Origin of the sequence: Pseudomonas sp. B21-009, assembly GCF_024749345.1 — a bacterium.
Lineage (GTDB): Bacteria > Pseudomonadota > Gammaproteobacteria > Pseudomonadales > Pseudomonadaceae > Aquipseudomonas.
In genome coordinates this window covers 5,484,525-5,540,341 of the sequence record NZ_CP087199.1, presented here as the reverse complement: position 1 = coordinate 5,540,341, position 55,817 = coordinate 5,484,525, and the positions used below count along the sequence as shown (strand labels likewise).

The following is a 55,817-nucleotide window of genomic DNA, read 5'->3' as shown; positions in this document are numbered from 1 at the left end:
CGATCGACTTGATCGCGTCATTGGACACCAGGTCGGTTTGCGCCAGGGCCTGTTCGGCCAGGGTGCGCACCGCAGTTTCGACGGCCTCGCGGGCGCGCTCGGTCTTGGGTTTGAATTCTTGCAGCAGCAGCGAAGCGAACTCGCTGGCTTGCTCGGTGGCCGCTGGCTGGGCCTGGGTATCACGCATCGGATCGGTCATGAGGCTTTGTCCTGATTAAGCGTTCGGCTCGGCATCCTGGGGCTTTGGCGCGCTGGCCAAGGCCTGGAGCAGGGCCGGATCCTTGATGGCTTTCATGATGATTTCTTCGGCGCCGGTCTTGCCGTCCATGTAGGTCAGCAGGTTGGCCAGCTGGGTCCGCGCTTCGAGCAACTGGTTCAGCGAATCGACCTTGCGCGCCACGGCGGCAGGGCTGAAGTCGTCCATGCTCTCGAAGGTGATATCCAGGCTCAGGTTGCCTTCGCCGGTCAGCTCGTTGGGTACGTGGAACGCCACCCGTGGCTGCATGGCCTTGAGGCGCGAGTCGAAGTTGTCGACGTCGATTTCCAGGAACTTGCGCTCGGCGACCGGGGCCAGCGGCTCGGCAGGCTTGCCCGCGAGGTCGGCCATGACGCCCATGACGAAAGGCAGCTGGACCTTCTTTTCGGCGCCGTAGAGCTCGACGTCATACTCGATCTGCACCCGCGGCGCGCGATTGCGCGCAATGAATTTCTGAGAACTGGGGTTCGCCACGTTGTTCCTCCTGGTCGCAGGTGCGACGGTATTGGCGTCATCGATCGTTGCCGGTAACGGTGTTGCTTATGTGCGTTGGGTCTGGCCCGCAGGCCTCAGTCAGCCTCAGGTCCGCGCAGGGTTTCGAACTGCGACAACCCATCGGGGATCAGGTCGCGGACGATCGCGGCAAAATCGGCATTGACCAGATTTTTCGCGCGGTTGAGCAGCACCGGCAGCGGGCTTGAGGGCTCGTGTCGGGCGTAGTACTTGAGAATTCGGTCAAGGCTGCGCAGCACTTCATCGCGGCTGGCGATATCGGCCGAAATGCGGGCGACGGCGGGCGCGGGCGCGGCCTCGGCCTCGGCCTCTGGCGTCGAACTGGTGGCAGCGCTGCTGGTTTCGCTGGCGTCGTTGGCGGCCTGCTCGCTGGCCGGCGCATGTTCGGCAAGAATCTGCGCGGCCTGGCGCAGCGGCTGCTTGAGCGCGCTCAGGTCAACTCCGCTGGCCGATCCGACCTGCTCGTTGACGTACTGCTCGATTGCCTCGGCGGCCTCGCGGGCTTGCTGTAGCGCCTCGCGGGTGGCCTGCAGTTGCTCGCCTTCGCTGTCGCGCAGAGCGCCGCCGAGTTCGTCGGCGTTGAGCGTCTCGCTGGCAAAGTACTGCAAACCGCTGGCGTGCAGGGCTGCGCGCAGGCTGACCGGGCCGAAGGCGCGGGAGCGGGTCAGCAGGCTTTCGCGCAGCAGGGCGATGTTGGTCTCGCAGACCAGACCGGCGAGGGCATTGATACGCACTGTCGGGTCGTTGTCGTCATCGGCGTCGAGCTGCGGATGGACCTGCGGCCAGTACTGGCGCAACAGCTCGTTGATCAGTTGCAGAGTGCTGGCCAGGCCGGCAATGCCGTGCAGGGCGAGGGCACTTTGCAAGAGGAAATGAGTGACGCGAAGGTCTTTGCTGCGTTGCAGCAGGGCGGTGCAGGACTGTTCGATCTGCCGCCACTGCGGAGGTTCGGCAGGCTGGATGGCATCGCCCATGACACGCTCGGGCCGGCCTTGGGCATCACGCTCCAATTGCAGGAAGTCCGGGTCGTATTCAAGGTCGTCGCCGCAAGGAAAGTTTTCCGAAACGGCAGCGAGCAAATGCGCTGAGTTCACCAGATATCGATCTCCGTATCGTCCCGTGGTGGGGGTGGCTAATGTGTGCTAGTTGGTTTTGTGACATAGCGCACATAATTTGCTGAGTTGTCCTTAGTTGATATCAAAGTGATATCACGCCTGTTCAGCAAGTTGCGCATTTTTGGTTTATTTCCAATTGGCTGTCAAGGTAAGCTAGCGGCCCATCGTGACCTGCATACTGGGCCGTACAGGTTTATTGACTTGTTGGTCAGGGTAGCGGTGGATGTCATTTGAAACTGATAAACATCAGCGAAAAGTGAACGAAATTCGGACATTCAGTAGACTTTTTCAGGGATTGGAAGCGAATCGTGGCAAGTGTGGCAGGCCTCCAGCGGGCCCACAGGCGATTCGGGATGTTGCTAAGGAGGCGTGATGTCGCTGAGTCTTACTATTACCAGTTATCACAAGATTACCCCTGGTCAATGTCCTGAAAAGTTCATCGAGTCAGGTGCCATCAGTATTGGTCGCGGCCCCGATAATGATTGGGTGCTGCCCGATCCGGAGCGTCTGGTTTCTTCGCAACATTGTGTAATTCAATATAAAGACGGCCGTTATTACCTGACCGATAACAGCACTAATGGTGTCGAATTAATTCACGCCGGTGTTCGCTTGCGTCGCGGTAACAGTGAGCCGTTGATGGATGGCGAAGTCATCCGTATCGGCGAGTACGAAATCCAGGCACGGATCGATTCAAGCTTCAAGATTGCCGATGGCAACCCGCACGCTGCTGACGCCGCCAACAGCTTCGAGGCGCTGATGGCCAACCAGGCCGGTGCCGCTGCGACCCCCCAAAATGCTGTTGCGCCAGCGTTGATCCAGGGCGCGTCGAGCAATGCCACCTTGCCGGACCTGTTCGATTTTCTTGCACCGGCGAGCATTGCGCCGGTGACCCGCGCCGATCACGTGCCTGCCCAGCAGCATGATTTTCGCCCGCCAACGCCCGTAGCGTCGACGCCTGAGCCGGTACCGGCAAGCCCTGGAGTGATTCCCGAAGACTGGGACCCGTTCGCCGAACCGGTGCCGGCGGCGCCCGCGCCTGTCGTTGTAGCTGTCGAACCAGCCATGCCCGCACCCATGCCCGCGCCTGTCGAGGCCTCGGCGCAGGCTGGCGACTCCAGTGTGCTGGCCCAGGCGTTCCTGCGCGGTGCGGGCCTTGAACATCTGCGTATCGACAGCGCCCAGGTCGAGGCGCAGATGGAAGCCCTTGGCCGCAGTTATCGCTTGATGGTTGAGGGCCTGATCGATGTGTTGCGTGCGCGCAGCAGCCTTAAGGGCGAGTTCCGCATGCAGCAGACGATGATCCGCCCGGCAGAAAACAACCCGCTCAAGTTCGCGCCCAATGCCGATGAAGCGCTGCTGTTGCTGCTGCGCCATGGCAACCACGCGTTCATGGCGCCGGACCAGGCGGTACGCGACAGTTTCGACGACTTGCGCGCGCATCAGCTGGCAGTGATGGCCGGTGTTGAAGCGGCGATCAAGCACCTGCTCGGGCGCTTCGAGCCGGCGCAGCTGGAATCGCGGCTCGGCGAACCGGCAGGGCTGTCGAAGCTGTTCGCAGGTTCGCGCCAGGCGCAGTACTGGCAGCAGTTCACCGAGCTGTACAGCAAGATTTCCCGGGAAGCCGAAGACGACTTCCAGGACCTGTTCGGGCGCGAATTCAGTCGCGCCTACGAGGAGCACGGCGCGCGTCTGCAGCGCTCCTGAAACAAACGGAAAGTGCCACGTCATTGAGGACGCAGGATGATTCGAACAATGCTGATGGCAGCGGTAACCACACTGCTGCTCAGTGGTTGTAGCAAGGATGAAGTCGCAGCACCGGTCCAGCCCGAGGTGGCGGGGCCTACCAGCGTCACCTTGTATTTCAGTGCCGCCGCCGGGCTCAACCCGGGCGCCAACGGCCAGGCCGCGCCTGTGCGCGTGCGCATTCTCGAACTGAAGAACAGCGCAGGTTTCAGCCGCGCCGATTATTTTGCCCTGGCCGAACGCGGCCCGGCGACCCTGGGCGCCGACCTGCTCGATCAGGACGAAGTGCTGGTGCAGCCCGGTGAGCAAGTGCGCCTCGACCGGCCGTTGAACCCGCTGACGCGCCAGATCGGCCTGGTGGTCGGCTACCGCGAAATCGACCAGGCGCAATGGCGCAGCCTGCTGCCAGTGCCGCCGCTGGACTACCAGATCAGCCTCGATGTTCGCGCTGTGCGCAGCGCTGCCCATACCTCCCCAACCAGCACCGCCCAATAGGCGATCGGAGAAGCCATGTCCTGGAACAATCGTGTGGTCTGGTCGGAAGGCATGTTCCTCGGAACCCAGCACTTTCAACAACATGACCGTTATCTCGAGAACCTTATCGATGCCCGCAGCCGGCCGCTGTCGGCGGGCGCCTGGGGCTTCTCCGAGCTGCTGGTCGACCAGGGCCTGCTGGCCCAGGGCAAGCTGGCCATCGTTTCTGCCCGCGGGCTGCTGCCCGATGGCACGCCGTTCAACATCCCCCACGATGACCTGGCGCCCAGCCCGCTGAACATCGACGACAACCTGCGTGATGGCCTGGTGTACCTGGCCTTGCCGCTCAAGCGCGCCGGTGCCCGCGATACCGTGGACGAAGGCGAAGCCGCAGGTGGCGCGCGTTATGTCAGCCGGGTGGCCGAAGTGCGTGACGACAACGCGCCGTTCGAGAACCGCGCCCCGGTCGCCCTTGGCTCCCGTGCGCTGCGCTTGATCACCGCCGAAGAAGGCCTGAGCGACTATGCCGCGCTGGGCCTGGTACGTATCAAGGAAAAACGCGCTGACCGCGCCCTGGTGCTGGATGACAGCTATATCGCGCCGGTGCTGGATGTATCGGCGAGCAAAAGCCTGTCGGCATTTCGCAGCGAACTGCTGGGCCTTTTGCATCAACGCGGTGAAGCACTGGCCGGGCGGGTGGTGGCCTCCGGTGCAGGTGGTGCTTCGGAGATCGCCGACTTCATGCTCCTGCAACTGGTCAATCGCGCGCAACCGCTGGTCGAGCACCTGAGCCAGTTGAGCCCGTTGCACCCGGAGCGGCTGTACAGCGAGCTGGTCAGCCTGGCCGGTGAGTTTGCCACCTTCTGTGCCAGCAACCGCCGCCCGGGTGAGTTCCCGATGTACCAGCATGACGACCTGGCGGCGAGCTTCGCCCCGGTCATGCAGGCGCTGCGCGAAGCCCTGTCGATGCTGATCGACAGCAAGGCCACGCCGATCCCGATTGTCGAGAAGGCCTATGGCATTCATGTGGCCATGCTTGCCGACCGCAGCCTGCTCGACAATGCCAGTTTCATTCTCGTGGTGCGTGCCGACGTACCGAGCGAAACCCTGCGCGGGCGCTTCGCCCAGCAAAGCAAGATCGGCGCGGTCGAGCACATCCGTGACCTGGTCAACCTGCAACTGCCGGGCATCGGTCTGTTGCCGCTGCCGGTGGCACCACGGCAGATCCCGTTCCATGCCGGCTCCACCTACTACGAGCTCGATCGCGGCAGCGAGCACTGGCAGCAACTGCAGAACGCCGGCGGCTTTGCCTTCTACGTCGCAGGCGAGTTCCCGGGGCTGAACCTGGCCTTCTGGGCCATCCGAGGATAAGCCGCAATGCAGCCTAACGACCCGTCGGCGCCACCGGCCAACGACCGCACCCAGTTCATGCCGCGCCCCGGTGGCCGCAGCCCGCAGGCTGGTACGCCGGAGCCTGTGGCGGCGCCGTCGATGCCGGCGCAGCCGCTGCCCGCCGGCCAGGCGCTGGGCCTCAACCCGCTGGAAAGCGCTGCCGGGCCGTTGCTGGCCTTGCTGACCCGCTTGCGCAGCACCATCGCCCATCCGGCCCCGGCCAGCCTGCGTGCGCAGTTGCTGGCTTATCTGCGTCAGTTCGAAGAGCGCGCCGAAGCCGCCGGTGTGGCCCGTAACGAAGTCATGCTGGCCCGTTACGCGCTGTGCACTGCGCTCGATGAAGCGGTGCTCAGCACGCCGTGGGGCAGCAGCAGTGACTGGGGCAAGCAGAGCCTGCTGATCACTGTGCACAACGAAGCCTGGGGGGGCGAGAAGGTCTTCCAGCTGCTCGAGCATTGCCTGCAGAGCCCGCGCGAACGCCTGTACCTGCTGGAGTTGCTGTACCTGTGCATGTGCCTGGGCTTCGAGGGCCGTTACCGGGTTATCAACGGTGGCCGCGCCCAGCTCGAAGCCTTGCGCGAACGCACTGCCGCCGCTATCCGCAGCGCCCGGGGCGAGTTCGAGCGCGAACTGTCGCCGCACTGGCGCGGGGTCAGCGTCAGCCGAGATCGGCTGTCGCAGTTCATCCCGCCCTGGGTGGGCCTGGCCATCGCCCTGGCGTTGCTTCTGGCTCTGCTGTTTGCCCTGCGCATGATGCTCGCCGCCGACGCGGAGCCTGTGTTCAAGAACATTCATGCCCTGGGCGAAATCCCGGTGCAGGCCATCGACCGTCCGGTGACCCAGCCCAAGCCGGTGGAACGCCCACGCCTGGCGGGTTTTCTGGCCAGCGATATCAAGGCCGGGCGGGTCAGCGTCGAAGACGCCGTCGACCGCTCGGTGGTGACCATCCGTGGCGACGAATTGTTCGCCTCGGCCAGCACCAGCATCAACGACAGCCTGCAGCCACTGATGCTGCGCATTGCTGACGCCATCGGCCAGGTCAAGGGCCAGGTGCGCATCACCGGCCACAGCGACAACCGGCCGATCGCGACCTTGCGCTTCCCGTCCAACTGGGCGCTGTCTCAGGCCCGCGCCGAGCAGGTGCTGCAGATCCTGGCCGCCAAGACCGGCCAGCCCGCGCGTTTTACCGCGCAGGGCCTGAGCGACACCGAACCACTGGCAGCGAACAACACGGCCGAAGGCCGGGCAAAGAACCGCCGGGTTGAAATCACTGTATTGGCGGAGGGGGTCGAGTGAAGGCGTTTTTCGGATTTGTCATTCGCTGGGTCATTCCGCTGCTGGGCCTGATCGCCCTGAGCCTGATTATCTGGTTCGTCGGCCCGCTGTGGGACATGCTGATCCCGGCAGGGCGGCGCTGGGCGCTGATTGCCCTGCTGTTTGCAGTGTGGCTCGGCTATCGCCTGTGGCGCTTCATCGAGGCCCGCCGCCAGGCGGCAGAAGTCATGCGCAGCCTGGCTGCAGAAACAGCTCCTGACCCTGCCAGCGTGGCCACCGCCGAAGAACTGGCAACCCTGCGCCAGCGCATGGACGAGGCCCTGGCCCTGCTGAAAAAGGCGCGCCTGGGTGGCGATGAGCGGCGCAACCTGTACGAGCTGCCGTGGTACGTGATCATCGGCCCGCCGGGCTCGGGCAAGACCACGGCGCTGGTCAATTCCGGCCTGCACTTTCCGCTGGCGGCGCAGCTTGGCGCCGGGGCGATTCGCGGCGTCGGCGGCACGCGCAACTGCGACTGGTGGTTTACCGACCAGGCGGTATTGCTCGACACCGCTGGCCGCTATACCACCCAGGACAGCCACGCCCAGGTCGACAAGGCGGCCTGGCTGGGCTTTCTCGATCTGCTGAAAAAGCAGCGCGCGCGCCGGCCGATCGATGGCGCTTTCATTGCCATCAGCCTGTCCGACCTGTTGCTGGGCAGCGACGCCGAACGTGCTGCCCATGCTGCGGCCATCCGCTCGCGTATCCAGGAGTTGTACAGCCAGCTGGGCGTGCGTTTTCCGATTTACCTGATGCTGACCAAGCTCGACCTGGTGCCGGGTTTCATGGAGTTCTTCGACACCCTGAGCAAGGAAGAGCGCGCTCAAGTGTGGGGTATGACCTTTGCCCTGGACGACGACAAGTCGGTCGAAGGGCCGCTGGCGCAGTTCCACAGCGAGTTCGCCGGCCTTGAGCAACGCCTCAACGAGCGCCTGGTCGAGCGCCTGCAGCAGGAGCGCGACCCGGCGCGGCGCGATCTGGTTTACGGCTTTGTCCAGCAGTTCGCTGCCTTGCGCTCCAACCTGCAGGGCTTTCTCGACGGCGTGTTCAAGCCCAATGCCTATGAAGAACGCGCCCTGTTGCGCGGCGTGTACTTCACCAGCGGCACTCAGGAAGGCAGCCCGATCGATCGCCTGATCGGCGCCATGGCCCAGAGCATGGGCCTGGACCGTCAGCATCTGGCACGCCAGAGCGGCACCGGGCGCAGCTACTTCATTGAAAAACTGTTCAGCGCCGTGGCGTTTGCCGAGCGCGGGCTGGTCGGGGTCAACCCGCAAGTCGAGCGCCGGCGCAAATGGCTGGCCCGTGCTGCACTCGCCGCCAGCGTTGCCCTGGTAGTGCTGGTCGGCAGCGTGTGGGCGCTGAGCTATCGCGCAAACCAGGCTTACATCGCCCAGGTCGAGCGTAAGCTCGCGCCGCTGGGGCCAGTCCTGCAAACCTTGAGCCCGGCCCAGCGCGATGTACTGGCGGTACTGCCGTTGCTCAATGCCGTGCGCCATCTGGCCGAGGATCCGCCCAGTTGGGCCGAGGGGTTGGGGCTGTACCAGGGCGACATGCTCGAAGCCGAGTCGGCCAGCGTCTACCGCAAGTTGCTGATTGCCGTGTTCGCTCCGCGCCTGGTCACCCGTATCGAAGAGCAACTGCACAGCGGCGGTGGTTCGGACTTTCTCTACGAAGGCCTCAAGGCCTACCTGATGCTGGCTGACGGCGAGCATTACGACCCGGACTTCATCAAGGCCTGGGTCAGCCTCGACTGGGAGCAGAGCCTGCCTCGCGACCTGGCCCCGGAGCAGCGTGCGGCATTGGGCGAGCATCTGCAGGCGCTGTTTGAAAAGCGTCCGCCGAATGCGCGCCTGGATGCCAACCTGATCGAAGACCTGCGTCGCCAATTGCAGCAGTTGCCGGTGGCCCAGCGCGTCTATGACCGGGTCAAACGCCAGCAGTTGCCCAACGGCGTCAGCGATTTTCGCCTGAGTGAAGCGGCTGGCCGCGACGCCGCGCTGGTGTTCAGCCGCAAGAGCGGCAAGCCGTTGGGTGAACCCTTGAGCGGGCTGTTTACCCTTGATGGCTATCGCAAGGCGTTTCTTGCCACCAGCCTGCAACACAGCAATACTCTGGCTGAAGAGCGTTGGGTGCTGGGCCGCGAGCAAGCCGATGAAGGTGATGTGACTAGCTTGGCCGCCGACGTGCGCCGTTTGTATTTCGCCGACTACATCCGCCACTGGGACGCGCTGCTGGCCGATATCGACTTTGTGCCGATCACCAGCGTGGCCCAGGCCGCCGATGTACTGCGGGTGATTTCCGGGCCGACCTCGCCGCTGAAAAAGCTGCTGAGCGCCGTGGCCAAGGAAACCAACCTGCAACAGCAGGACCCGCTTGCCGCGGCCCAGGCCAAAGCAAGCGAGGCTGGTGTCGACCAGCTCAAGCAGCGCCTGGGTAACTTGCTGGGCCAGGATGCTCCGGCCGATAGCCGCCAGGCGCAGCAAGACCAGGACCCGGTCACCGCGCACTTTGCCGACCTCGCCAGCCTGGTCAGCAAAGGCGAGGGCGAGCCGGCGGCCATCGACGGCCTGCTCACCGACATGAACGCCTTGTACGTGCAGGTCAGTGCCATGGTCGGTGCCAGTGGCGACGCCCTGCTCGGCGAGGCCAAGAACCAGGCCACTGCCGCCGCCAACCGCGTCAGCCTCACCGCGCAGCGCCAGCCGCCGATAGTTCAGGGCCTGGTCAAGTCGGTGGTCAACTCGACCACCAACACCATGATGGGCGGCGTGCGCAATCAACTGAACGCCGCCTGGACCAGCGAAGTGGTCAACGTTTATCGCCAGTCGCTGAGCGGTCGTTATCCGCTGGCAGCGGGCAGCTCGCGGGATGCCACGCTGGACGATTTCGGCCAGTTCTTCGGTGTCGGCGGGGTGATGGACAGCTACTTTCGCAAGTACCTGCAGCCGTATGTCGATACCTCGGCCAACCCTTGGCGCTGGCAGCCGGGCGCGGCGCAGAAGCTCGGCATTGGCTCTGGCGTGTTGCACACCTTTCAGCGTTCGGCGGCGATTCGCGATGCGTTCTTCCGCTCGGGCGGCATGCAGCCGACCGTGCGCTTCGAGCTCAAGCCGGTGGCCATGGACGCCTCGGTCACCCAGTTCTTGCTCGACCTCGATGGCCAGCAGATCAGCTATGACCACGGCCCGAGCCGCCCGGTTGCGATGCAGTGGCCAAACCCCAACAGCATCGGCGTGGTGCGCCTGTCGATCATGCCGCCATCGGCCAGCGGTCGCTCCGGCCTGACCCTGGAAGGGCCGTGGGCCTGGTTCCGCTTGCTCGATCAATCCGACCTGGTGGCCGGCAACGGCCCGGATCGCTTCAGCCTGCGCCTGCGCGTCGATGGCGCCAGCGTGTCGTACGAGCTGCGCGCCAACAGCGCCTTCAACCCGTTCAAGAGCCGCGTGCTCAGCGGCTTCAGCCTGCCGGAGCGGCTGTGATGGCGGGCGTCGGCTTCTACGGCAAGCTGGCCAGCCGCGGCGACTTTGTCAGTCGCGGTTTGCCGCAGAGTTTTATCCAGCCCTGGGACCAGTGGCTGGCGGCCGGGCTTGTGGCCAGCCAGCAGCAACTGGCCGAGCGCTGGTTGCCGGCCTATCTGGTCAGCCCCTTGTGGCGCTTCGCTCTGGCCCCGGGAGTATGCGGGCCCGACGCTGTAGTGGGGGTGTTGATGCCCAGCATTGACCGGGTAGGGCGCTATTTCCCTCTTATCCTGGCCCAGGTTCTGGCGCCGGATGAGTCGCTGGCGGCAGTGGTGAGTGGCCCGGATAACTGGTTCGAGCAGTGTGAAGCCCAGTTACTGGCAACCCTCGAGCCGCAAGCCGCTTTTGAGGCGTTCGATGCAGCAGTGCAGGGCATTGATGCCCCTCGTAGTGCTGTTGTTTCAAGCCCGGTTGTGGGCGGCTTGCAACGCTTTGCAGCGGTGACCTCGCAGGCGCGCCAGGCAGCCTTGGCCGAAAGCGCCTGCGCCGGCATGAGCCTGTGGTGGGGGCGCGGCTCGGAGCATATCGAGGCGGGAATGCTGCGCTGTGCGGGCCTGCCGCACAGCGAGGATTTCGCCAGTTTTCTTTTGGGTAGTGAGGCGGCGCGCTAGATGACGGCTTTGCATTACACCGCAGCCAGCTACAGCCATGTCGGCCTGGTGCGCAGCATCAATGAAGACGCTTGCCTGGACCTTGCCAGCGAAGGCCTGTGGGCAGTTGCCGATGGCATGGGCGGGCATGCGGCGGGCGACTACGTCAGTTGCCTGATCGTCGATACTTTGCGCCAGTTGCCGACCACGGCGTCCCTCAATGACTTCGCCCAAGTGTTGCGCCAGCGGCTGTCGGCGGTCAACGCGGCAGTGCGCGAAGAAAGCGCCCGGCGGGGCGTGGCGATGATGGGCAGCACCCTGGTGCTGCTAGCGGTGCGCGCTGACCAGGGTATCTGCCTGTGGGCAGGGGACAGCCGCCTGTATCGCCTGCGCGACGGGCGCCTGGAAGGTATCTCGCGCGATCACAGCTACGTGCAGGAACTGCAGGACAGCGGCCTGCTCAGCGAGGCCGAAGCGCGGGTGCACCCGCGGGCCAACATCGTCACCCGGGCAATTGGCGTCGAGCCCGAGCTCGAACTTGAGGCCGTGCACCTGCAGGTCCTCCCAGGCGATACCTATCTGCTGTGCAGCGATGGTCTGAACAAGACCGCCGAAGACCATGAAATTCGCGAAGTGCTGGGCCACAGCGACCCCTACCAGGTGGTCCGCAGCCTGGTGCACCTGGGCCTGACCCGGGGCGCCCCCGATAACATTACCGCCGTCGTCATCAAGGCCGGTTGAAGACCAAGCACATGGACAAAGTGATCCCCGGATACGACATCGACGGCGAGATTGGCGAAGGCGCCATGGCCACCGTCTACCTTGCCACCCAGCGCTCGCTGGAGCGCAAGGTGGCCTTGAAGGTCATGGCCGCGGCGCTGGCTGCCGACCCGACCTTCTGCGAGCGCTTCCTGCGTGAAGGCCGCACCCTGGCGCGCTTGTCGCACCCGCACACGGTGACCATCCACGACATCGGCAATGTCGGCGAGCTGTACTACATGGCCATGGAGTACCTGCCCAACGGTACGCTCAAGGAGCGTATCGCCGCCGGGGTCACGCCGGAGCAGGGCCTGCTGTACATCCGCCAGATCGCTTCGGCGCTGGGTTATGCCCATGCCCAGGGCCTGGTGCACCGGGATGTGAAACCGGCCAACATTCTTTTTCGCGCTGACGGCACTGCGGTGCTGTCGGACTTCGGCATCGCCAAGTCGCTGGATGACCGCACCCAGTTCACCCAGGCCGGGTTTGCCGTCGGCACCCCCAGCTACATGAGCCCGGAGCAGGCGCGCGGCCAGGAAATCGACGGCCGCGCCGACCTCTATGCCCTGGGCGTGGTGTTTTACGAGATGCTGGTTGGCAAACTGCCCTACAGCGGCAACGACGCGCTGTCGACGGCCTTGGCGCATTTGACCGAGCCGTTGCCGGAGCTGCCGATCGAGCACGGCCGCTATCAGGACATTCTCCGTGGCCTGCTGGCCAAGGACCCGGCCGAGCGCTTTGCCGATGCCGAGACCTTGCTGGCGGCGCTCGACCGGCTACCCGTGCAAGACACCGAAAGCACCCTGATCCAGCCGCTGCCGATTGCAGCGCCGGTGCCACCCGTAACCGTAGAGCCTGCACCGCCAGCGCCGAAACCAGAACCGGTCACCAAGGCCTCGCCACCTGCAGCTGCCCGCAAGCGCCCGACACCGGCCTTGCTCGCCATCGCCGTTGCTGCCGCGCTGGGCCTGGGCGGGATTGGCTACTGGGCCATCAGTGGCGACGAACAGGTAGTGGAGGCGCAGCCGGTACAAGCCCGCGAGCCAGTAGCGCCGACCGTTGCGACTGCGAGCAACGACAGTGACCGACCATTGCTGATGGCCGGCAAGAGAACTCTGTTCCAGCGCGTGCTGAGCCGGCCGGGCGCGCAGGTCGTCAAGCAGCCGGGCGCCACGCCCAGTGATACCTTGCCGGCCTTTACCGTGCTCTATGTCTACCAGCGCCAGGACGTCAACGGCAGCCATTGGCTTGAGGTCGGCACCGCCAGTGACGGTCGCCGCGACGGCTGGTTGCCGGCCTCCCAGGTCAGCGACTGGAAGCAGAGCCTGGTATTGAAGTTCACCGAACGCTCGGGGCGTGCGCCGGTGATGTTCCTGCGCCAGGCCGATGAGCTTGAGCGTTTGCTTGGCGACACTTCGGCCGCCCGTGCCGAGCTGCTCAAGGCGCAGAACAACCCCGACGAAGTGCCGCAAGTGATGGCCCTGGAACCCAGCGCCAGCGCCGTGCCCCAAGAGCAGTTCTACCTGATGCCGATCTTCGAGGCGCGCGAGAGCTTCGACGAAAACGGCCAGCCGCTGCAGCTGCTCAATGTTGCCTCCATCGACCCGGGCAACAGCGCACCCGCCGGCGAAGCGAAAGCCGCCGGCATGGCCACCTCAGGCGACGCCTTCCGTACCGCCGTGGTGCTGGTGGTGGATACCTCGGTATCGATGCAGCCTTATATCGATCAGGTCCGCCAGGTGGTGCACGAGCTGCACGGGCAGATTTCGCGCCGTGGCGAGCTGGACAACGTCAGCTTCGGCCTGGTCGGCTTTCGCAACAACACCACGCGCACGCCTGCCCTGGAGTACCTGACCAAGACCCTGGTAACACTCGATGAAGGCCGCGATCCCGAGCGTTTTTTGAAGCTGGCCGAGCAGGTGAAAGCCACCAACGTCTCCAGCCATTCGTTCAACGAAGACGCTTTTGCCGGGATCATGCAGGCGGTCGACGGCATGGACTGGTCCGGCTACGGCGGGCGCCTGATCCTGCTGGTCAGTGACGCCGGCTCCCTGCGCAAGAACGACCGCTACAGCAGCACCCAGATGAACGAAGCCGAAGTGCGCCAGGCGGCCTTGAGCAAGCAGATCAAGATCTACGCCCTGCACCTGCGCACCGAGGCCGGCAAGAAGAACCACGCCTACGCCGAGCAGCAGTATCGGGTGCTTACGGCCGATGCCAACCCGCAGATCGGCGACCTGTATGTATCGGTACCCGGTGGCGATGTGCACAAGTTTGGCGAGCGGGTGCGCGAGATCGGTTCGACCTTCGCCGATCTGGTCCACCAGGTGCGCAGCAACACCGCGCAACCGGCGCCGCTGCTGGCGGCTTCGCCGAGCATCGCCGACAAATCCGCCGCCATCGGCTATGCCATGCACATGGATTTTCTTGGCCGCAAGAGCGCCAGCCAGGCGCCGCAACTGGTCAGCGCCTGGACCTCCGATCGCGACCTGACCAACCCGGCGCTGCCGACCCTGCAGGTCTGCGTGATGCTCACCAAGCTGCAACTCAACGACCTGCAGCAGTCGCTGAAGCTGATCGTCGATGCCGCGCGCAAGACCCGCACTTCGCCCAAGGATTTCTTCCAGGAAATCGCTAGCGCCAGTGCCTACATGAGCCGCGACCCGGCCGCCCTGCGCAAAGGCGCCAACCTCGCCGAAGGCGGTGTGCTGGGCGAATACCTGGAGGGCCTGCCGTACCGCAGCAAGTCCCTGAGCATGACCCAGGACCTGTGGTTGTCGCTCAGCGTTGGCGAACAGGAAGACTTCATCGACGAGCTCGATTCGAAGATCCGCCTGTACGAAACCTTCCACAACGACATGGCCAACTGGGTGCGCTTCGGCAATGCCGAGCCCGGTGACGCCTTGTACCGTGTGCCGTTGTCGACGCTGCCATGATGATCAACCTGCACGCGCTGCGCAAAACCCGCGGCCTCGGCAACCAGCGCTACAGCCTGGAGATCGAGCGCCTGGAGCTGCGTGCCGGTCAGCAGCTGGCGCTGGTCGGCCCCAGTGGCTGCGGCAAGAGCACCTTGCTCGACCTGCTGGCCTTGGTGCTGCAGCCCGATCAGGCCGAGCGCTTTGTGTTCAGCACCGACTCGCACACCTACGACGTTCAGCAGCTGTGGCGTGAACAACGCCAGGAGCACCTGGCGCACCTGCGCCGCCGGCATCTGGGCTATGTGCTGCAAGCGGGGGGCTTGCTCGGCTTTCTCGATGTGCGCAGCAACATTGCCCTGCCGCGCCAGGTGCTTGGCCTGGGCAATGACGGCAGCGTGCAGCGCCTGGCCGAGCAACTGGAGATTGACGATCAGCTCGACAAGCAGCCAGGCGCCTTGTCGGTCGGCCAGCGCCAGCGGGTCAGCTGTGCCCGTGCCCTGGCGCACAACCCCGACCTGCTACTGGCCGATGAGCCGACCGCGGCCCTGGACCCGCTCAATGCCCAACGGGTAATGCAACTGCTGCTGCGCCAGGCGCAAGCACGGCAGGTGACCTGTCTGATCGCCACCCACGACGAGGCGCTGGCCCGTGATGCCGGCTTGCAGGTGTTGCGCATGGTCTGCCGCCGCGATGCCGACGGTGGTGTCACCGCCACGTTGGAGGGCCAGCCGTAATGCGCCCGATGCTGATCGCAAGCCTGGCCTGGCGGGACTATCGCAACGACGCGCGTCTGTCCGTTTGCAGCGTGCTGGCCCTGGTGGCGGTGATTGCGCCGTTGCTGGTGCTGTTCGGTCTGAAATTCGGCCTGGTCAGCAGCCTTACCGAGCGTTTGCAGCGCGACCCGGCCGTGCGGGAAGTCATCCCCTTGGGTGGCGGTCGTTTCAGTGCCGACTTCGTCGCTGAACTGGCGGCGCGTAACGACGTCGCCTTCGCCTTGCCGCGTACCCGGCAGATTGCCGCGACCGCCGACCTGGTGCTGGCTGCGCGCAAGGTCGTGGTCAATGTCGAGATGATCCCCAGTGCACTTAACGACCCGTTGCTGCAAGGGCTGGCCGTTCCCGGTGCGGTCGACCAGATCGTCCTCAGCCGTACGGCGGCAGAAAAGCTTGGCGCGAAGGCGGGTGATCAGCTCGATGCTTCGTTCAGCCGCCAGCTTGCCGGGCAGATCCAGGCCCAGCGCACCACCTTGAAGGTCGTCGCCGTGCTGCCGCTGGAAGCCTTCGAGCGCGATGCCTTGTTCGCGCCGCTGGCGCTGCTGGAAGCCGCCGAAGACTACCGTGATGGTCGCGCCGTGCCCGCTTTCGGCTGGGAAGGTGAGCGCCATACCGGTGAGGTGCAGCGGGTTTATCCGGCCTTCCGTCTGTATGCGCGCAACCTTACCGATGTCGAGCCGTTGCGGCGTTTTTTTTGCCGATCGCCAGTTGCTGGTCTCGACCCAGGCCCCGGCGATTGCCCAGGTGCAGTCGCTGAGCCGCAACCTGACCCTGGTGTTTTGGATCATTGCCGCGCTGGCCGTGGCGGGCGCGTTTGCGGCGATCTGCGCCGGCGCCCTGGCGGCGGTCGAGCGCAAGCGCCGCGAGCTGTCGGTGTTGCGCCTGCTCGGTTTCAGCACCGCTGCCTTGCTTGCATTTGTCGTGCTGCAGGCGTTGTACAGCGGGGTGTTTGCCGCTGTCATCGGCGCGGCGCTGTACGCCCTGGCCGAAAGTGGCCTCAACCAGTTGTTCATGCAGATGCCCGGCGAGTACGCCAGCCATCTGCTCCCGTCGCATTACCTCGTTGCCTTGCTCGCTGTGCTGCTGGCCAGCGCGGCCGCTGCCGCCCTGGGGGGCTGGCGCGTGGCGCGAATAGACGCTTGTGAAGGAATTCGAGATGTTTGACCGCCGCTTACCCGTCCTGGCGCTGATCGTCGCCGCCCTGAGCCTGGTGTCCTGCGCCCAGGCCGAGGACGACAGCAAGCCTGCCAGCAATAAACTGGACAATCCCAAGCCACTGGCCGACGACATCAGCCTGCCGCTGCCGTGCGACGGCGAGATGGTCTTCCGCCACGTCTACGTGCTGGCCCAGGGCAGCCTGGACGACCGTGAGGTGAACCTTGGCTACCCCTTCAGCGAAGGCGAAGCGGGCTACAAGCAGTCGTTCATTTCCGGCTATCGCCGTGACTTTATCAACGGCCAGTTCAGCCTCCAGGACCTGTCTGCCGACTGGAAAAAACGCATTAGCCCGAGTCTGCCGAAGACCGACGCCGGCAGCCCGCTGAAGCCGATGATGTACTTCATCGGCAAGTACGAAGTCACCGCCCGCCAGTACGCTCAGGTGATGGCCCAGGCCCAGTCGCTGGCCAGCGGCGAACCGGCGCCGGCCTGTGAAGCACCGAGTGGCATGGCCGGGCGTTTGCCCAAGGTCAAACTGTCGCGCTTTGAGGCCGAGCGTTTTTCCGCGGTGTACAGCGCCTGGTTGATGAAGAACCATCGTGACCTGCTGCCGGTCAGTGGCCGTGGCAACAAGGCCGAAGACGGCGGTGTAGGCTTTGTGCGCCTGCCCACCGAAGTGGAGTGGGAGTTCGCTGCCCGTGGCGGCTCCGCCGTCAGCCGCCAGGAGCTGGAAGGGCGGCTGTTCCCGCGCCGCCTCGAGGGCAGCGAAAGTGACGGCCCGCTGGCCGACTGGGCGGTGTTCAACCAGGTCGCCGGCGGCACCGGCCAGGCCGCGCGCCTGACCCCGATCGGCACCAAGCTGGCCAACCCGCTGGGTATGTTCGACGTACTCGGCAACGCCGCAGAGATGGTCCAGGAATCGTTCCAGCTGGTGCACGCCGGGCGGCGCCAGGGCGCTTATGGCGGGTTTGTGGTCAAGGGCGGTAACTACCTTGAAGGCGAGGGCACGCTGTTTACCGGCATGCGCCGCGAGTATCCGCTGTTCGGCGCCGATGGCACCGAGCAAAGCAACGAGACCACAGGTTTTCGTGTCGCCATCGGCGCGCTGTCGGCGCCGCGTTCGCGTTATGAAGAACTGTTCGAACAATGGCAGAAAGAGGGCCGCCTGGCCGCGCTGACCGACGCCATCGACGACGCCCAGGACCCGACCAAGCGCCTGGACAGCATCATCGCCGCCAGCGTCGACCCGCGCCTGCAAGCCGAGCTTGGCCTGGTCAACGAAGAGCTCAAGCGCAACGTCTCGCTGATCGCCCAGCAGCGCGAAGAAGCCGCCGGCAACCTGATCCAGTCGGCGGCGCTGGTGGCCGAAACCATCAATAACTACAACATCCGCCTGACCAACCTGCAGAAAACCCAGCAGCAGGCCAAGGCTTCTGGTGACGAGACCAGCGCCAAGCTGTTTGCCGCTGCCATCAACAACGGCCGCAGCGCCCTCGACGGCGCCGTGGCGATCTACATCGACAACCTTGCCACTGGCACGCGCTACACCGACGCGGTGATCCAGGCGCAGTTCCAGCGGGTCAAGGAAGAGCTCAATCGCAAGCCGGTGCTGGGCAAGAGCCTGCTCAGCCGCGCGACCCTGTTCGTCCGTCATGTCGGGGACTATCGCCAGCAACGGCGCGCCGACCCGGCGACGATTTTGAAAGAACTGCTCGCATCAGCCGCCCCGCAACCTTGAGCGGCTGTCGAGCGAGCATCGTAGTGACCGGGGCGACATGAGGTTGTCCCGGGCGTGTTTAAACAAAGAGAGAACCTGACCATGCTTTCAACTCGCAAGCCCTTCTTCACTGCTTCCAACGGCCGGGCCGCGCTGCTGCTGGCGGCCGGTTTCAGCACCGTCCTGCTGACTGGCTGCGCCAGCTCGCCGGCGTCCAAGGTCGGTGCGACGACCAAGGTCGAGTACTACCCGAGCTGCTACGAGCCGGTGCAGCACCTGCGCGCCACCGATTCGGACATGACCAAGTCGGTCGCCACCGGTGCCCTGATCGGTGCCGTCGGCGGCGCGCTGACCGGCGCGCTGACCGGCAACTCCGACAACCGTGGCCGCAATGCTGCCATCGGTGCTGCCGGTGGTGCTCTGGTCGGCGGTGCAGCCGGTTACTACACCGAGCGCCAGAAGCAGATCAGCGACGACAACCAGCGCATCGGCTCCTACGCCACCGACATCAACAAAAGCGCGGCCGACATGGACCGCAGCACCGCTTACGCCAAAGCCTCCCAGGCGTGCTACCAGCGTGAGTTCGCCAACCTGATGGATGGCCGCAAGAGCAACAAGATCAGCGATGGCGAAGGCCGCAAGCGCCTGGCGGAAATCATCGCCGGCCTGCAGGAGTCGAACAACCTGATCACCGCGGTCAACGGCCGTCTGGGTGAGAACCTCAACAACTACACCCAGGCTTACGAGCAAGACCTCAAGCAGGTCGGCGTACCGCGCAACGACGTGGTGATCGTTGCCGAAGCCCAGGCGCCGGTGCTGGCCACCGGTAACGCCAAGAAGACCAACACCGGCAAGACCAAGACCCCGCCACCGGCGAAGAAAAAGCTGCCAGCGGTACCGAAGGAAGCCGTCGCCACCGAGAAGACCCTGCAGGACGCCAACGCCAAGAAGGCTGAAAGCCAGAAGGTTGCCAGCGCCGGCCAGAGCCAGGTCAACAACATGTGCAAGAACCCGGACATGGGTGACTGGGCACCGGTGCCTTGCCCTAACGTGTAAGGCTTGAGCCACAGCGTCGCCCGGCTCGGTGCCATAAGGCCGGGCGACCTGTGCGCCGTTTCAAGGAAGACCGTTCATGAGTGAGTTACTCAACCGACTGGATAACAATCCGTCGCAATTTTTCGCAAGGCAGCGCATCGAAAGCAGCATCAACCTGCCGAAACTCTTTGCCGCCATCGATGCCGATCCGGGCATTGTCGGTGCTGGGGTGGTGTATATCGATGCGGATTACAACGTGGTGACGCTGCGTGAGTTTCAGCCGATATGCAGTGTGCTACCCAAGCGGGTGATTTTGCGTGAGGCGAAGAAGTATCTGGCGCCTGCGCAGTTTGCCGATCAACTGCAGAACAACCCCCGTGAAGCGCGAGTGGTGAAAGAAGCGGTCAATACCACGCTTGCCTGTGCCAGTGCGATTCTTGGGTGGTTCGTTATGGTCAGCGGCACCATCGCTGTCCCGTTCAGTGGTGGGTTGGGCGCTGTGGTGGCGATTGCGGGCAAGGCCGCAATTGCAGCAGGTGCGATGCAATGCATGATCGGCGTCGCCAGAACCGGCCAGGAAATTATCGATCCATCGTTGAACGACGAACTGGATGCGCAGGAGTGGTTTCGTCACACCTCGAACGTCCTGGATGCCGTGTCACTGATGGGAGTGGGTGCTTCCGGCCTGACCACGGTCAAGTTTCTACAGATGCGCAAGGCTGCAACAGGCAGCAGTTGGTATGAACTGTCCCGAAGTCTGAGCAGGCAGCAACGCAAGGCCCTGACGACAGAGTTGCTGTCGATCAAGCATCCGTCACTAACGGCCAAACAGTTGAAGTTGCAACAGAGCGCTGGCGCATTGCCCAAACGGTACACCCCGACACAGCTGCAACATGCGACCAAAACCCTGATCAAAGACTCCATTGCCGCAACGTTCGGCTTTGCGGGAAGTAACACCGTCCAGACCATTGCGGTGGGCTTGTATGAGGAGTTGGAGTGATGAATTCGTATGAGCGCTGGAAGCACTTCATGACGCATTTCTTTCCAACCTTTCTAGGTGGATTCTTCCTGGCGTGCTTCTCTGCGTCGCTTGCGGTGGTGCTGGCCGCTGCCGCCTACCTGAACCACAATCCGGACCGGGCCAATTACACGCTGGTGTCGCTCATGGTTCTGGCCCTGGTCATCAGTGGTAGTCATATGTTGCTGGTTCGAGGCCGTGCCTGGAGCCTCTGGCCGATCCTGGCAGTAATGCTGGTGGCGATGCTGGTTTCCCTATCCACCTACAGCCATCACATACACGCGGGTGTATTTACCTTTGCGCTGCTGTTTCCTTTGTTGGGCTTTCTTTTGTTCAACAGCAAACGTCATCGGGAGCTGCGCAGCTTCCTGGTTGACCTGCGCAAGGTGCGGTTCGAAGAGGCGCAGCAAAGCAAGGCACGTCGTTGACGAAGAGAGCACTATTCCATGGTTCATCTGCATGACGTACCAGGGTTTTTACGGCGTTACTTTCCAAGTTTTATCGGCGCCTTCTTCCTCGTCGCATTTTCATGCGTAATCACCGCAATACTGGTGATTGATCAACGCTTCGGCAGCCGCTCCGATCAGGTAAAAGTTGCCTACTTCCTTATGCTGGTATCGTCCTTGGTGTTGTGCCTGGGCAATTTTCTGGTAGTGCGAGGGCGGCCCTGGGGCGTATGGGTGGTGGTGGCCTTGCTGGCGTTCAACCTGCTGGCGCTGCTTTTCAGTTACGCACCGCGCTCAAGTAACTTCGGATTTTTGCTAGCGACAATGCCGCCATTGTTGGCAATGTTGATGTTCAACAGCCAACGCCAGCGAGAAATGCGCAGTCGTCTGGTGGCGATCCGCAAATCGCGTAACAAGTTGGTCAAGGTCGTGCGTGCGGCCAAAGTTCGAGCTCGGAGTCGAGCCTGCCGTTGAGCAAGCGCTTGGTTAACCTATTGCTCTAGAGTCATGGATACATCAAGAAACCAAAGTGCACTGAGGTTGCTGGCTGGAGCTGCTATGAATAGGGCTTCTTTGCCCGGGTGACCCAATCTGCTTCGTCAGCTTTGGAGTACGGGTGTTAGGTTCAAGGAGACCCCATGACCGACTCAAGGATGAGTGGGCTGGGCGCCAGCCCCTCGAGGTACTTTGCGCGCCAACGTGTCGAAAGCCAAACTAATCTGCCCAAGCTGTTTGCCGCCATTGATGCCGATCCCGGTATTGAACACACCCACTGAATTCAGGCATGGAACGATCAACCTGATCAAAGACTCGTTGGGTGCCACGCTCAGCGTTGCGGGCAGCAGCTACTCGAAAAGCATTGCAATTGGTTTGTATGAGGAGTTTTCGGAATGAATCCAAATCACAGCCCGGAAGGCTTCAAAGCGCGCTACTTCCCCTACTTCATGGCGGCATTCTTCATGGCGTGCCTGTCAATTGGGTGTGCGGTGTCCTTGGCTTCGGCTACCTATTTTGCGGGCTACGCGGATCGGAGTGATTACAGTACCTTTTCCTTGCTGGTGCTTGCCGTATTGGTTTTTATTGGTCACTTCTTGATGGTCCGAGGGCGTCGCTGGGCAGTTTGGATTATTGCCTTTCTGTACTGTGCGAGCTTGATTACGGTAGTACCTACTTACTCGTTTCAACCCCATCGCGGCGTGTATATGCTGGGGTTGCTGTTCCCCCTTATTGGTCTGCTCCTGCTGAACAGCACCGGCCATCGGCAAATGCGCGAGTCTCTCGCGAAGCTTCACCACGAACGCCGGCAAAAACGCCAACATCATTGACCCTGGTTAATATTTGCACAATCACCACCCCCTAAACTGAGGACTCTGCACCCTCAAAGGGGGACATGGCATGACCATTATCGTCACCGGCGCCGCCGGTTTTATCGGTAGCAACCTGGTTCAGGCCCTCAACCAACGCGGCGAAACCGAGATCATCGCGGTCGATGACTTGAGCGATGGCGACAAGTTTCGCAACCTGGCTGACAGCGAAATCGCCGACTACCTGGACAAGGACGACTTTCTTCAGCGCTTTGGCCGCGGCCAGTTTGGCAAGGTGCGCGCCGTGCTGCACCAAGGCGCTTGCTCGAGCACCGTCGAAGGCGACGGGCGCTTGATGATGGACAACAACTACCGCTACAGCCGCGACCTGCTCGACGCCGCTCAAGGCCTGCAGGTGCCGCTGCTGTATGCCTCGTCGGCGGCGGTGTATGGCGCCGGGCGCGACTTTCGCGAACAGCGCGAGTGCGAGCGGCCATTGAACGTATATGGCTACTCGAAATTCCTCTTCGACCAGCGCGTGCGCCGACAACTGCCCCAGGCGCGCAGCCAGATCGTCGGCCTGCGTTACTTCAACGTCTACGGCCCCCACGAGCAGCACAAGGGCGCCATGGCCTCGGTGGCCCTGCACTGCTTCAACCAGTACCAGGCCAACGGCAAGGTCAGCCTGTTCGGCAGCTATGGCGACTACCCCAGCGGCGGCCACCTGCGCGATTTCGTGGCGGTCGAGGATGTGGTCAAGGTCAACCTGTTCTTCCTCGACCGGCCGCAGCTGAGCGGCCTCTTCAACGTCGGCAGCGGCCGCGCCCAGCCTTTCAATGACGTGGCCTTGGCAGTGATCAACCGCCTGCGCGAGCAGCAGGACCAGCCGCCGCTGTCGCTGGAGATGGCCCTGCTGGAGGGCATTCTTGAATACAGCGAATTTCCCGGGCACCTGCGCGGCAAGTACCAGTGCTACACCTGCGCCGACCTTGAGCGCTTGCGCAGCGTTGGCTATGAGCAGCCAACGCTGACGGTGGAGCAGGGTGTGGCGCGTTACTGCGACTGGTTGCAGCGCACGCCGTAGTCAGTGCTGGCGCAAGGTCTTCAGATCGCCCTTGCCCGAAGTCTCGCGCAGGTACTCCTGCAGTGAGTCATCTAGCGCGTTGAGCCAGCGGGTATGGTGCGGCACGGCAGCGGTACCGGTGATCACCGAGCGGTAGGACTTGTCGCGGTAACCCATGATGTCCTGCTTTTTGTCCGACTTCCATTTGAGGAAAATCCGGTTCACTGCGTCGATATCGAAGCTCGGGTAATCGGTCTGCTCGATCAGGTGCTTGATATAGCGGCCCTGGAACTCGTACATCGAGGCGGTCGACTCCAGCGCCAGTTCCTCGGCCCGCCACTGTGCGCTGTCGGCAGCCATTGCCGCCGGCTGCGGCAGCTTGATGCGCCCGAGCATGTAGTCGCGGGCAAACCAGGCCTGAGCGTCGAACAGGTTGAAGCTGTACCAGAGGTCTTGCATGCCGAGGTAGATCAGCTGCGGGTTGTGTTCCCAGACAACCCCTTGGTACAGCCCGGCAGGCCACAGGCGGTTGCTGGTCTTGAGCGTCAGCTCGTCGGGCAGGAACGGGAAGTGATGCTGGTAGCCGGTGCAGAGGATGATCGCATCCACGCGCTTGCTCGAACCGTCGGCAAAGAACGCCATCTCGCCCTCGACCCGCAGCATCTGCGGGCGCTCTTCCCAGCCTTTGGGCCATTTGTAGCCCATGGGCTGGGTGCGGTAGGCACTGGTGATCGAGCGCGCGCCGTACTTGAAGCACTGCGAGCCGATGTCCTCGGCCGAATAGCTGCTGCCGACAATCAGCACATCCTTGCCCTTGAACTCCACCGCCTCACGAAAATCGTGAGCGTGAAGGATGCGCCCGGAGAAGCGCTCGAAGCCGTCGAATTGCGGCACATGCGGGGTAGAAAAATGCCCGCTGGCGACCACGACGAAGTCGAACACCTGCTCGATGCCCTGGCCGATGCAGTAGTCATAGGCACTGACGGTAAAGGTGCGGCTGGCCTGATCAAAGCGTACCGCCTTGACGGCGGTATTGAAGCGAATGTAATCCCGCACACCGGCCTTTTTTACCCGGCCCTGGATGTAATCCCAGAGCACCTCGCGCGGTGGATAAGACGAAATCGGCCGCCCGAAATGTTCATCAAAGCTGTAGTCGGCGAACTCCAGGCATTCCTTCGGCCCGTTCGACCACAGGTAGCGGTACATACTGCCGTGCACCGGCTCGCCATGCTCGTCCAGGCCGGTGCGCCAGGTGTAGTTCCACATCCCGCCCCAGTCGGCCTGTTTCTCGAAGCACACCACCTCGGGCATCTCGGCACCCTGGGCATGAGCGGATTGAAAGGCACGCAACTGCGCCAGGCCGGACGGGCCTGCGCCGATAATGGCAACACGAATAGTCATAAGATTTCCTGACAGAAAACACTGAAAAAAATGCAAAGCGACTCCAGCCCTGAACGGCAGAACCGAGGGCGAGAGGAAGCGGAAACTTCAGGTGTCAGCTGGCAGGCGGAGGGACAGGGCGCTTGCGCTTGTGCGCGAGCAAGACGTCGCGAGGTGGAATCGACAAGGTGTGGAACAGCGTTGAGAGGGGGGAGCTGGTCAGCGAAGGGCTAGCGACAGCGTTGGGCCCGTAAGGCTTGCCGAACAGCGCGGCAAACGGGCCTGAAGGGCGAAAGATACGTGTGGTCTCGTACATGGCGGGCTGATTCTGCCTCTTTTTGGTTATGGATGCCTTTTTAGCTATAACGGATGGGGGAGAGGATTACAAGGTGGGGGCTTGGCAGAATCTCATACTCGACCGCTGACGGACTTGCGCTTCACCCTCGCGCAGTGGTTCTGCTTTGCATTGCAAGGCGCAGTGCACGCCTGATGTCTGCATTAATATCATCGCTATCTTCCAGGCCAACAGAGATTCGCACCAAGCCGTCCGGCACGCCTATTTTTTCCAGGTCGGTGCTGCCCTCCCTGCTAAAACTACCGTAGTGATAACATAAGGACTCAATATTGCCGAAGGTTGTACCTATTCGGATAAGCTGCAGGTGACGAACAAAGCTTGTAGCCGTTTCTCGCGATGGAAAAACAATGGCGATAAGGCCTGTATGCAATGACGGAGAAATTCCGTTGGTTTGCGCACTTTTAGTCGACCAGACTGCACGCCACTCCAGCTTCGGGAACTCCTCACGCAGCATGGCGATCACCGCATGTGCATTATCGGTATGTTTTTTTAATCGCAGTGGCAGTGTCCTTAGTCCTCGTATAGTGAGCCAGGCCGAGAACGGATCTACTATGAGCCCTGCACTGTCCCTGTGATACTTCAATGCCTTGAACAGGTCCGGTTCATTGGTACTGACCATGCCGCCCATCACATCGCCGTGACCGTTGATGTGTTTGGTGATGGAATATAATGTTACTGCAGCCCCCAGGGAAAGTGGCTTTTGGCAGGCAGGTGTAAAAAAGGTGTTATCAACAACAAGAAGAATGCCACGCTTGTTGCAAAGCTCTGCCAAGTCAGGAATGTTGATATCTAAAAATGCTGGGTTGGTGGGGGCTTCGATAAAGATCATTTTCGTGTTGGCTTGGATCGCGCGCTCAAATGCCGCTGCCGGGTACTCGTCGATAAGCGACATTTCAATCCCGCGATGGTTGACTTCATAATTAAGCTGCTCAATGATTTCGTAAAATACACTGTGGGGTACGATGACATGATCGCCTGCGCTCAGCAGGGCGCGAAAAGCAAGCAGGCAGGCGGTCATTCCGCTATTGACCGCGAGGCTATAGGAGCAGTGTTCAATGGCACGAAATTTCGCTTCTAAAACTGAAACGGTAGGATTTGCATAACGTTGGTAGGCAAAATTTTCCTGCTTTGCATTACCTAGCATCTCTCTGCCTTCTTCAATTGAATTCAGGAGTGTTGCAGAGTTACAAATGAGCGCTGGAACTGGAAACTGACTCAGTCCATTCTCATGCTGCCCTAAATGGATTGCCTGGGTAGCGATACCTAAAGAAGGAGAAAGAAAATAGTCACGGCATGGTAATTCGCGTGGGCTCTTTTTTTCTGCTGGGCTCATAAAAGGCCTGGTTCCGAAAGGTAATGAGAGACGCTTTGCTGTTTACTCGTATTGATAGCAGGGGACAACTTTTCCGCCCAGTGAAACAATCGAAAATCTTTCCATTTTTGGCATGACCGCACAGGCCAGGCTAACCTGGTTGGGGCTGGAATGTAGTTCTTTTAGCCAAACGGGATGATTGGCTTTAAAACACTCATTTTTTAAATGGGACAAGTGTAGCGCCAGTGGCATTTTTTCCGGGTCTTGAGGCATCGGGTAAGGTACTGTTTTGGCACGCTGGGTGGCCCCAAACGCCATGCGCAAGCAGCGCAGCAACTTTGGGTTTTTGCCCAGGTTGTTTTTTGAATTGGTCCACTCTTGTGTGACGTGTTGCACGCCTTCAGCAACTTTGTATTGCTGCACCAGCTCCTTGATCGCCCGTGCTGCGGCATGGCTCGGGTAAAGTGAACAGCCGCCACCAACGACATGAATATCAGCGATCGTCTTCTCCGGACAGTAGGCAATAAAAACGGGATAGTCTATTTGACTAGAAGCGTCAAATACCTCGATTGAAGCACCTATGGCAGTTTCTGCATCACGCAAGGTGTTTAACAGATGCGCTGGCATTGAATTGTCAATAATCTTTCTTATCGGCTCTTTTGAATCATAAAAGAAATGTTGTGCAATAAAGCGCCCAATGCCATGGCGCTCTATGACTTCGCTCGCGGCATGAATTGCCGCTTCCGTAAATCCCACACCCGCCGCCACACCGGTGCCGCAGGAGTATCGGCGCGCAGCGCTATAGTCGGTATCATCGCCGGGAAGCGACTCGTTGGCATACTGATGGTTAATCAGAAATGACGGATAGAGTAACTCAACGCCTGCGGATGCTTCATGCGCCTCGAAGGAAAGTACAGCCATCTGTGATGCGCCGGCGTGGCGAAGCATTTGCATCGGCAGTATGTTTTGCAAGGACGGTTGAGAAACAACCGAATCAAAACAATGCAGTGCGCTATGCTTTCGTAGTTGAAAGGGGCCCATGTAATGCTCATAAGCCTCGAACTTCGCACCCACACGAGCCTCTGCTTCATAGCCTTTGCCACAACCGACACATTCTATGCCGCTACTGTCATAGGGGAGGTGAAGGGTGGCAACAGTGCTGGACAGCGGACTACCGTAACGACGTAGGGTTAAATGAATTCCTTCGCTGGAAAAGTGCTGATCGATTGCGCTTTCTGCATCGTCCAGTGATAACGTACGCTCTGGGGCAATTGTTTTCATAGTCAGGAAGTTTCCATATAAGCCAAAAAATGAGGCGAAAAAATCGCCTCATTTATTTTCGTTACTCAGCCAGTATGGAGAGCTCTTCCGGGGTGAAATCTTCTTCTGCTATGACAGACTCTACTTCGTCGTCAGTGGGTTGGTCGACTTTGAATTCGTTGATATACATGCAGCACCACATACCCATGGGAATATCCTTTTTTTATTTGATTTAAGTGTGCACTTTTTAACAGGTGCAATGAGAGATTAGTTCGTATGGCTTTGGCTGCACATAGGAAAAATCCCGATTCTATGAGTGATTATGTTTTTTTGAGGGTGCTATTTATTTCTGCACTGCTCAGAAATAACACACTGGCTTGGGGCATCGGTGTTGACACCGGATCGGGCCAAGTTCTTAGGGGGTAGGTGCAGTGGCGAATGTGACAAACTGGGTTGATCAGCGGAGGTGATCAAGCGCACAGCGGTTGCGATTTAGACGCGGCCTTCAGCAGCTCATTGCGGGCAAGCCTGCTCCCAACCGGCGGGTGTGCCCACGCAAACAAAAAAGGCCCACCTTGCGGTGAGCCTTTTTTTACTGTGTATGGTGCCGGCACCAGGAATCGAACCCGGGACCTACTGATTACAAGTCAGTTGCTCTACCATCTGAGCTATACCGGCACAGGGGCGTCATTATAGCGATCAGTTTGCGTCTGTAAACCACTTCTGCAACATTCCTCGCGATACCCGGTTTCAGCGGGCATCGCGGGGTGTTTTGTTACCAGCCGCGGTGCATTGTGGTGGCGCTGGGTTCGGCTTTGGTGGGGTCGAATATCAGCGGTTTGTAGCGGCAATCATGCTTTTTACAGTGCTCTCGGCAGCCGTGCTTTTTCTTGCAGCTGTAGGCCGGGCCGGTGTAGCCCTTGTCGCCGTATATCTGCATCTGCGGGATTTCCCAGCCAGACATCGGGGTGTAGTCGCCGCTGGTGCAGCCGCTCAGGTAGAGCGCGCACGCCAGCAGGAGGAAGGATCTGATAATGGCCACAGGCAATTCCGTTTGGTCGAAGTGTCAGTGTTTGTGTGCGTCGAGGTAGTGCTGGATGGCGTGGCGGTCTCTGCTGAAGTCCGGCCCGGGGAAGCTCTGGTTGCCGTACATCTGCATGGGCGGCACTTGCCAGTCGGACCGGGGTGGCGGGACTTGCCAGTCGGACATGAAGGCGCAGCCGCTGAGGTAAAACGTGCACGCAAGCAGGGCGATGGATCTGATGATATCCACAGTCAATTCCGTTTATTCGAGGCGTCAGTCTTTGTTGAGGATGCGCTGGATGGTGCCGCCGCAAGATTGGTAGCAGCTGTCGTAGTCGCTGCCGCACGAGTAGCTGGAGCCGCTGTTGAACGGGTAGCTGGGGTAGTAGCAGCTTTTGCGCGCTTCTTTTTTGCTCTTGCCGGCCTGGCACAGCTGGTAGTTTCTGTAGTTGGCCTGGTACAGGGCGTGGTCGCTGTTTTCCTGCAGGCGCGCCATCTGTTTGCAGTGGTTGCGTTCCATCGAGCAGGCGTTGATGCAGTTCATGCCCGCCATGCTGGGCGGTGGGGAGTATCTATAGGTATAGCTGGGGCCGCAGCCGCCGAGCAGGCCGACGGCCAGCACTAGCGCAGCGTGCCATTTGAGTGAATTGCTCACGAGTTGCCAGTTCCTTGTTCATTCCTCGCTGAACTCCAGCAGGTCACCTGGCTGGCAGTTCAACGCGCGACAGAGCTTCTCGAGGGTTTCCATCTTGAAACCCTTGATCTTGCCGTTTTTCAGCAACGACAGGTTCGCCTCCGTAATACCGATAATCTCGGCCAGATCCTTGGAGCGGATCTTGTTCTTGGCCATGACTACATCGAGTCGAATAATTATCGGCATAGGGGCAAGCTAGACATAACAGTTGTGTTCATCGCTGATGGTTTTGGCGTCACGCATGAGGAGTGAGAAGGCGCAGAGGAAAATGCCTTTCATGATCTCGTAAACCGCCTGGGATGATACACCGATCGATACGCTGAAGCTTCTCTCGCCTTTGGGCAGGTCGATGGAGAACGCCAGGCCCTGCAAGGTGCCGATCATCGGCCAGACCATCGGCAAGCCGATGCACAGCAAGCCCACCCACCAGAGCATCTTGATGTTTTGCGTCGTCCAGGTTTCACCCCGGGACAGGCGCAGGAAGAACAAGCCGGTCAGGTACAAGGCAAAGGCCGAGAGGCTGGCGGGGATCAGTTCCAGGCCGATCACCAGGCCCAGGGCCAGGTGCGAAGGCTGGTAATCCGGGGCCAGCAGCAGCGGCATGTTTTCACCGAAGCTTTGCAGGTAGGCGCCTTGCACCTGGGCTTTTTCGAACACCCACAATAGTACGTTGCCGCCGAACTCGACGATCCCTGTACCCCAGGCGAGTACCGCGGCGAATGCACCGATCACTCGCAGACGCGATCTCGCGTAAGCCACTGTTTTACTGTTCATGGTTTCCCTCCGTGCTAGTTGAGCGGGGTGCATTATTTGTGAAAAATTATCGTATTACAATAATTAATTGTGATTTTGCCGAAGGTGCGGCGTTTTGACACGAGGGGGAGGTGGGATCTTACGGGGATCGCGGGGCAAGCCCGCTCCTACAGGGTGGGAGCGGGCTTGCCCCCGCGATGCCTTTATCAGGCCGGGTAATATAATTTACGAACCTTTCTGCAACCTTTAAGGGCTTTCACCTAAATACGGACTGAAAGACGCGAAAATTAATTAGTCATTTTCTATCGATTTGACTTTAGCGATGCCTTGAGCTAATTTATTGTTCATTATGTTGAACACTAAAGCGTTTCCGCTCCTCACCTCCCGCCTGGTTTCCCGTGAACGTCACTGGACCGGCGACCTCTAGCGCCTCCCCCGACAAACAGCCTTTTTCTTCTCTTTGTCTGTAGCCGTCAGCGCGATTTCGCTCGGTTTGTGTCGCCCGTGGGAGGGCATCATGCGTTCCTGGATCTATCTGTTTATCGCCATCACCGCCGAGGTGATCGGCACCGCGTCGATGAAATTCGCCGCCAGTCATTTCCCCATTCTTGGTCACGGGTTGATGTACCTGATGATCGGCCTGTCGTACTTTTTCCTGGCACTGGCGGTAAAACGCGTACCGGTGGGCGTGGCCTACGCCCTGTGGGAAGGCATCGGCATCGTGTTGATCACCCTGATCAGCGTCACCTGGCTGGGCGAGAGCCTGGGCCTGCTCAAGGCCGCCGGCCTGGGCGTGATGATCGCCGGTATCCTGCTGATCAAGTCGGGTACCCGCGCCGCACCTGCCCCGCGCAATATGGAGGCCCTGCCATGCTGAGCATGAACTGGATTCCCTTCGCCTGGCTGGGCCTGGCGATCGTGCTGGAAGTGATCGCCAACCTGCTGCTCAAGTATTCCGACGGTTTTAAAAAGCGCGGCCTGGGCATTGCTTCGATTCTCTGTGTGCTGGCCGCCTTTACCGCACTGGCCCAGGCTGTGCGAGATATCGAACTGTCGCTGGCTTACGCCATCTGGGGTGGCTTCGGCATCCTCGCCACCGTGGCCATGGGTTGGGCACTGTTCGGTCAGCGCCTGGTAGGCCGCGGCTGGTTGGGCCTGGCGCTGTTGCTGGTGGGCATGAGCCTGCTGAAACTGGCCTGATTCAACCTGCTTAGCGCTATTCGCGCGAAGGCTTATGCACAAGCCGCATGCCAAACAGGTGCGCATTGCATCGGAGCAACGCCCGCCGTTGGTCTTTGCGCAAATGGCTGTTTTTGCTGGCGATTAATCAGTGAACAAAAAATGACCAGCCTGTGAAAGCGCTTGGATCCACGAATTTGCTGGGGTTCGGCGCAAGGTTGCGCACAGACTTATCCACAGGCTGAGCGCCGTTACCGGCGTTCGGCCAACAGCAGTAGGTTGCGCGGGGTGAGAGGCTGTTCACAAAACACCCCGAGCTGTACCTGGTAGGACTGTTCCTCCAGGAACAGTGCGCGATCCAGCACCAGCCATAATTCCAGCGGGCGGCGGAACAGATTGCGCAGCAATTCCAGGTTGCGCACCTGGGCCAGGCGCTGCCAGCCGGCCGCTTCCAATGCTGGCCAATCAGGCTCCGCACCTGGCTGCAATTCCTTGAGTTCGGCAAGGCCCCGGCAGTAGCCGGCGAACGGCTTGTGCAGCCAACTGACCGGCAGCGAAGGCGTCGGCAGGTACTCATCTACCCCACGCAACTGCCGTTGCCACAGATCGAAACCCAGGCGCCTGGCCATGGACTCGTCACGCTGGCGGCGTACCCGCGCACCTGCGGTAACGGTTTCGCTGAGCGGCAAGCCAAGATCGCCAATCGACAACTGCAGGCCCGATGCCTTGGCGGCTGTGGATAACGGCTGGTACTGCGGCGCCTGGATGCGGTTGTAGCAGCACGGCGCGATGGCCAGTTGGCGGCAACCCTTGAGGCTTGCCAGTTGCATCAGGCGTACATGCAGGTCGCCACAGGCGTGCAGGGCCACTGCGGTGTGCTCGGCGCTCAGTTGCTGGGCGGCGCTATCGGCCAGTACATCCTGCAGGCGGTGCTCGGCGGGCAGTTGGTGATGCTGGCTGAGGGCGCTGCCGGCTTCGACCAGCGCAGGGTCGTATTCCAGGCAGGTCAGTTGCTGACTATGAGGCTGCAGCAAGCGCCGGCCCAGATGACCTTTGCCGGCGCACCAGTCCAGCCAGTGCCGTGGGCTGTGGATAAAACCCAGGTGGCTGGCGAAGGCTTCGATCTGCTGCCATTTGCGCCCCGGCACGTCGACATTCAGGCGAGGGCCAGCAGCGGGCAGGGCAACGGTGGATAACTCGCCGATGGCAGACAGCGCTGCCGCCCGGCGTGCCAGCTGGGGAAAAGGCGCCGGTGCAGCGAGTTGCTCGGGGTGATTGTGCGCCGCTTCCGCCTCGCTCAACGAGCGCTGGCGCAACCAGTCGGCCAGGGCGCGGTATTCGGTTTCCCACGGCAGTTGCAACTGGGTGAAAGGCCGTGGCCGCCACAGCGCCTGATGCTCGCGCAGAAAGTCGTCCAGCGCCTGGAAGCGGCTGAGCAGTTGGTCGGCGCAGAGGGGGAGGGCAGTGGTCATGAGCGGATACGAAAACGGGGCTGAGATCAGCCCCGTTATACAGGTTTATCGACCCTGGCAGGCGTCGACGCGCAGCCAGCGTTCCAACTGCTTGAAGGCTTGCACCAGCAAGAAGGAGATCAGCAGGTAGAACAGGCCCGCCGCGAAGAAGATCTCCACCGGCAGGTAGGTCCGGGCGATGATCGTCCGTGCCATGCCGGTCAGTTCCAGCAGGGTAACGGTACTCGCCAGGGCACTGGCCTTGAGCATCAGGATCACTTCGTTGCTGTAGGCCGGCAGGCCGATGCGGGCGGCACGCGGCAGCATGATGTAGAGCATTGCCTTGGCCCGGGACATGCCCAGGGCCCGCGCCGCTTCGATCTCGCCACGGGGGATGGCCTGCAGCGCGCCACGCAGGATTTCTGCGATGTAGGCGGCGGTGTGCAGGGTCATGGTCAGCACCGTGCACCAGAACGGATCGCGCAGGTACGGCCACAAGGCGCTGTTGCGCACGGCATCGAACTGGGCCAGCCCGTAATACACCAAAAACAGCTGCACCAGCAGCGGCGTACCGCGGAAGAAGAAAATGTAGCCGTAAGGCAGGGCCCGTACGTACCAGAGCCGCGAAGAGCGGGCGATACCCAGTGGAATGGCGAGGATCAGCCCGGCGATGACCGCGATGGCGACCAGCTCGAGCGTCAGCGTGGCGCCCTGGGCCAGGCGTGGCAGCCACTTGATGATGACTTCCCAGTTCATTGGTTGGCCCTCGCGAAGCCGCGACCGGCGCGTTTTTCCATGAAGTGCATGCCGGTCATGGCCAGGACGGTAAGGCCCAGGTAAATGATGGCGGCGACCATGTAGAAGGTGAAGGGTTGCTTGCTCACGGTCACGGCGATTTGCGAATGACGCATGATTTCTTCCAGGCCGATTACCGAGACCAGCGCGGTGTCTTTCATCAGGATCATGAACAGATTGCCCAGCCCCGGCAGGGCGATGCGCCACATTTGCGGCAGCACCAGCCTGGAGAAGATCCGCCCCTTGGACAGGCCCAGCGCCAGGCCGGCTTCACGGTGGCCCTTGGGGATCGCCAGCAGCGCACCACGGAACACTTCCGTGGCATAGGCGCCGAAGCACAGGCCCAGGGCAATTACGCCTGCGGCAAAGGCATTGAGCTCAAGGCCGGGAATATTCAGAAGCTCGCCCAGCCGGTTCATCAGGCTGACGGTGCCAAAATAGATCAACAGCACCCAGAGCAGCTCGGGCACGCCGCGAACCAGTGTGGAGTAGAAACCACCCAGCCATTGCATGGGTTTGTAGGGTGAGGTCTTGGCCAGGGCGCCAAGCAGTCCCAGTACCAGCCCCAGGAGCAGGGCCGACAATGCGAGTTTGACGGTCATCAGCGTCCCGGCCATCAGGGCCGGACCGAATCCGTAAAGATCAATATTCATGGGCAGGTTTGTTCAAGGGACCGGCATTGCCTGCAGGGCAATGCCGGTCGGGGCGAATCAATAGATGCTGAACGGGAAGTACTTGTTGTTGATCTTCTCGTAGGTGCCGTCGGCAACGATTTCTTTCAGGGCGGCGTTGAGCTTGTTGCGCAGTTCGTTGTCACCTTTGCGCACAGCGATACCAACCTTGTCGCTTTCGTTCACCGGATCGCCTTTGAACTCGTAGTTTTTACCGGCGTCGGACTTGAGCCAGTCGTAGTTGGCGTATTTGTCAGCCAGCAGGGCGTCGACGCGGCCCGAGGTCAGGTCCAGGTAGGCGTTTTCCTGGGTGTCGTACAGGCTGACCTTGAACTTGTTGTCCATGCCGCCGTTATCGTCCAGCCAGATAGCTGCCTGGGTGGCGCGCTGAGTGCCGAGGGTCTTGCCTTCGAGCGACTTGGGATCAGTCTTGAAGTCGACGTTTTTCGGGGCGATGAACTGCTGCTTGTTCGAGTAGTACGGGTCGGTGAAGTCCACCGCCTGCTTGCGCTCGTCGGTGATCGACAGCGAGGAGATGATGAAGTCGGACTTCTTCGCGTTCAGGGCGGGAATGATGCCGTCCCAGTCAGAAACCACCACTTCACACTCGACCTTCATCTTCGCGCACAGGGCGTCGCCGATGTCTTTGTCGAAACCGACGACCTGGCCACTGGCGTCCTTGTTGTTGAACGGCGGGTAGGCCGCCTCGATGCCCATCTTCAGTTTCTCGGCAGCCATGGCATTGGCCGAGAACACCAGCGTGGCGGCAGCGGCCAGGAGGAATTTCTTATAGGTCTGCATGCGTGTTGCTCCGTTAGCGGTTGCTGGACATGAATTGTTTACAACGCGCCGAGGTCGGGTTTTCGAAAACCTGCTGCGGCGTTCCTTGCTCTTCGACCAGCCCCTGGTGCAGGAAGACGACTTCGCTGGACACCTGGCGGGCGAAGCCCATTTCGTGGGTAACCAGTAGCATGGTACGGCCTTCTTCGGCGAGGGCACGGATAACGTTGAGCACTTCCTGGACCATTTCCGGGTCCAGGGCCGAGGTCGGCTCGTCGAACAGGATAACCTTGGGCTTCATTGCCAGGGTGCGGGCAATGGCCGCACGCTGTTGCTGGCCACCGGACAGCTCGGCCGGGTAGCTGTGACGCTTGTTGTGGATGCCAACCTTGTTCAGCAGCGCTTCGGCATGCTCGATGGCCTCGGCCTTGCTCTGGCCGAGCACCCGGCGCGGCGCCTCGATGATGTTGTCGAGGATGCTCATGTGCGGCCACAGGTTGAAATTCTGGAAGACAAAGCCGATCTCGCTGCGCAGGCGATTGATCTGTTTGTTGTCGGCGGCCACCAGTTCACCGTTTTTTGCCGCCTTGAGCCGCAGCTCTTCGCCAGCCACCAGGATCTGGCCCTGGTGCGGGTTTTCCAGCAGGTTGATGCAGCGCAGCAGAGTGGACTTGCCGGAGCCGGAGGATCCCAGGATCGAGATCACGTCGCCATCACGCGCGGTCAGCGAAATTCCCTTGAGGATTTCCTGGTCGCCGTAGCGTTTGTGCAGGTTGCGGATTTCCAGCGCGGGCGTGGCCTCAGCCATGTGCGGTCCTCATGTGTTCTGGTGCGCTCCTGCTGTTAGCGGCCTTCCTGGCGAGGCGCCAAGCTAGCATAGCGGTCCGAAGACAGCCAATAACGTCGGGAGAGGCAATCGGTTGGTGGGAGGGCGGGTGTCGCATCGCTGCAGTGGACTGTCGCGCAGATGTCCGCCTACCCTCGTTTCCAGGGCCGGAGCCTTGATGAAAAAAGGCGCGATGGTGCCAGTTTTGGCCGTTTCTGGGAAGTCGTTTCTGACCTTGTGCACAGGTTCGGGCCTTTATCTACGGCTTTGGTTGTACCTTTGGGTTGTACCTTTTTGGTCGTAGGAAGTGCATGAGGTGTTACCGGTGACGAAGTGTGGTGCACCCGGGGCATTTGTAAGTGGGTATTTCAGTAATTGGTCTATTCCGCCGGTTTTTCAGGGGCTTTCGGTCAAGTCTTGGCCGAAAGACCTGTAAGCCTTGTTAAACGGGGCTGTGAGAATTTTCGAACGAACGGTCATCGGCCTGGCGCGGTAATTGCGTTATCGATCGGCAACAGGATGTAGCACTCTTTTTGAAGAGCGCGACTCGAGTAGCAGGATCAAAACGCCATTTCTCGCAAAGGTAGTTTTATGAGCGGTACGCACAATTCCAATGACCTCGCTCAGGGGCTCAAGCAGCGGCATGTGACCATGCTGTCGATTGCCGGTGTCATCGGTGCCGGGCTGTTCGTCGGCTCCGGCCACGCCATCGCCGAAGCCGGCCCTGCGGTCTTGCTGGCCTATGCCGCGGCCGGGACCCTGGTGGTGCTGGTGATGCGCATGCTGGCCGAAATGGCCGTTGCCTCGCCGGATACCGGTTCGTTTTCGACGTATGCCGATAAAGCCATCGGCCACTGGGCCGGCTTTACTATCGGCTGGCTGTACTGGTGGTTCTGGGTTCTGGTGATTCCGCTGGAGGCCAACGCCGCCGCAACCATTCTGCATGCCTGGTTCCCCGATATCGGCATCTGGGTGTTTACCCTGGTGATCACCTTGCTGCTGACCGCGACCAACCTGTTCAGTGTGAAGAACTACGGTGAATTCGAGTTCTGGTTCGCGTTGCTCAAGGTAGTGGCGATCATTGGCTTCATCATCCTTGGTGTGGCTGCGATCTTCGGCCTGCTGCCCAACAGCCAGGTCAGCGGCGTCAGCCACCTGTTCGACACCCAGGGCTTCATGCCCAACGGCATGGGCGCGGTGCTGGCGGCGATGCTGACCACCATGTTCTCGTTCATGGGTACTGAAATCGTCACCATCGCTGCCGCCGAGTCGAAAGACCCGGGCAAGCAGATCACCAAGGCCACCAACTCGGTGATCTGGCGGATCTTCCTGTTCTACCTGGTGTCGATCTTCGTGGTCGTGGCCCTGGTGCCGTGGACCAACAGTGACCTGGCCGAAGTCGGTTCGTACCAGACCGTGCTCAACCTGATGGGCATCCCCAACGCCAAGCTGATCGTCGACATCGTCGTGCTGATCGCCGTGACCAGCTGCCTGAACTCGGCGCTGTACACCTCCTCGCGCATGCTCTTCTCCCTGAGCAAGCGTGGCGATGCCCCGGCCATGGCCCAGCGCACCACCTCCAGCGGTACCCCATACGTGGCAGTGGTGCTTTCGACTGCAGCGGCGTTCCTCACCGTGATCGCCAACTACCTGGCACCTGCTCAGGTGTTCGAGTTCCTGCTGGCCAGTTCCGGCGCCATTGCCTTGCTGGTGTACCTGGTGATCGCCGTGTCGCAACTGCGCATGCGTCGTCAGCGTATGCAGCGCGGCGAGAAGATCGCCTTCAAGATGTGGCTGTTCCCGGGCCTGACCTGGGCGACCATTGCCTTCATCGTCGGCATCCTGACGGTGATGCTGATCCGTCCGGACCATCGTATCGAAATCGTCGCGACCGGCTTGTTGTCGATTGCCGTGGTCGCCGCCGGCTTGCTGGTGGCGCGCAAGCGCAAGGCCGAGGCGGCCGGGCGGGCGGTGCTGAACAACTGATGTGATGCGGATGCAATGACAAAGGCCGTAGCGGGCTCATCGCGGCTCACGCGGTGGGCTTTACCAGTGCTCAGGTCGCTCACTGCGCCGATGCAGAAATCGCAATACCTGGACCCGTCCGTCGAGCAAGCGGTACGGGGCAATAAAGGGGATGTGGGCGAGCACCAGCTCACGCACATCCGGCACTGGCGAGGGGCGGCCTGCACCTGGGAAGCGCTCGAGAATTTCCAGGCTGCTCAATATGCCCTGAACCATTGCAAAGGCCGTTTTGCTGCCTGCCTTGAGCTGATAGTGCTCGAAAATCGAATCCAGGTCGCTTTCAGCCTTCGCCGTCAGTGCAATCATCTTCGCGTTTCACCCACTTTGCCTTGACCTCAGAGAGGTCGGTCAGGTTGCCAGTGTCGGCATCGCTGATGCCGGCAGCAATCGCCTGCACGTGCCATGACTCGGCTTCGACATAGCGCAGCAAAGCGCGCTTGAGGTGATATTGGCGATCTCGATCGGTGGCGGCTGCCAGTTGATCGAGCTTTTCGGCGAGGGATGCTTCGACGCGAAACGACAGAACCGGGGAAGCCATGTCTACGCTCCTGACTTTGTATACGTTGTAAACGGTCAACAAAAGTTAGGTGGCGTCGATGCGATGGTCAATCGGCCAGGGACCTGTGGTCGATGTAGGATTTTTCTTTGAGGGGATCTGGCCCCCGAGGAATCAGGAGCCAGGCAAGCTGTCAGCCAAACTTCTTCTGCTGCTTGGCCACCGCCTCGGACGCGCTGATGTAGGCTTCCTGGAACTCGTCGCTCTCGAGCCAGGCCATGGTTGTGGCTTCGTCGGCGCCGTCCAGCCACTTGCGGTAGGCAGTGAAGACCATGACGATGTAGTCGGTGGCGTGTTCTTCCTTGTGGCCCTTGAGCACCAGGGTCAGCAGCGGGTCGACCAGGAACACCGAAATCAGCGCGACCAGGCCGGTTTCCTGGGCTTGCTTCATTTTTTCGAACAGGGCGATATAGCTGCCCGACTCCATGGCTTTGTTGAAGACCTGCTCGACGCTGGCGCTGGAACTTTCGCCCGAGCTCTTGACCGCTTGGCCGCTACGCACCATGCGGTTTTCGCGGGCCTTGTTGGCGGCGCGCTTGGCGCGTTTCTGTTGTTTGCTGCTGGAGGCCATCGGTGAACCCTTGTGCTGAGCCGGATAAATTCTGCGTATTGAATCGCAGTTGGCCGGGAAACCCAAGTGCCGCCGACGGCCTGGAGCAAGCTCAGGCCGGTTGCGCCAGCTCGCCGCGGTCTTCCTCTTCGAGCACGCGCGCGGCGCGGTCCACCAGCAGCGGGTCAGGCTGGTGGGCGACACTCAAATCCTTGCCGGGGTAGTCCAGCGAGTGCAGGAAGTGGCGGATACAGTTGATCCGCGCGCGTTTTTTGTCGTCGGATTTGATTACCGTCCACGGTGCATCGGCGGTGTCGGTGTGGAAGAACATTGCCTCCTTGGCGGCAGTGTATTCGTCCCACTTGTCCAGCGACTTGATGTCGATCGGCGACAGCTTCCAGTGCTTGAGCGGGTCGTCACGGCGGGAGATGAAGCGGCGCAGCTGCTCTTCGCGGTTCACCGAGAACCAGTACTTGAACAGCAGGATGCCGCTGTTGCACAGCATGCGTTCGAGCTCCGGCGCCTGGCGCATGAACTCCAGGTATTGCAGCGGCGAGCAAAAATCCATGACCCGCTCGACCCCGGCGCGGTTGTACCAGGAGCGGTCGAAGAAGACCATTTCACCGGCCGTGGGCAGGTGCTGGACGTAGCGCTGAAAGTACCACTGGCCTTTCTCCTGCTCGGAGGGTTTCTCCAGGGCGACGATCCGCGCGCCACGCGGGTTCAGGTGCTCCATGAAGCGCTTGATGGTGCCGCCCTTGCCGGCGGCGTCACGGCCTTCGAACAGCACGACGATGCGCTGGCCGGTTTCCTTGACCCAGCTTTGCACCTTGAGCAGTTCGATCTGCAGTTCATGCTTGGCCTTTTCGTACTCGGCGCGGCGCATGCGGTTGCGGTACGGATAACTGGCCGGCAGCTTGGCCGAGGCGCTGTCCTCGTTGGAGCCGCGCGGCGCCGAGGCGACTTTCAGGGCCGCCGGTTGCTGGCTGATGGCGCTGATTTCGCTTTCGGCAGCGGCGCTGACAGCAGGCTTGCGCGGGGTGCGTGGACGCCGTGGACGGGTGCTGGCCGCTTTGCGTGCCGGGCTTGGGCTGGGGCTCGCAGGTGTTTCAGCGGCAGGCGAGGGCAGGGGCAGGGCAGTGGATTCTTCGCTCATGGGGAGGCCTGTTGGTTCCTTCTAATATCCTCAGAGCATTTTATCGACGCCGGCCGAGGGCATATTGACGGTGATCAACAGCCCTTGGCATAGCGCCATCAGTACCAGTATTTCGGGTAGCTGTTGGCCTGGCGCGCATTGTTCAGGCACCAGGCCACGGCGACGATCACCAGCGAGCCGGCCAGTACCGGGGTAATCACGAAGCTCAGCGGTGCGTGGCTGGCGATCACCACCAGCGGGTTGGCTCCGGCTGGTGCGTGCAGGGTGCGGGTCTGCTGCATGGTAGCCAGGGCCAGGCCGACGGCCAGGGCTGCGCTCCACCAACTGTCGCCGAGGGTATGCAGCATTGCCAGGCCCACCAGGGTGGCAATTACGTGGCCGCCGATGATGTTGCGCGGCTGCGCCAGCAGCGAGTCGGGCATGCCGAAGGCCAGCACGCAGCTGGCGCCAAACGGGGCCATCAGCCACAGCGCGCCGGACACCTGGCTGAGCCAGCCGGTGGCGCCGATCGCCAGGGCCGCGCCGATCAGTGACAGCAGGCTGAAATGCAGGGAAGGGGCGGCGGGCGCCTTGGATTTGAATGGCATGGGTGCAGTCTCTGGCTGGGCAATGTGTGCCGAGGATACCGATCGGTTTACCTGTAGGTCAACCGATCGGTATACACTGTTGGCAACTGTCCTGATCGAAGGTGTGGCATGAGTACGTCCGAGAAAATCGCCGAGTCGGCGCTGCAGCTGTTCTACCGCCAGGGTTACCACGGCACCGGGGTCGAGCAGTTGAGCCAGGAGGCCGGGGTGACCAAGAAAACCCTGTACCGGCATTTCCCCAGCAAGGAGCTGTTGATCGAGGCGGCGCTGGAACGTCGCGATCACGATTTCATGGCGCGCCTGCAAAGCGCTCTGGCGGCCGTTGAGGCAAAAGCGCGGCCGCTGGCCTATATCGACTTCATCGAGGCCTGGGCGCGCTCTGAAGACTTCTACGGCTGCGCCTTCATCAACGCTTCGGCCGAGTATGCCGGGCCGGCCGAGCCACCCCATGTGCTGGCCAGGTTGCACAAGGACAAGGTCATGGCCGCACTTGAGCAGGCCTGCCAGCAGGCGGGGTGCAAGCAGGGCGCTGCGCAGCAGCTGTTTTTGCTGGGCGAGGGGTTGATTGTTGCGTCGCAGGTCGGCGGGGTGCAGGTGCCGCTGTTCGAGGCTGCGCGGTTGATAGTGGCTGCGCTGGCCTAGCGCAGCATCCCGCAGATCTGATTGCCTTCGTAACCATGGATGATCGGCGCCAGGATCATCATCGGGCCACAGGCGTACATGGGCGAGCTGATGGTCTGCCTGGCGTTGAACAGCACGACCTGGTCGCCATCGATGTCCGGGCCATAGGCCACTTCACTGTAGGTCCTGCACACCGGCAGTAGCAAAGGCACCGGCACGACCACAGCCCAGAGGGTGACGCCGCACCATTCGCGGGTGACGTCGGATTTCTCCGATTTGCTGACCTTGGGGGTGATGTTCTTCAGGCGCAGGATGCGATGGGCCGCGGTGGGGTAGGTGTCTTTATGCGGCAGCACCACGGTGGCGCCGACACAGCCGGTCAGGCTCAGCAGCATGGTGACGGCGACGGCAATCGATTTCATCCCTGGCTCCGACAAGCTCGCGGCATTTCCGTGCGCGAGAAGGCCTGCGTTCGCTGATAAATCGCAGGCATGAAAAAAGCCCCAAGGAATCACTTCGCTTGGGGCTTTTCGGTATTAGTGGTGCCCAGAGACGGAATCGAACCGCCGACACGGGGATTTTCAATCCCCTGCTCTACCGACTGAGCTATCTGGGCAACGGGGCGCATTAAAAGGGTTTTTCGGATTTACGTCAACGACTTTTTGAAAATTTTTTAAATTAATTCCGTCGCTTACGATTTTCCGGGGTTATTCGCTAGGTGGAACGTAGCCTTCGGCCTTCTCGTAATCCTGGCCGGAGAAGAACTTGTCCATCTCGCCCTGGAGAAATTTGCGGTCCTCGGCGTTCATCATGTTCAGGCGCTTCTCGTTGATCAGCATGGTTTGCTCTTTCTGCCAGTCGGCCCAGGCTTGCTGCGAGATGTTCTCGAAGATGTCCTGGCCCTTGGCGCCCGGGTAGGGTGGACGCTCGAGGCCTGGCAATTGTTCTTTGTACTTGCGGCACATTACGGTGCGGGTCATCGCGACTCTCCTGTAAGCAATACGTCGGCCGCGCGTTTAAGCAGTTTTTTCACCGGGGCGGCAAGGCCCAGGCGCGGCGGGGTGGCGAGGTTATACCAGAGCCAGTCGGCCTCGGCCACGTGCTCGCTGGTGGCGTCAACGCGCACCAGCCAGGGCTCGATGGCCAGCTGGAAGTGGCTGAAGGTGTGGGTCAGGCCGTCCAGCGCCTGGCTGCCGGCCAGGCTCAGGCCGTGCTGGTCGGCCAGGTCGTCGATCTGTTCGACACTGTCCAGCTCCGGCAGGCTCCACAACCCGCCCCACAGGCCCGTGGAAGGCCGCCGGTAAAGCAGGATGGCGCCTTGGTGGTTGGCCAGCAGTGGCATCAGCGTGCGCTTTTGTGGCAGCTCCTTGCGCGGCTTGGGCACCGGATAGCGGATTTCCTGGCCGAGCAGGTGCGCCTCGCAGCCGACCTTGAGCGGGCACAGCAGGCAACTGGGCTTGCTGCGGGTGCACAGGGTGGCACCCAGGTCCATCATCGCCTGGGTGTAATGGTTCACCCGGCTGTGCGGGGTATAGCGCTCGGCGTTGGCCCACAGCGCCTTGGCCACTTTCGGCTCGCCGGGGTAACCCTCTTGCGCGGTGTAGCGGGCCAGCACGCGCTTGACGTTGCCGTCGAGGATCGGCGCACGCAGGCCCATGCTGATACTGGCAATGGCGCCGGCAGTGGACAGGCCAATGCCGGGCAGGTCGGTGAGTTTCTCGACATCGCGGGGGAATTCGCCGTCATATTGCTCGACAACGATCTTCGCGGTCTTTTGCAGGTTGCGCGCCCGGGTGTAGTAACCCAGGCCCGTCCACAGGTGCAGCACCTCATCCTCGGGCGCTTCGGCCAGGGCCTGGACCGTCGGCAGCGCCTGCATGAAGCGGTCGAAGTAGTTGAGCACGGTGCTCACCTGGGTCTGCTGCAACATGATCTCCGAGACCCACACCCGGTACGGGGTGATGCCCTGTTGCCAGGGCAGGTCGTGGCGGCCGTTACGGTCGTACCAATCCAGCACGGCGCTGGAAAACTGCTCGGGGCTCATCGCTTGAACAACCCCTTGAGCGCGTCCTTGAGTTCCGGGCTGACCTTGTCACCGAGCTTCTCGTCGATCTTCTCGCTGAGTTTTTCGCTGACCTTGTCGCCAGCCAGCTTGGCCGCGACCTTGCCCAGGCCGTCTTTATCCAGGCGGCAAGCCTTGGCGCCCAGTTCCAGCGGGCCACGGCAGCGCAGCGGCAGTTCAAGGCCGACATAACGCTCGCCGACCTGGCAGGCCGGGTCGGGCATGTCGCGCTTGTCGCCCTCGACGATCACGCCGATGCGGTAGTCCATGCCCAGCACGCGCAGGTCGAGGTCGCCATGGCCGTTGACGGTCAGGCCGGGAATGCGTGCCTTGAGGTCAGGGTTGCTGGCCACGCCGTTACGCATTACCAGGCTGCCCTTGAGCTCCTGGAACGGCGTGTCCTTGCCGCGTGGCTCGCCACTCAGGGCCTTGCGGTTGAGGGTGGCGATGGCCTGGCACAGTTGCTGTTCGAGGTTGGCGTTGACCAGGATACCGTCGTTGATGACGAAGCTGGCGTTGCCGTTGAGGGTGTCGACCAGGGCTTTCTGGCTGTTGCCGGTGGCGGTCAGGTCGCTGTTGAGGGTCAACAGACCCTTGACCGGTGGCGTGCCGGTTTCGCTCTTGATGAAGTGCTCGACCGGCACCCGGTTGATGCGGGTGTTAAGACCAATCTGCGGCACGGCTGGGCGTACATCGAGGGTGCCCTTGCTTTCGAAGTCGCCGTTGTACAGGCCGCCGCGCAGGGTTTCCAGGGTGATCAGGCCGCCTTGGCCCTGGGCCTTGAGGTGGGCGTTTTCGATCGGCAGCTTGTCCAGGGTCAGCTGGCCAAATGTCAGGTCGGCCTGCAGGTCGACCTTGCGCAGGCGGTCAACCGGCAGCAGCTTGTCGTTGCTCCAGGCCACCTGGGTCGGCGCGTCGGGCAGCGGCGTGGTACCGGCACCGGCGAGGGCACCGGCCTCTTTGCTCTGCACTTCGGCCTGGCGTGCGGCCTTGGCGCCCTGGGCTGCCTCGCTCTTGGCCAGCAGGTAGCGGTCGGCGTCGAACTTGTCGGCCTTGAGCAGCACGCGCAGGGCCTGCTTGGCGAAGTCTTCAATGGCCACGCGGCCGCTGAAGGTGCTGTCGTCGAGCTTGATCGCCAGGTCTTCCAGGGCCAGGCTGTTCGGCGTGCCTTGCAGGCGGGTGACCAGCTCGACCTTGCCCAGGGTGCTGGCGTCGGCCGAGGCCGGCAGCGGGTGGCCGATGCTGTCGAGGAAGTTGCGCAGGTCGAATTGGGCAATCGACAGGCCGCCGCTCAGTTGCGGGGTTTTGTCGAGGTCGCGCAGGTTCAGCTCGCCGAGGGCGCGCAGTTGGTTGGCCGAGAGCTTGAGGCCGTTCCATTCGGCGACGTTGGCCGCCAGATCGACCAGCAACTGGCCCTGGGCGGCGAAGGTCATGGTCTTGCCTTGCAGCGGCTCGCCCGAGGCTTCGCCGCTGAGTTTCATGTCTTCGAACTGGTAGCGCTTGAGCCGGCGATCGAAGCGCAGCTCGCCGTTAAGCTCGGTGCGCGCTTTGACCACTGGCTGGCCGGAACTGAGGAAGGCGGTCATCTTCAGCGGGATGTTTACCCCTTCATGCACTGCGCCGGTGCTCAGTTGGATGCTTTCGGCGCCGAAGCTCTGGCCGCTGCGGGCATCGTTGTACTGCACGCGGGCGTTGTTGACGGTCAGGCTGTCGATATCGAGCTTGACCGGGCGCTCGCTGGCGCTGTCGCTGCTAGCCTGGGCCGGGGCAGTGCCGGCGCTTTCGGCCGGGGCCGGGGCCGGGGTGGCAGCGGGCAGTGGCTTGCCGATGTCTTCCCAGTTGCCGTGGCCATTTTCGTCACGGCTCAGGGTCAGGTTCAGGCCCTCGACGCGCACATCGCTCATTTGCACTTCACGGCGCAGCAACGGCAGCACGCGTACCGACAGGCCAAGCATCTGCAGGTCGGCAAACGGCACTTTCGGGTTGTTCAGGGTGGCGATGCTGGCTTCATGCAGCTCAAGGCCCAGCCACGGGAACAGGCTCCAGCCAATGTCGCCATTGAGCGTCAGCTCGACGTGGGCCTTGTCGCGTGCCAGCTGGCGAATCTCGTCTTTGTAGTCGTTGGGATCGAAGAGGTGGGTCAGGGCGAAGCCCAGAGCCACAATGATCAGCAACAACCCGAGAAGCACCAGCCCCAGGATTTTGCCGAACGCTTTCATGGGCGAGTCCTTGTAGTCCGATTTCTAAATTCAGCCGCAGAGTATAGCGCTGCGGTTATCACCGCTGGGTGATATGGGGCGAAGGTTTAGTCCTGCATAAGTGTCGGATTCGACAACGCATGGCATGACAGTTCCTTGCCGGGGGGATCAGTTGCAGAACAAACGACGGTATCAGTTAGCGCTAAGTGACCACGGCAAATGCTACTCTCTCGCCGCTCTCAGGCCCTGCTGCGGCCATTTGTCGCGCAAACGGGGCCGTTCGCCAATAACAACGACCAGTTGCCAAAGCGCCAAGGTCGCGGGCGGTGAGCGCTTCATTCCTACGAGGGGAACACAACAATGAGCAGCAGCATCACGGCTGGAACCGTCGCCAGCGCGCCCGGCTTCCTGTCCAAGGAGCGGATCATCGCCCGTCCGGGCTTCAACCGCTGGTTGGTACCGCCAGCGGCCCTGGCCATCCACCTGTGCATCGGCATGGCCTACGGTTTTTCGGTGTTCTGGTTGCCGCTGTCGCAGGCCATCGGCATCAGTGCGCCGGTTGTCTGCTCGGAACAGACCCACTTCCTGATGCGCATGTTCACCACCGAGTGCGACTGGCCGATCTCGATGCTCAGCTGGATCTACACGCTGTTCTTTGTCTTCCTGGGGTGCTCGGCGGCCATCTGGGGCGGCTGGCTGGAGCACGCCGGGCCGCGCAAGGCCGGGGTGGTCTCGACCCTGTGCTGGTGCGGCGGCCTGCTGATTTCCGCCTTCGGCGTCTATACCCACCAACTGTGGCTGATGTGGCTGGGCTCCGGGGTGATCGGCGGTATTGGCCTGGGGCTTGGCTATATTTCCCCGGTCTCGACCCTGATCAAGTGGTTCCCGGACAAACGCGGCATGGCCACCGGCATGGCGATCATGGGTTTTGGCGGCGGCGCCATGGTCGGCGCGCCGCTGGCGGCAGCGCTGATGAACCACTTCGCTACGCCCGGCGACGTTGGGGTCTGGCAGAGCTTCGTGGTCATGGCGGTGATCTACTTCGTGTTCATGCTCGGCGGCGCCCTGGCCTATCGCGTGCCGCCTACCGGCTGGAAGCCTGAAGGCTGGACTGCGCCGCTGAAAAAAGCCGGCAACGCGATGATCACCCATCGCCATGTGCATGTCAGTGTGGCGTGGAAAACCCCGCAGTTTGTGTTGATCTGGCTGGTTTTGTGCCTGAACGTTTCGGCAGGTATCGGCATTCTCGGCATGGCTTCGCCGCTGCTGCAGGAGGTTTTTGCCGGCAAGCTGCTGGGCAATGACCTGAGTTTCAGCCAGCTCAACGCCGCGCAATTGGGCCAGATCGCCGCGATTGCCGCCGGTTTTACCGGTTTGCTCAGCCTGTTCAACATTGGCGGGCGCTTCTTCTGGGCGTCGTTCTCCGACTATATCGGGCGCAAAAACACCTATTTCGCCTTCTTCGCCCTGGGCGTGGCTCTGTATGCGCTGGTGCCGAACATGGGCCACCTGGGCAATATCGCCCTGTTCGTGGCGGCGTTCTGCATCATCCTGTCGATGTACGGCGGCGGTTTTGCCACGGTGCCGGCGTACCTGGCCGACCTGTTCGGCACGCAGATGGTCGGTGCCATTCACGGTCGCCTGCTGACCGCCTGGGCCGCAGCCGGGGTGCTGGGCCCGGTGCTGATCACCTACCTGCGCGAGTACCAGCTGGCGCTGGGCGTGCCACGGGCGGCGGCCTATGACATCACTCTGTACATCCTCGCCGGGCTGCTGGTGCTGGGCTTTGTCTGCAATGCGCTGGTGCGGCCGGTGGCCGACAAGTACTTCATGACCGATGCCGAGCTTGCCGCCGAACGGGCCCTGAGCCACGACCAGGGCAGCGCCAGCGAGCGCGTACTGGAGTGGAAGGCCGACCCGGCCAGCAAGCCTTTGGTGCTGGCGGCCTGGCTGGTGGTCGGGGTGCCGCTGGCCTGGGGGATCTGGGTGACGTTGCAGAAGACTGCGGTGTTGTTCAACTAGGTCTGCCCTGTAGGAGCGGGCTTGCCCCGCGATGAACCCGCATTCGATCGCGGGGCAAGCCCGCTCCTACAGAAGTAGCTGAAAATTGCCGGATCGCAGGTAAATTCCCTGCCACGCGTCATCTGCGTTTCAAGCCGCGTGCTTCTGGGCCTATAATGGTCACCTTTTTCGCCCAATGATTTTGCGGAGCTGGTGATGGTCGAACGTAAGGCTTCCGTCGAGCGCAATACTCTGGAGACCCAGATCAAGGCCTCGATCAACCTGGATGGCAGCGGCAAGGCCCGATTCGATATCGGTGTGCCTTTCCTTGAACATATGCTCGACCAGATCGCCCGACATGGGCTGATCGACCTCGATATCGAATGCAAGGGCGACCTGCATATCGACGATCACCATACTGTCGAAGACGTCGGTATCACCCTCGGCCAGGCCTTCAACCAGGCCATCGGCGACAAGAAGGGCATCCGCCGCTACGGCCATGCCTACGTGCCGCTGGACGAAGCGCTGTCGCGGGTGGTCATCGACTTCTCCGGCCGCCCGGGCCTGCAAATGCATGTGCCATACACCCGCGCTTCGGTGGGCGGCTTCGATGTCGACCTGTTCCAGGAGTTCTTCCAGGGCTTCGTCAACCACGCCAACGTCACCCTGCACATCGACAACCTGCGTGGGCACAACACCCACCACCAGATCGAGACCGTGTTCAAGGCCTTCGGCCGCGCGCTGCGCATGGCCATCGAGCTGGACGAGCGCATGGCCGGGCAGATGCCATCGACCAAGGGTTGCCTGTAATGCAGACGGTTGCCGTTATCGACTATGGCATGGGTAACCTGCACTCGGTGGCCAAGGCCCTCGAGCATGTGGGCGCCGGCAAGGTTCTGATCACCAGCGACGCCGAGGTGATTCGCGAAGCCGACCGCGTGGTGTTCCCTGGTGTTGGCGCGATCCGCGACTGCATGGCCGAAATCCGCCGCCTGGGCTTCGACAGCCTGGTGCGCGAAGTCAGCCAGGACCGGCCGTTCCTCGGCATCTGTGTGGGCATGCAAGCGCTGCTCGATCACAGTGAAGAGAACGACGGCGTCGATTGCATCGGCCTGTTCCCGGGCAATGTGCGCTTCTTCGGCAAAGACCTGCACGAAGACGGCGAGCACCTGAAAGTGCCGCACATGGGCTGGAACGAAGTCGCCCAGAGCATCGATCACCCGCTGTGGCACAACATCCCCGAGCGTGCGCGCTTCTACTTCGTGCACAGCTACTACATCACCGCCGGCAAGCCGGGCCAGGTGGTCGGTAGCGGCCATTACGGCGTCGACTTCGCCGCAGCGCTGGCCGAAGGCTCGCGCTTTGCCGTGCAGTTCCACCCGGAGAAGAGCCATACCCATGGCCTGCAGCTGCTGCAGAACTTCGCCGCCTGGGACGGGCGCTGGTAATGGGCAAGTCCAGGGCCAAGCCGCCGATCCTCACGCTGGCGCCGGAACAGGAGCGTGAAGCGCTCGATACCCTCAAGCGCTTTCTCGAAGACCGTTTCGAGCTGCAGCTGGGGTCGTTCGAGGTGGCCGAGGTCCTGGAACTGTTCACCAAAGAGATTGCCCCGCACTACTACAACAGGGCGATTTTCGATGTGCAGAACCACCTCAAGGAACGGTTCGAGAGTATCGAGAGCGACCTCTGGTCGCTAGAGAAAGGCAGCTGAAAGCGACAAGCTGCAAGAGAACAGACGCGCATGCTTGCAGCTTGTAGCTAGCAACTTGCAGCTCTTTTTTACGAAGGAAAAAAGCATGCTGATTATCCCCGCTATCGATCTCAAGGACGGTGCTTGCGTACGCCTGCGCCAGGGCCGCATGGAAGACTCCACGGTATTCTCCGACGACCCGGTGAGCATGGCCGCCAAATGGGTTGAAGGGGGCTGCCGCCGCCTGCATCTGGTTGACCTCAATGGCGCCTTCGAAGGCCAGCCGGTCAACGGTGAAGTAGTCACCGCGATTGCCAAGCGCTACCCGAATCTGCCGATCCAAATCGGTGGCGGTATCCGTTCGCTGGAAACCATCGAGCACTACGTCAGGGCCGGCGTCAGCTACGTGATCATCGGCACCAAGGCGGTGAAAGAGCCGGAGTTCGTCGCCGAAGCCTGCCGCGCCTTCCCGGGCAAAGTGATCGTCGGCCTGGATGCCAAGGACGGTTTCGTCGCCACCGACGGCTGGGCAGAAGTCAGCTCGGTGCAGGTCATCGACCTGGCCAAGCGTTTCGAAGCCGATGGCGTCTCGGCCATCGTCTACACCGACATCGCCAAAGACGGCATGATGCAGGGCTGCAACGTGCCCTTCACCGCCGCCCTGGCCGCTGCCACCAAGATCCCGGTGATCGCCTCCGGCGGTATCCACAACCTCGGTGACATCAAGGCCCTGCTCGACGCCAAGGCGCCAGGCATCATCGGTGCGATCACCGGCCGCGCCATCTACGAAGGCACCCTGGATGTCGCCGAGGCGCAAGCCTTCTGTGACGCCTATTCGGCTAGCTCCAAGTCGTAAGCTGCAAGCTGCAAGTCAAAAGCGCGACCGAGTCGCTCTTTCTTGCAGCTTGAAGCTTGAAGCTTGCAACTCGAGGACTACCTATGGCTTTAGCCAAACGCATAATTCCCTGCCTCGACGTCGACAACGGCCGGGTGGTCAAGGGCGTCAAGTTCGAGAACATCCGCGATGCCGGCGACCCGGTGGAAATCGCCCGGCGCTACGATGAACAGGGCGCTGACGAGATCACCTTCCTCGACATCACCGCCAGCGTCGATGGCCGTGACACCACCCTGCATACCGTCGAGCGTATGGCCAGCCAGGTGTTCATCCCGCTGACCGTAGGTGGCGGCGTGCGCACCGTGCAGGACATCCGCAACCTGCTCAACGCCGGTGCCGACAAGGTGTCGATCAACACCGCCGCGGTGTTCAACCCGGAGTTCGTCGGCGAAGCTGCCGCGCACTTCGGCTCGCAGTGCATTGTGGTGGCCATCGATGCCAAGAAGGTCTCGGGCCCGGGCGAAACCCCGCGCTGGGAGATCTTCACCCACGGCGGGCGCAAGCCGACCGGCCTGGATGCGGTGGAGTGGGCGAAGAAGATGGAAGGCCTGGGGGCCGGCGAGATCCTCCTGACCAGCATGGACCAGGACGGCATGAAGAACGGCTTTGACCTGGGCGTGACTCGCGCCATCAGCGACGCCCTGGGCATTCCGGTGATCGCTTCCGGTGGTGTCGGCAACCTGCAGCACCTGGCCGACGGGATCATCGAAGGTCATGCCAGTGCGGTGCTGGCGGCGAGCATCTTCCACTTCGGTGAGTACACCGTGCCCGAGGCCAAGGCCTTCATGGCCAAGCAGGGTATCGTCGTTCGCTGACGCTTTGTGGGAGCCGGCGTTGCCGGCGATGCTATCAGCGCGGTCTCCTGTGCACCGCGTCGTCTGCATCGCTGGCAACGCCAGCTCCCACAAGTGCCCCGCGATAGCTTTCAGCCCAGGTTCTTGCCCAGCAGCGCGTGGTACAGCTCGCTGTCACCAAGAATCCCCACCACTTTATTACCTTCCTGAAGCACCAGCTTGTTGCCGGTCTGGTAGCGGATCTGCAGGGCTTCGCGCATGCCGATGTTGGCATTCACCAGGGTCGGTTTGCGCCCCAGGCCTTCCACTGCTTCACCCGGTGCCCAGTTTTGCAGGTCCATGCCGTTGGCGCCCTGGCGCGCACCCTTGATGGTGTTGCCTTCGGCCAGGTCCAGCCAGGAGTCGCCACCCGGGTCGAGGCACACCGAGCCGTTGATGCGTTTGCACTTGTCCAGGGTGCGCATCAGGCTGCGGCCGCACAGCACGTTGAGCGGGTTGGTGTGGGCGACGAAGGTGCGCACGTAGTCGTCGGCGGGGTTGAGGACGATTTCTTCCGGCTTGCTGTACTGGATGATCCGCCCGTCTTTCATGATCGCAATACGGCTGCCCAGCTTCAGGGCTTCGTCCAGGTCGTGGCTGACGAAGACGATGGTCTTGTTCAGCTTGCGTTGCAGCTCCAGCAGCTCGTCCTGCAGGCCCTGGCGGATCAGCGGGTCGAGGGCCGAGAAGGGTTCGTCCATCAGCAGGATGTCGGCGTCCATTGCCAGTGCCCGGGCCAGGCCGACGCGCTGCTGCATGCCGCCCGAGAGTTCATCGGGCTTCTTGTTGCGCCATTGGGTCAGGCCCACCAGTTCGAGTTTTTCATCGACCAGCTTGCGCCGTTCCTTCTCCGGGCGGCCCTGCATTTCCAGGCCGAAGCTGATGTTCTCGCGCACCGTCAGCCAGGGCATCAGGGCGAACTTCTGGAACACCATGGCGATGCGCTTGGTGCGCATCATCTTCAGTTCCGCCGGGGTGCAGTGGGCGATGTCGATATGCGAGCCTTCGTGCTCGACGAACAGCTTGCCGCGGCTGACGGTGTTGAGGCCGTTGATACAGCGCAGCAGGCTCGACTTGCCCGAGCCGGACAAGCCCATCAACACGCAGATCTCGCCCTTGTTGATGTCCAGGTTGGCTTTCTCGACACCGACCACCAGGCCGGTCTTCTTCAGGATCTGTTCGCGGGTCATGCCCTGGTCGAGCAGGCTCAGGGCCTCGCGCGGTCGACTGGAGAAGATAACGTCTACGTCTTCGAAGCGAATAATGCTCATGCTTCACTCCTTACCGGCGCGTCGGGTTGTTTGCAGATACGGTCGAGCATGATCGCCAGCAACACGATCGCCAGGCCCGCTTCAAAACCCAGGGCGATATCGGCGGTGTTCAATGCGTTGACCACAGGTTTGCCCAGGCCGTCGGCACCCACCAGCGCGGCAATTACCACCATCGACAGCGACAGCATGATGCATTGGGTAACGCCGGCGGCGATGCTCGGCATGGCGTGGGGCAGCTCGATGCGCGACAGCAGCTGGCGGCGTGAGCAGCCGAAGGCCTTGCCGGCGTCGAGCAGTTCCTGGGGCACGTCACAGATACCCAGGTAGGTCAGGCGGATCGGTGCGGCGATGGCGAACACCACCGTCGAGATCAACCCGGGGACCACCCCCAGGCCGAACAGGGTCAGGGTCGGGATCAGGTAAACGAAGGTAGGTACTGTCTGCATCAGGTCGAGGACCGGGCGCATGGCGGTGTAGAACATCGGCTTGTGTGCGGCGAGGATGCCCAGCGGCACGCCGATGGCGACGCAGACCAGGGTGGCGAACAGCACCTGGGCCAGGGTCTCCATGGTCTCCTGCCAGTAACCGAGGTTGAGGATCAGCAAAAATGACAGTACGCAGAATGCGGTCAGCGCCCATTTGCGCTGGATCAGGTGCGCGATTACTGCAATCAGGCCGATCAGGACGAAAGGATTGAACCAGGTCAGTGCCCCGGTCACGCCATGAATCATGTATTCCAGTGCTGCCGCGAAGGCATCGAAGTAGTTGGCGCCGTGTTGCGTCAACCATTCAACGAAGCCTGCGATGTACTGGCCCAAAGGGAGTTTTTCATCGATCAGCATGATAGCGAGCGTCCACCTGCAAAAGTTTGAAGACAGCCTGCGGCGGGGCCAGCCCGCCGCAGGCAGTGCTTACTGCGTGAGTTTGGCTTTGGCTGCCTCCAGGCCAGGCTTGCCGTCAACGGTGGTGACCCCGGCCAGCCAGGTGTCGAGCACCTGCGGGTTGTTTTTCAGCCAGGCCTTGGCTGCGGCGTCGGGTTTCATCTTGTCGTCCAGGACGTTGCCCATCAGCTTGCTTTCCATGTCGAGGGTAAAGGACAGGTTCTTCAGCAACTGGCCGACGTTGCTGCATTCCTGTACATAGCCCTTGCGGGTGTTGGTGAGGACGGTGGCCTTGCCGTAGTCGGGGCCGAAGAAGTCATCGCCGCCGTCCAGGTATTTCATCTTGAAGCGGGTGTTCATCGGGTGCGGTTCCCAGCCCAGGAACACCACGGCGGTGTCACGGCGCTGGGCACGTTCGACTTGCGAGAGCATGCCGGCCTCGCTGGACTCGACCACCTTGAAACCGGCGTCCTTGAGGCCGAAGGCGTTCTTGTCGATCATGCTCTGGATGGTGCGGTTGCCGTCGTTGCCCGGCTCGATGCCGTAGATCTTGCCGTCCAGCTCCTTCTTGAACTTGGCAATGTCGGCGAAGTTTTTCAGGCCCTTGTCGTACAGCGCCTGGGGCACCGCCAGGGTGTACTTGGCGTTCTCAAGGTTGGCCCGAACGGTTTCCACGGTGCCGGCATCGCGGTACTGCTTGATGTCGTTTTCCATGGTCGGCATCCAGTTGCCGAGGAACACGTCCATGTTCTTGCCATCGGCCAGCGACTTGTAGGTCACCGGTACCGAAATCATCGTGGTCTTGGTCTTGTAGCCCAGCGACTGGAGCACGACGCTGGTGACCGCGGTGGTCACGGTGATGTCGGTCCAGCCGACATCGGAGAAGTTGACGGTGTGACATTGCTCGGGCTCTGCGGCCTGGGCCAGCACCGGCAGACTCAGCACTGCGGCCAGCAATAGCGAGGGTGAACCTTTCATTCGATGGACTCCTGGGTTTTTTTCTCGGATGTCCCACGGGACCGCCGTGCTTTATGGTTTGCATTCGGTCGGGCCTGACTATCGGGCGATAGCGGGACGGCTGCCGTGCAATCGAGTCGATACCGATCATCTAACAGCGAAAATCAAACGCCTACAGGGTGCGTCGTATCCAGTACAGACAGGGTCGCATCCAGTGTCGATGAGGTCGTTTACAGATTTATCCGGCCCTGTAAACGCAGTTTCGGCACTTGTGCACCGCAAAAAAACGGCGCACAAGCGCGGCTGACAGCTGGCGGCGTTGCTGGGCAAGAACGCGTCGGTTGCAGACGTCAGAGGTCCTGGCAAAAGCCTGATGATGCGCGGAATCGGCGGATTGCCGCCTATTCAGCGTAGCAGTTGCGACGCCCTTGGCTTGGGCTGCGGGGCTGCACATTCAGGCTGTACATTCAGGAGGTAGGTGGCATGGCCATCAGTGTGTTCGACCTGTTCAAGATCGGCGTTGGCCCATCCAGCTCCCATACCGTCGGGCCCATGCGCGCCGCAGCATTGTTCGTCCAGGGCCTGCGCGAGCGCGGCGAGCTTGACCAGGTGCGGCGCGTCGAAGTGCGCCTGTACGGCTCGCTGTCGGCCACCGGTATCGGCCACGGCAGCGACAACGCAGTGATCATGGGCCTGATGGGCGAATGGCCGGACGCCATCGACCCCGCGCAAATCGGTCCGCGCATCGCTGCACTGCGCGAAACAGACACCTTGCTGCTCGATGGCCGGCTGCACGTCGGCTTCGTCTGGGCCCGCGACATGCTGCTGCTCGACGAGAACCTGCCCTACCACCCCAATGCCATGACCCTCATCGCTGAAGGCGCCGCAGGCGAGCTGCACCGCGACACCTATTACTCGGTGGGCGGCGGCTTTGTTGTTGATGCGGCACAGGCTGCCAGCGGCGTGCTGGACGCCGACAACACAGTGCTGCCCTACGATTTCGACAGTGCCGTGGAGTTGCTCGAACTGTGCAAGCAAAACGACCTGCGCGTGTCGCAATTGATGATGGAAAACGAAAAGGTCTGGCGCAGTGAAGCAGAAATTCGCGCCGGGCTGCTGAAGTTGTGGCACGCCATGCAGGCCTGTGTCGAAAACGGCCTCAAATACGAAGGCATCCTGCCTGGCGGGCTCAATGTCAAACGTCGCGCAGCCAAGCTGCACCGCAGCCTGCAGGAACTGAACAAGCCCAATGTCATCGGCTCGACCCTGAGCGCCATGGAATGGGTCAACCTCTATGCCCTGGCGGTCAACGAAGAGAATGCCGCCGGCGGGCGCATGGTCACCGCACCGACCAATGGCGCGGCGGGGATCATCCCTGCGGTGCTGCACTACTACATGCGCTTTAGCGACGAAGTCAGCGAAGCCAACGTCGTCGACTTCTTCCTCGGCGCCGCCGCGGTGGGCATTTTGTGCAAGAAGAATGCTTCGATCTCCGGTGCCGAAGTCGGTTGCCAGGGTGAAGTCGGTTCGGCCTGCGCCATGGCCGCCGCCGGCCTTGCCGAGGTGCTCGGGGCTACCCCGGGGCAACTGGAAAACGCCGCCGAGATCGGTCTTGAGCACAACCTGGGGCTGACCTGCGACCCGGTTGGCGGGCTGGTCCAGGTGCCGTGTATCGAGCGCAACGCGATTGCCGCAGTCAAGGCCATCAATGCCGCGCAGATGGCCCTGCGCGGCGACGGCGAGCACTTCATCTCCCTCGACCGGGTGATCCGCACCATGCGTGACACCGGCGCCGACATGCACGACAAGTACAAGGAAACCTCGCGCGGTGGCCTGGCGGTCAGCGCCATCGAATGTTGAAACGCTGACGCGCCCTGCGCCGTTTTCGCCCACCTTCGGCCTGCGCGCCGCCTTTTGGCGCGCAGGCCTTTCCCGCCTCGAACAAT

At 61.7% G+C, this 55,817-nt stretch carries 55 protein-coding genes, 2 tRNA genes and 2 pseudogenes (1 of these 59 only partly in view); 29 read left to right on the top strand and 30 right to left on the bottom strand.

The annotated features are described in order from the left end of the window. The 3 genes from tssC to tssA all read right to left on the bottom strand — a co-directional run. On the bottom strand, positions 1-199 hold the 5' end (the start) of the coding sequence (gene tssC, locus LOY34_RS25670) for a type VI secretion system contractile sheath large subunit (protein WP_010221276.1). Its footprint begins 1,295 nt before the window's first position; 199 of the gene's 1,494 nt are visible here — the first part of the coding sequence; its start codon is at positions 197-199; its stop codon lies beyond the left edge, outside the window. 15 nt (positions 200-214) lie between these two features. After that, positions 215-730: a type VI secretion system contractile sheath small subunit gene (tssB, locus tag LOY34_RS25665; RefSeq protein ID WP_010221277.1), complete on the bottom strand. Its 516-nt coding sequence runs from the start codon at positions 728-730 to the stop codon at positions 215-217. A 95-nt stretch (positions 731-825) separates the two neighbouring features. Further along, on the bottom strand, positions 826-1,863 hold the full coding sequence (tssA, locus tag LOY34_RS25660) for a type VI secretion system protein TssA (RefSeq protein ID WP_258664082.1): 1,038 nt from the start codon (positions 1,861-1,863) through the stop codon (positions 826-828). Positions 1,864-2,256: 393 nt separating this feature from the next. Between tssA and tagH the strand changes: the two genes are divergently transcribed. The 18 genes and pseudogenes from tagH (at position 2,257) to rfaD (ending at position 23,130) form a co-directional block, all read left to right on the top strand. Next, positions 2,257-3,588 (top strand): type VI secretion system-associated FHA domain protein TagH, encoded by a 1,332-nt coding sequence (gene tagH, locus LOY34_RS25655; RefSeq protein ID WP_195885244.1) that lies wholly within the window; start codon positions 2,257-2,259, stop codon positions 3,586-3,588. Positions 3,589-3,624: 36 nt separating this feature from the next. Then, positions 3,625-4,122 (top strand): type VI secretion system lipoprotein TssJ, encoded by a 498-nt coding sequence (tssJ, locus tag LOY34_RS25650; protein ID WP_195885243.1) that lies wholly within the window; start codon positions 3,625-3,627, stop codon positions 4,120-4,122. Between the two features lie 15 nt (positions 4,123-4,137). After that, the gene (gene tssK / locus LOY34_RS25645; RefSeq protein WP_195885242.1) at positions 4,138-5,472 is read left to right on the top strand and encodes a type VI secretion system baseplate subunit TssK; all 1,335 of its coding nucleotides are present in this window, start codon (positions 4,138-4,140) and stop codon (positions 5,470-5,472) included. A gap of 6 nt (positions 5,473-5,478) precedes the next feature. Continuing rightward, positions 5,479-6,789: a DotU family type VI secretion system protein gene (locus tag LOY34_RS25640; protein ID WP_195885241.1), complete on the top strand. Its 1,311-nt coding sequence runs from the start codon at positions 5,479-5,481 to the stop codon at positions 6,787-6,789. Further along, positions 6,786-10,289: a type VI secretion system membrane subunit TssM gene (gene tssM / locus LOY34_RS25635; RefSeq protein ID WP_195885240.1), complete on the top strand. Its 3,504-nt coding sequence runs from the start codon at positions 6,786-6,788 to the stop codon at positions 10,287-10,289. Before LOY34_RS25640 ends, tssM begins: the two co-directional genes overlap by 4 nt. Then, the gene (gene tagF / locus LOY34_RS25630; protein WP_195885239.1) at positions 10,289-10,939 is read left to right on the top strand and encodes a type VI secretion system-associated protein TagF; all 651 of its coding nucleotides are present in this window, start codon (positions 10,289-10,291) and stop codon (positions 10,937-10,939) included. Before tssM ends, tagF begins: the two co-directional genes overlap by 1 nt. Continuing rightward, complete coding sequence (locus LOY34_RS25625) at positions 10,940-11,659, top strand: PP2C family serine/threonine-protein phosphatase (RefSeq protein ID WP_093378531.1); 720 nt, start codon at positions 10,940-10,942, stop codon at positions 11,657-11,659. 11 nt (positions 11,660-11,670) lie between these two features. After that, the gene (locus LOY34_RS25620; protein WP_195885238.1) at positions 11,671-14,613 is read left to right on the top strand and encodes a serine/threonine-protein kinase; all 2,943 of its coding nucleotides are present in this window, start codon (positions 11,671-11,673) and stop codon (positions 14,611-14,613) included. Next, a complete protein-coding gene (locus tag LOY34_RS25615; protein WP_309475555.1) occupies positions 14,613-15,329 on the top strand; it encodes an ABC transporter ATP-binding protein in 717 nt (238 codons plus the stop codon). The genes LOY34_RS25620 and LOY34_RS25615 overlap by 1 nt, the downstream gene beginning before the upstream one ends. After that, a pseudogene (locus LOY34_RS25610) lies at positions 15,329-16,532 on the top strand (FtsX-like permease family protein). Before LOY34_RS25615 ends, LOY34_RS25610 begins: the two are co-directional and overlap by 1 nt. Then, the gene (locus LOY34_RS25605) at positions 16,525-18,264 is read left to right on the top strand and encodes an SUMF1/EgtB/PvdO family nonheme iron enzyme (protein WP_195885235.1); all 1,740 of its coding nucleotides are present in this window, start codon (positions 16,525-16,527) and stop codon (positions 18,262-18,264) included. Before LOY34_RS25610 ends, LOY34_RS25605 begins: the two are co-directional and overlap by 8 nt. Positions 18,265-18,345: 81 nt before the next feature. Further along, on the top strand, positions 18,346-19,299 hold the full coding sequence (gene tagQ, locus LOY34_RS25600) for a type VI secretion system-associated lipoprotein TagQ (protein ID WP_195885234.1): 954 nt from the start codon (positions 18,346-18,348) through the stop codon (positions 19,297-19,299). A gap of 76 nt (positions 19,300-19,375) precedes the next feature. After that, a complete protein-coding gene (locus tag LOY34_RS25595) occupies positions 19,376-20,278 on the top strand; it encodes an NAD synthetase (protein ID WP_195885233.1) in 903 nt (300 codons plus the stop codon). After that, positions 20,278-20,724, top strand: coding sequence for a hypothetical protein (locus tag LOY34_RS25590; protein WP_195885232.1), 447 nt, complete (start codon positions 20,278-20,280; stop codon positions 20,722-20,724). The genes LOY34_RS25595 and LOY34_RS25590 overlap by 1 nt, the downstream gene beginning before the upstream one ends. Before the next feature lie 18 nt (positions 20,725-20,742). Beyond that, entirely contained in the window at positions 20,743-21,216 is a 474-nt protein-coding gene (locus LOY34_RS25585) for a hypothetical protein (protein WP_195885231.1), read from the top strand. Positions 21,217-21,380: 164 nt separating this feature from the next. After that, positions 21,381-21,503 (top strand): annotated as a pseudogene (locus LOY34_RS25580) (NAD synthetase); the annotation flags it as partial. Positions 21,504-21,632: 129 nt separating this feature from the next. Further along, complete coding sequence (locus tag LOY34_RS25575; RefSeq protein WP_195885230.1) at positions 21,633-22,067, top strand: hypothetical protein; 435 nt, start codon at positions 21,633-21,635, stop codon at positions 22,065-22,067. 70 nt (positions 22,068-22,137) lie between these two features. Beyond that, on the top strand, positions 22,138-23,130 hold the full coding sequence (rfaD, locus tag LOY34_RS25570; RefSeq protein ID WP_195885229.1) for an ADP-glyceromanno-heptose 6-epimerase: 993 nt from the start codon (positions 22,138-22,140) through the stop codon (positions 23,128-23,130). Here rfaD and LOY34_RS25565 read toward each other — a convergent pair whose 3' ends face one another. The 9 genes from LOY34_RS25565 to LOY34_RS25525 form a co-directional block, all read right to left on the bottom strand. Continuing rightward, positions 23,131-24,510 (bottom strand): NAD(P)-binding domain-containing protein, encoded by a 1,380-nt coding sequence (locus tag LOY34_RS25565; RefSeq protein WP_195885228.1) that lies wholly within the window; start codon positions 24,508-24,510, stop codon positions 23,131-23,133. A gap of 416 nt (positions 24,511-24,926) precedes the next feature. After that, positions 24,927-26,177, bottom strand: a complete 1,251-nt coding sequence (locus LOY34_RS25560) for a PLP-dependent aspartate aminotransferase family protein (protein ID WP_258664081.1) — start codon at positions 26,175-26,177, stop codon at positions 24,927-24,929. A gap of 42 nt (positions 26,178-26,219) precedes the next feature. After that, positions 26,220-27,437, bottom strand: coding sequence for a YcaO-like family protein (locus LOY34_RS25555; protein WP_195885226.1), 1,218 nt, complete (start codon positions 27,435-27,437; stop codon positions 26,220-26,222). 581 nt (positions 27,438-28,018) lie between these two features. After that, a tRNA-Thr gene (locus tag LOY34_RS25550) sits at positions 28,019-28,094 on the bottom strand. 97 nt (positions 28,095-28,191) lie between these two features. Next, a complete protein-coding gene (locus tag LOY34_RS25545; RefSeq protein WP_093378572.1) occupies positions 28,192-28,458 on the bottom strand; it encodes a hypothetical protein in 267 nt (88 codons plus the stop codon). A 24-nt stretch (positions 28,459-28,482) separates the two neighbouring features. Beyond that, positions 28,483-28,689 (bottom strand): hypothetical protein, encoded by a 207-nt coding sequence (locus LOY34_RS25540; protein ID WP_195885225.1) that lies wholly within the window; start codon positions 28,687-28,689, stop codon positions 28,483-28,485. A gap of 24 nt (positions 28,690-28,713) precedes the next feature. Continuing rightward, a complete protein-coding gene (locus LOY34_RS25535; protein ID WP_195885224.1) occupies positions 28,714-29,094 on the bottom strand; it encodes a hypothetical protein in 381 nt (126 codons plus the stop codon). Between the two features lie 18 nt (positions 29,095-29,112). After that, entirely contained in the window at positions 29,113-29,319 is a 207-nt protein-coding gene (locus tag LOY34_RS25530) for a helix-turn-helix transcriptional regulator (protein WP_010221299.1), read from the bottom strand. 9 nt (positions 29,320-29,328) lie between these two features. Continuing rightward, entirely contained in the window at positions 29,329-29,907 is a 579-nt protein-coding gene (locus LOY34_RS25525) for a hypothetical protein (RefSeq protein WP_010221300.1), read from the bottom strand. Between the two features lie 496 nt (positions 29,908-30,403). Here LOY34_RS25525 and LOY34_RS25520 point away from each other — a divergent pair, with 496 nt between their 5' ends. Further along, a complete protein-coding gene (locus LOY34_RS25520; RefSeq protein ID WP_038998273.1) occupies positions 30,404-30,763 on the top strand; it encodes a multidrug/spermidine efflux SMR transporter subunit MdtJ in 360 nt (119 codons plus the stop codon). Beyond that, on the top strand, positions 30,757-31,086 hold the full coding sequence (gene mdtI / locus LOY34_RS25515) for a multidrug/spermidine efflux SMR transporter subunit MdtI (protein ID WP_038998274.1): 330 nt from the start codon (positions 30,757-30,759) through the stop codon (positions 31,084-31,086). The genes LOY34_RS25520 and mdtI overlap by 7 nt, the downstream gene beginning before the upstream one ends. A gap of 230 nt (positions 31,087-31,316) precedes the next feature. Here mdtI and LOY34_RS25510 read toward each other — a convergent pair whose 3' ends face one another. From LOY34_RS25510 to LOY34_RS25490, 5 genes are read right to left on the bottom strand one after another with little or no spacing between them, the layout of a single operon-like run. Further along, entirely contained in the window at positions 31,317-32,537 is a 1,221-nt protein-coding gene (locus LOY34_RS25510; protein ID WP_258664080.1) for an SAM-dependent methyltransferase, read from the bottom strand. A 45-nt stretch (positions 32,538-32,582) separates the two neighbouring features. Continuing rightward, positions 32,583-33,272, bottom strand: a complete 690-nt coding sequence (locus tag LOY34_RS25505; protein ID WP_093378590.1) for an ABC transporter permease — start codon at positions 33,270-33,272, stop codon at positions 32,583-32,585. Next, positions 33,269-33,964, bottom strand: a complete 696-nt coding sequence (locus LOY34_RS25500; RefSeq protein WP_195885222.1) for an ABC transporter permease — start codon at positions 33,962-33,964, stop codon at positions 33,269-33,271. Before LOY34_RS25500 ends, LOY34_RS25505 begins: the two co-directional genes overlap by 4 nt. A gap of 57 nt (positions 33,965-34,021) precedes the next feature. Beyond that, positions 34,022-34,783, bottom strand: coding sequence for an ABC transporter substrate-binding protein (locus LOY34_RS25495; protein ID WP_093378594.1), 762 nt, complete (start codon positions 34,781-34,783; stop codon positions 34,022-34,024). Between the two features lie 13 nt (positions 34,784-34,796). Further along, positions 34,797-35,570 carry an ABC transporter ATP-binding protein gene (locus LOY34_RS25490; protein WP_038998282.1) on the bottom strand — a complete coding sequence of 258 codons (774 nt, stop codon included), beginning with the start codon at positions 35,568-35,570 and terminating at the stop codon, positions 34,797-34,799. A 609-nt stretch (positions 35,571-36,179) separates the two neighbouring features. Here LOY34_RS25490 and gabP point away from each other — a divergent pair. After that, positions 36,180-37,574: a GABA permease gene (gabP, locus tag LOY34_RS25485; RefSeq protein ID WP_258595238.1), complete on the top strand. Its 1,395-nt coding sequence runs from the start codon at positions 36,180-36,182 to the stop codon at positions 37,572-37,574. A 60-nt stretch (positions 37,575-37,634) separates the two neighbouring features. Here the strand turns inward: gabP and LOY34_RS25480 are convergent, their stop codons facing one another. The 5 genes from LOY34_RS25480 to LOY34_RS25460 all read right to left on the bottom strand — a co-directional run bounded on the left by LOY34_RS25480 (position 37,635) and on the right by LOY34_RS25460 (position 40,462). Further along, positions 37,635-37,919 carry a type II toxin-antitoxin system RelE/ParE family toxin gene (locus LOY34_RS25480; RefSeq protein WP_195885220.1) on the bottom strand — a complete coding sequence of 95 codons (285 nt, stop codon included), beginning with the start codon at positions 37,917-37,919 and terminating at the stop codon, positions 37,635-37,637. After that, a complete protein-coding gene (locus tag LOY34_RS25475; protein ID WP_045202358.1) occupies positions 37,894-38,151 on the bottom strand; it encodes a CopG family ribbon-helix-helix protein in 258 nt (85 codons plus the stop codon). The genes LOY34_RS25480 and LOY34_RS25475 overlap by 26 nt, the downstream gene beginning before the upstream one ends. A 151-nt stretch (positions 38,152-38,302) precedes the next feature. Beyond that, positions 38,303-38,740 (bottom strand): hypothetical protein, encoded by a 438-nt coding sequence (locus LOY34_RS25470; RefSeq protein WP_195885219.1) that lies wholly within the window; start codon positions 38,738-38,740, stop codon positions 38,303-38,305. Positions 38,741-38,831: 91 nt separating this feature from the next. Continuing rightward, the gene (gene ppk2 / locus LOY34_RS25465) at positions 38,832-39,875 is read right to left on the bottom strand and encodes a polyphosphate kinase 2 (protein ID WP_258664079.1); all 1,044 of its coding nucleotides are present in this window, start codon (positions 39,873-39,875) and stop codon (positions 38,832-38,834) included. Positions 39,876-39,973: 98 nt separating this feature from the next. After that, positions 39,974-40,462: an HPP family protein gene (locus LOY34_RS25460; protein WP_258664078.1), complete on the bottom strand. Its 489-nt coding sequence runs from the start codon at positions 40,460-40,462 to the stop codon at positions 39,974-39,976. Between the two features lie 108 nt (positions 40,463-40,570). On the opposite strand from LOY34_RS25460, the gene LOY34_RS25455 reads away from it, so the two are divergent. Beyond that, entirely contained in the window at positions 40,571-41,104 is a 534-nt protein-coding gene (locus tag LOY34_RS25455) for a TetR/AcrR family transcriptional regulator (protein ID WP_195885217.1), read from the top strand. On the opposite strand, the gene LOY34_RS25450 is transcribed toward LOY34_RS25455, so the two are convergent. The 5 genes from LOY34_RS25450 to LOY34_RS25430 all read right to left on the bottom strand — a co-directional run bounded on the left by LOY34_RS25450 (position 41,101) and on the right by LOY34_RS25430 (position 45,364). Further along, a complete protein-coding gene (locus LOY34_RS25450) occupies positions 41,101-41,505 on the bottom strand; it encodes a hypothetical protein (protein ID WP_195885216.1) in 405 nt (134 codons plus the stop codon). The genes LOY34_RS25455 and LOY34_RS25450 overlap by 4 nt on opposite strands. 118 nt (positions 41,506-41,623) lie before the next feature. Beyond that, a tRNA-Phe gene (locus LOY34_RS25445) sits at positions 41,624-41,699 on the bottom strand. A gap of 91 nt (positions 41,700-41,790) precedes the next feature. Then, positions 41,791-42,063 (bottom strand): oxidative damage protection protein, encoded by a 273-nt coding sequence (locus LOY34_RS25440; RefSeq protein ID WP_045202346.1) that lies wholly within the window; start codon positions 42,061-42,063, stop codon positions 41,791-41,793. Then, positions 42,060-43,127: an A/G-specific adenine glycosylase gene (gene mutY / locus LOY34_RS25435; RefSeq protein WP_195885215.1), complete on the bottom strand. Its 1,068-nt coding sequence runs from the start codon at positions 43,125-43,127 to the stop codon at positions 42,060-42,062. Before mutY ends, LOY34_RS25440 begins: the two co-directional genes overlap by 4 nt. Then, on the bottom strand, positions 43,124-45,364 hold the full coding sequence (locus LOY34_RS25430; protein ID WP_195885214.1) for an AsmA family protein: 2,241 nt from the start codon (positions 45,362-45,364) through the stop codon (positions 43,124-43,126). Before LOY34_RS25430 ends, mutY begins: the two co-directional genes overlap by 4 nt. Positions 45,365-45,703: 339 nt before the next feature. On the opposite strand from LOY34_RS25430, the gene LOY34_RS25425 reads away from it, so the two are divergent. From LOY34_RS25425 to hisF, 6 genes are all read left to right on the top strand, one after another. After that, the gene (locus LOY34_RS25425; protein WP_195885213.1) at positions 45,704-47,365 is read left to right on the top strand and encodes an OFA family MFS transporter; all 1,662 of its coding nucleotides are present in this window, start codon (positions 45,704-45,706) and stop codon (positions 47,363-47,365) included. Between the two features lie 195 nt (positions 47,366-47,560). Continuing rightward, positions 47,561-48,154 (top strand): imidazoleglycerol-phosphate dehydratase HisB, encoded by a 594-nt coding sequence (gene hisB / locus LOY34_RS25420; protein ID WP_028942262.1) that lies wholly within the window; start codon positions 47,561-47,563, stop codon positions 48,152-48,154. Further along, positions 48,154-48,792 carry an imidazole glycerol phosphate synthase subunit HisH gene (gene hisH, locus LOY34_RS25415; RefSeq protein WP_045202336.1) on the top strand — a complete coding sequence of 213 codons (639 nt, stop codon included), beginning with the start codon at positions 48,154-48,156 and terminating at the stop codon, positions 48,790-48,792. The genes hisB and hisH overlap by 1 nt, the downstream gene beginning before the upstream one ends. Next, positions 48,792-49,055: a DUF2164 domain-containing protein gene (locus tag LOY34_RS25410; protein ID WP_036995008.1), complete on the top strand. Its 264-nt coding sequence runs from the start codon at positions 48,792-48,794 to the stop codon at positions 49,053-49,055. The genes hisH and LOY34_RS25410 overlap by 1 nt, the downstream gene beginning before the upstream one ends. An 85-nt stretch (positions 49,056-49,140) precedes the next feature. Further along, entirely contained in the window at positions 49,141-49,890 is a 750-nt protein-coding gene (hisA, locus tag LOY34_RS25405) for a 1-(5-phosphoribosyl)-5-[(5-phosphoribosylamino)methylideneamino]imidazole-4-carboxamide isomerase (protein WP_195885212.1), read from the top strand. 83 nt (positions 49,891-49,973) lie between these two features. Beyond that, positions 49,974-50,744, top strand: coding sequence for an imidazole glycerol phosphate synthase subunit HisF (hisF, locus tag LOY34_RS25400; protein ID WP_010221324.1), 771 nt, complete (start codon positions 49,974-49,976; stop codon positions 50,742-50,744). 110 nt (positions 50,745-50,854) lie between these two features. Here hisF and choV read toward each other — a convergent pair whose 3' ends face one another. From choV to LOY34_RS25385, 3 genes are all read right to left on the bottom strand, one after another. After that, positions 50,855-52,033: a choline ABC transporter ATP-binding protein gene (gene choV, locus LOY34_RS25395; RefSeq protein WP_093378632.1), complete on the bottom strand. Its 1,179-nt coding sequence runs from the start codon at positions 52,031-52,033 to the stop codon at positions 50,855-50,857. Beyond that, positions 52,030-52,878 carry a choline ABC transporter permease subunit gene (gene choW / locus LOY34_RS25390; protein WP_176794313.1) on the bottom strand — a complete coding sequence of 283 codons (849 nt, stop codon included), beginning with the start codon at positions 52,876-52,878 and terminating at the stop codon, positions 52,030-52,032. The genes choV and choW overlap by 4 nt, the downstream gene beginning before the upstream one ends. A gap of 66 nt (positions 52,879-52,944) precedes the next feature. Continuing rightward, positions 52,945-53,892 (bottom strand): choline ABC transporter substrate-binding protein, encoded by a 948-nt coding sequence (locus LOY34_RS25385; RefSeq protein WP_093378641.1) that lies wholly within the window; start codon positions 53,890-53,892, stop codon positions 52,945-52,947. Positions 53,893-54,354: 462 nt separating this feature from the next. Between LOY34_RS25385 and LOY34_RS25380 the strand changes: the two genes are divergently transcribed. Continuing rightward, positions 54,355-55,731, top strand: coding sequence for an L-serine ammonia-lyase (locus LOY34_RS25380; RefSeq protein ID WP_195885211.1), 1,377 nt, complete (start codon positions 54,355-54,357; stop codon positions 55,729-55,731). Positions 55,732-55,817: the final 86 nt, after the last annotated feature.

Coding starts and splice junctions, on each gene's coding strand:
- tssJ (WP_195885243.1), top strand. CDS start 3,625: ATGATTCGAACAATGCTGATGGCAGCGGTAACCACACTGCTGCTCAGT.
- choV (WP_093378632.1), bottom strand. CDS start 52,033: ATGAGCATTATTCGCTTCGAAGACGTAGACGTTATCTTCTCCAGTCGA.
- LOY34_RS25575 (WP_195885230.1), top strand. CDS start 21,633: ATGAATCCAAATCACAGCCCGGAAGGCTTCAAAGCGCGCTACTTCCCC.
- tssK (WP_195885242.1), top strand. CDS start 4,138: ATGTCCTGGAACAATCGTGTGGTCTGGTCGGAAGGCATGTTCCTCGGA.
- tagQ (WP_195885234.1), top strand. CDS start 18,346: ATGCTTTCAACTCGCAAGCCCTTCTTCACTGCTTCCAACGGCCGGGCC.
- mutY (WP_195885215.1), bottom strand. CDS start 43,127: ATGAGCCCCGAGCAGTTTTCCAGCGCCGTGCTGGATTGGTACGACCGT.
- tagH (WP_195885244.1), top strand. CDS start 2,257: ATGTCGCTGAGTCTTACTATTACCAGTTATCACAAGATTACCCCTGGT.
- LOY34_RS25450 (WP_195885216.1), bottom strand. CDS start 41,505: ATGAAATCGATTGCCGTCGCCGTCACCATGCTGCTGAGCCTGACCGGC.
- rfaD (WP_195885229.1), top strand. CDS start 22,138: ATGACCATTATCGTCACCGGCGCCGCCGGTTTTATCGGTAGCAACCTG.
- LOY34_RS25525 (WP_010221300.1), bottom strand. CDS start 29,907: ATGAACAGTAAAACAGTGGCTTACGCGAGATCGCGTCTGCGAGTGATC.
- tagF (WP_195885239.1), top strand. CDS start 10,289: ATGGCGGGCGTCGGCTTCTACGGCAAGCTGGCCAGCCGCGGCGACTTT.
- LOY34_RS25505 (WP_093378590.1), bottom strand. CDS start 33,272: ATGAACTGGGAAGTCATCATCAAGTGGCTGCCACGCCTGGCCCAGGGC.
- LOY34_RS25500 (WP_195885222.1), bottom strand. CDS start 33,964: ATGAATATTGATCTTTACGGATTCGGTCCGGCCCTGATGGCCGGGACG.
- ppk2 (WP_258664079.1), bottom strand. CDS start 39,875: ATGAGCGAAGAATCCACTGCCCTGCCCCTGCCCTCGCCTGCCGCTGAA.
- LOY34_RS25460 (WP_258664078.1), bottom strand. CDS start 40,462: ATGCCATTCAAATCCAAGGCGCCCGCCGCCCCTTCCCTGCATTTCAGC.
- LOY34_RS25625 (WP_093378531.1), top strand. CDS start 10,940: ATGACGGCTTTGCATTACACCGCAGCCAGCTACAGCCATGTCGGCCTG.
- LOY34_RS25495 (WP_093378594.1), bottom strand. CDS start 34,783: ATGCAGACCTATAAGAAATTCCTCCTGGCCGCTGCCGCCACGCTGGTG.
- LOY34_RS25555 (WP_195885226.1), bottom strand. CDS start 27,437: ATGAAAACAATTGCCCCAGAGCGTACGTTATCACTGGACGATGCAGAA.
- LOY34_RS25440 (WP_045202346.1), bottom strand. CDS start 42,063: ATGACCCGCACCGTAATGTGCCGCAAGTACAAAGAACAATTGCCAGGC.
- LOY34_RS25480 (WP_195885220.1), bottom strand. CDS start 37,919: ATGATTGCACTGACGGCGAAGGCTGAAAGCGACCTGGATTCGATTTTC.
- LOY34_RS25595 (WP_195885233.1), top strand. CDS start 19,376: ATGAGTGAGTTACTCAACCGACTGGATAACAATCCGTCGCAATTTTTC.
- mdtI (WP_038998274.1), top strand. CDS start 30,757: ATGCTGAGCATGAACTGGATTCCCTTCGCCTGGCTGGGCCTGGCGATC.
- LOY34_RS25640 (WP_195885241.1), top strand. CDS start 5,479: ATGCAGCCTAACGACCCGTCGGCGCCACCGGCCAACGACCGCACCCAG.
- LOY34_RS25425 (WP_195885213.1), top strand. CDS start 45,704: ATGAGCAGCAGCATCACGGCTGGAACCGTCGCCAGCGCGCCCGGCTTC.
- LOY34_RS25620 (WP_195885238.1), top strand. CDS start 11,671: ATGGACAAAGTGATCCCCGGATACGACATCGACGGCGAGATTGGCGAA.
- hisA (WP_195885212.1), top strand. CDS start 49,141: ATGCTGATTATCCCCGCTATCGATCTCAAGGACGGTGCTTGCGTACGC.
- LOY34_RS25510 (WP_258664080.1), bottom strand. CDS start 32,537: ATGACCACTGCCCTCCCCCTCTGCGCCGACCAACTGCTCAGCCGCTTC.
- LOY34_RS25560 (WP_258664081.1), bottom strand. CDS start 26,177: ATGAGCCCAGCAGAAAAAAAGAGCCCACGCGAATTACCATGCCGTGAC.
- LOY34_RS25520 (WP_038998273.1), top strand. CDS start 30,404: ATGCGTTCCTGGATCTATCTGTTTATCGCCATCACCGCCGAGGTGATC.
- LOY34_RS25475 (WP_045202358.1), bottom strand. CDS start 38,151: ATGGCTTCCCCGGTTCTGTCGTTTCGCGTCGAAGCATCCCTCGCCGAA.
- hisB (WP_028942262.1), top strand. CDS start 47,561: ATGGTCGAACGTAAGGCTTCCGTCGAGCGCAATACTCTGGAGACCCAG.
- LOY34_RS25410 (WP_036995008.1), top strand. CDS start 48,792: ATGGGCAAGTCCAGGGCCAAGCCGCCGATCCTCACGCTGGCGCCGGAA.
- gabP (WP_258595238.1), top strand. CDS start 36,180: ATGAGCGGTACGCACAATTCCAATGACCTCGCTCAGGGGCTCAAGCAG.
- LOY34_RS25455 (WP_195885217.1), top strand. CDS start 40,571: ATGAGTACGTCCGAGAAAATCGCCGAGTCGGCGCTGCAGCTGTTCTAC.
- hisH (WP_045202336.1), top strand. CDS start 48,154: ATGCAGACGGTTGCCGTTATCGACTATGGCATGGGTAACCTGCACTCG.
- LOY34_RS25470 (WP_195885219.1), bottom strand. CDS start 38,740: ATGGCCTCCAGCAGCAAACAACAGAAACGCGCCAAGCGCGCCGCCAAC.
- LOY34_RS25590 (WP_195885232.1), top strand. CDS start 20,278: ATGAATTCGTATGAGCGCTGGAAGCACTTCATGACGCATTTCTTTCCA.
- LOY34_RS25585 (WP_195885231.1), top strand. CDS start 20,743: ATGGTTCATCTGCATGACGTACCAGGGTTTTTACGGCGTTACTTTCCA.
- LOY34_RS25380 (WP_195885211.1), top strand. CDS start 54,355: ATGGCCATCAGTGTGTTCGACCTGTTCAAGATCGGCGTTGGCCCATCC.
- LOY34_RS25490 (WP_038998282.1), bottom strand. CDS start 35,570: ATGGCTGAGGCCACGCCCGCGCTGGAAATCCGCAACCTGCACAAACGC.
- LOY34_RS25565 (WP_195885228.1), bottom strand. CDS start 24,510: ATGACTATTCGTGTTGCCATTATCGGCGCAGGCCCGTCCGGCCTGGCG.
- LOY34_RS25615 (WP_309475555.1), top strand. CDS start 14,613: ATGATCAACCTGCACGCGCTGCGCAAAACCCGCGGCCTCGGCAACCAG.
- hisF (WP_010221324.1), top strand. CDS start 49,974: ATGGCTTTAGCCAAACGCATAATTCCCTGCCTCGACGTCGACAACGGC.
- LOY34_RS25385 (WP_093378641.1), bottom strand. CDS start 53,892: ATGAAAGGTTCACCCTCGCTATTGCTGGCCGCAGTGCTGAGTCTGCCG.
- LOY34_RS25530 (WP_010221299.1), bottom strand. CDS start 29,319: ATGCCGATAATTATTCGACTCGATGTAGTCATGGCCAAGAACAAGATC.
- LOY34_RS25430 (WP_195885214.1), bottom strand. CDS start 45,364: ATGAAAGCGTTCGGCAAAATCCTGGGGCTGGTGCTTCTCGGGTTGTTG.
- LOY34_RS25605 (WP_195885235.1), top strand. CDS start 16,525: ATGTTTGACCGCCGCTTACCCGTCCTGGCGCTGATCGTCGCCGCCCTG.